The organism is Microbispora sp. NPDC049125 (assembly GCF_040802045.1).
Classification (GTDB): domain Bacteria; phylum Actinomycetota; class Actinomycetes; order Streptosporangiales; family Streptosporangiaceae; genus Microbispora.
In genome coordinates this window covers 1-57,499 of record NZ_JBEZDW010000007.1, presented here as the reverse complement: position 1 = coordinate 57,499, position 57,499 = coordinate 1, and the positions used below count along the sequence as shown (strand labels likewise).

General features: G+C 71.6%; 49 protein-coding genes, 1 tRNA gene and 1 pseudogene (1 of these 51 cut by a window edge). 20 read left to right on the top strand and 31 right to left on the bottom strand.

Features of this window, described 5'->3' with window-relative positions:
- From AB0B72_RS10960 to mfd, 12 genes are all read right to left on the bottom strand, one after another.
- Window positions 1-1,195: the beginning of an RHS repeat-associated core domain-containing protein gene (locus AB0B72_RS10960; protein ID WP_367738420.1), read on the bottom strand. 5,087 nt of this gene lie to the left of the window's left edge; the window shows 1,195 of its 6,282 coding nt (coding positions 1-1,195); it begins with the start codon at window positions 1,193-1,195; the stop codon falls past the left edge of the window.
- A gap of 66 nt (window positions 1,196-1,261) precedes the next feature.
- Entirely contained in the window at window positions 1,262-4,516 is a 3,255-nt protein-coding gene (locus AB0B72_RS10955; RefSeq protein ID WP_367738419.1) for a LamG-like jellyroll fold domain-containing protein, read from the bottom strand.
- Between the two features lie 277 nt (window positions 4,517-4,793).
- Window positions 4,794-5,600, bottom strand: a complete 807-nt coding sequence (locus AB0B72_RS10950) for a uracil-DNA glycosylase (protein ID WP_367738418.1) — start codon at window positions 5,598-5,600, stop codon at window positions 4,794-4,796.
- Window positions 5,601-5,679: 79 nt separating this feature from the next.
- On the bottom strand, window positions 5,680-6,762 hold the full coding sequence (locus AB0B72_RS10945; RefSeq protein WP_367738417.1) for a hypothetical protein: 1,083 nt from the start codon (window positions 6,760-6,762) through the stop codon (window positions 5,680-5,682).
- Between the two features lie 11 nt (window positions 6,763-6,773).
- Window positions 6,774-7,097, bottom strand: coding sequence for a PadR family transcriptional regulator (locus AB0B72_RS10940; RefSeq protein ID WP_367738416.1), 324 nt, complete (start codon window positions 7,095-7,097; stop codon window positions 6,774-6,776).
- Window positions 7,098-7,166: 69 nt separating this feature from the next.
- A complete protein-coding gene (locus AB0B72_RS10935; protein WP_367738415.1) occupies window positions 7,167-8,117 on the bottom strand; it encodes an exopolyphosphatase in 951 nt (316 codons plus the stop codon).
- A complete protein-coding gene (locus tag AB0B72_RS10930) occupies window positions 8,114-8,713 on the bottom strand; it encodes a DUF501 domain-containing protein (RefSeq protein WP_367738414.1) in 600 nt (199 codons plus the stop codon). The genes AB0B72_RS10935 and AB0B72_RS10930 overlap by 4 nt, the downstream gene beginning before the upstream one ends.
- Window positions 8,713-9,120 carry a septum formation initiator family protein gene (locus tag AB0B72_RS10925; protein WP_367738413.1) on the bottom strand — a complete coding sequence of 136 codons (408 nt, stop codon included), beginning with the start codon at window positions 9,118-9,120 and terminating at the stop codon, window positions 8,713-8,715. The genes AB0B72_RS10930 and AB0B72_RS10925 overlap by 1 nt, the downstream gene beginning before the upstream one ends.
- Before the next feature lie 110 nt (window positions 9,121-9,230).
- Window positions 9,231-10,511 carry a phosphopyruvate hydratase gene (eno, locus tag AB0B72_RS10920; RefSeq protein ID WP_367738412.1) on the bottom strand — a complete coding sequence of 427 codons (1,281 nt, stop codon included), beginning with the start codon at window positions 10,509-10,511 and terminating at the stop codon, window positions 9,231-9,233.
- Between the two features lie 82 nt (window positions 10,512-10,593).
- Window positions 10,594-11,607 (bottom strand): MazG family protein, encoded by a 1,014-nt coding sequence (locus tag AB0B72_RS10915; protein WP_367738411.1) that lies wholly within the window; start codon window positions 11,605-11,607, stop codon window positions 10,594-10,596.
- A 34-nt stretch (window positions 11,608-11,641) separates the two neighbouring features.
- Window positions 11,642-12,280, bottom strand: a complete 639-nt coding sequence (locus AB0B72_RS10910; RefSeq protein WP_367738410.1) for a hypothetical protein — start codon at window positions 12,278-12,280, stop codon at window positions 11,642-11,644.
- Window positions 12,281-12,353: 73 nt separating this feature from the next.
- Window positions 12,354-15,851, bottom strand: coding sequence for a transcription-repair coupling factor (gene mfd / locus AB0B72_RS10905; RefSeq protein ID WP_367738409.1), 3,498 nt, complete (start codon window positions 15,849-15,851; stop codon window positions 12,354-12,356).
- Window positions 15,852-16,039: 188 nt separating this feature from the next.
- Here mfd and AB0B72_RS10900 point away from each other — a divergent pair, with 188 nt between their 5' ends.
- The gene (locus AB0B72_RS10900) at window positions 16,040-16,771 is read left to right on the top strand and encodes a methyltransferase domain-containing protein (protein WP_367738408.1); all 732 of its coding nucleotides are present in this window, start codon (window positions 16,040-16,042) and stop codon (window positions 16,769-16,771) included.
- A 51-nt stretch (window positions 16,772-16,822) separates the two neighbouring features.
- Here the strand turns inward: AB0B72_RS10900 and AB0B72_RS10895 are convergent, their stop codons facing one another.
- Window positions 16,823-18,070, bottom strand: a complete 1,248-nt coding sequence (locus tag AB0B72_RS10895; protein WP_367738407.1) for a hypothetical protein — start codon at window positions 18,068-18,070, stop codon at window positions 16,823-16,825.
- Window positions 18,067-18,588, bottom strand: a complete 522-nt coding sequence (locus tag AB0B72_RS10890; protein WP_367738406.1) for a SigE family RNA polymerase sigma factor — start codon at window positions 18,586-18,588, stop codon at window positions 18,067-18,069. Before AB0B72_RS10890 ends, AB0B72_RS10895 begins: the two co-directional genes overlap by 4 nt.
- 110 nt (window positions 18,589-18,698) lie before the next feature.
- Between AB0B72_RS10890 and cysC the strand changes: the two are divergent.
- Window positions 18,699-19,919 (top strand): annotated as a pseudogene (gene cysC / locus AB0B72_RS10885) (adenylyl-sulfate kinase); the annotation flags it as partial.
- A 15-nt stretch (window positions 19,920-19,934) separates the two neighbouring features.
- On the opposite strand, the gene AB0B72_RS10880 reads toward cysC, so the two are convergent.
- Window positions 19,935-20,978, bottom strand: a complete 1,044-nt coding sequence (locus AB0B72_RS10880; RefSeq protein WP_367738405.1) for a glycoside hydrolase family 26 protein — start codon at window positions 20,976-20,978, stop codon at window positions 19,935-19,937.
- 275 nt (window positions 20,979-21,253) lie between these two features.
- On the opposite strand from AB0B72_RS10880, the gene AB0B72_RS10875 reads away from it, so the two are divergent.
- From AB0B72_RS10875 to AB0B72_RS10840, 8 genes are all read left to right on the top strand, one after another.
- Window positions 21,254-22,492, top strand: coding sequence for a hypothetical protein (locus AB0B72_RS10875; RefSeq protein WP_367738404.1), 1,239 nt, complete (start codon window positions 21,254-21,256; stop codon window positions 22,490-22,492).
- On the top strand, window positions 22,489-23,781 hold the full coding sequence (locus AB0B72_RS10870; RefSeq protein WP_367738403.1) for a hypothetical protein: 1,293 nt from the start codon (window positions 22,489-22,491) through the stop codon (window positions 23,779-23,781). The genes AB0B72_RS10875 and AB0B72_RS10870 overlap by 4 nt, the downstream gene beginning before the upstream one ends.
- Window positions 23,778-24,737: a hypothetical protein gene (locus AB0B72_RS10865; protein ID WP_367738402.1), complete on the top strand. Its 960-nt coding sequence runs from the start codon at window positions 23,778-23,780 to the stop codon at window positions 24,735-24,737. Before AB0B72_RS10870 ends, AB0B72_RS10865 begins: the two co-directional genes overlap by 4 nt.
- Window positions 24,734-25,591: a sulfotransferase domain-containing protein gene (locus tag AB0B72_RS10860; protein WP_367738401.1), complete on the top strand. Its 858-nt coding sequence runs from the start codon at window positions 24,734-24,736 to the stop codon at window positions 25,589-25,591. The genes AB0B72_RS10865 and AB0B72_RS10860 overlap by 4 nt, the downstream gene beginning before the upstream one ends.
- Window positions 25,579-27,027: a lipopolysaccharide biosynthesis protein gene (locus AB0B72_RS10855; RefSeq protein ID WP_367738400.1), complete on the top strand. Its 1,449-nt coding sequence runs from the start codon at window positions 25,579-25,581 to the stop codon at window positions 27,025-27,027. The genes AB0B72_RS10860 and AB0B72_RS10855 overlap by 13 nt, the downstream gene beginning before the upstream one ends.
- Complete coding sequence (locus AB0B72_RS10850) at window positions 27,024-27,935, top strand: sulfotransferase domain-containing protein (RefSeq protein WP_367738399.1); 912 nt, start codon at window positions 27,024-27,026, stop codon at window positions 27,933-27,935. Before AB0B72_RS10855 ends, AB0B72_RS10850 begins: the two co-directional genes overlap by 4 nt.
- 131 nt (window positions 27,936-28,066) lie before the next feature.
- Entirely contained in the window at window positions 28,067-28,687 is a 621-nt protein-coding gene (locus AB0B72_RS10845; protein WP_367738398.1) for a cyclodeaminase/cyclohydrolase family protein, read from the top strand.
- Entirely contained in the window at window positions 28,684-29,529 is an 846-nt protein-coding gene (locus AB0B72_RS10840) for a bifunctional 5,10-methylenetetrahydrofolate dehydrogenase/5,10-methenyltetrahydrofolate cyclohydrolase (RefSeq protein ID WP_367738397.1), read from the top strand. Before AB0B72_RS10845 ends, AB0B72_RS10840 begins: the two co-directional genes overlap by 4 nt.
- A gap of 87 nt (window positions 29,530-29,616) precedes the next feature.
- Here AB0B72_RS10840 and AB0B72_RS10835 read toward each other — a convergent pair whose 3' ends face one another.
- Genes AB0B72_RS10835 through AB0B72_RS10825 form a run of 3 tightly spaced genes read right to left on the bottom strand, consistent with a single transcriptional unit; the run spans window position 29,617 to window position 32,326 of the window.
- Window positions 29,617-30,453, bottom strand: coding sequence for a WecB/TagA/CpsF family glycosyltransferase (locus AB0B72_RS10835; RefSeq protein WP_367738396.1), 837 nt, complete (start codon window positions 30,451-30,453; stop codon window positions 29,617-29,619).
- Window positions 30,453-31,388 (bottom strand): glycosyltransferase, encoded by a 936-nt coding sequence (locus AB0B72_RS10830; protein ID WP_367738395.1) that lies wholly within the window; start codon window positions 31,386-31,388, stop codon window positions 30,453-30,455. The genes AB0B72_RS10835 and AB0B72_RS10830 overlap by 1 nt, the downstream gene beginning before the upstream one ends.
- Window positions 31,385-32,326 carry a sulfotransferase gene (locus tag AB0B72_RS10825; protein WP_367738394.1) on the bottom strand — a complete coding sequence of 314 codons (942 nt, stop codon included), beginning with the start codon at window positions 32,324-32,326 and terminating at the stop codon, window positions 31,385-31,387. The genes AB0B72_RS10830 and AB0B72_RS10825 overlap by 4 nt, the downstream gene beginning before the upstream one ends.
- Window positions 32,327-32,501: 175 nt before the next feature.
- Here AB0B72_RS10825 and AB0B72_RS10820 point away from each other — a divergent pair, with 175 nt between their 5' ends.
- From AB0B72_RS10820 to AB0B72_RS10810, 3 genes are read left to right on the top strand one after another with little or no spacing between them, the layout of a single operon-like run.
- On the top strand, window positions 32,502-33,071 hold the full coding sequence (locus AB0B72_RS10820; protein ID WP_367738393.1) for a DUF664 domain-containing protein: 570 nt from the start codon (window positions 32,502-32,504) through the stop codon (window positions 33,069-33,071).
- 60 nt (window positions 33,072-33,131) lie between these two features.
- A complete protein-coding gene (locus AB0B72_RS10815; RefSeq protein ID WP_367738392.1) occupies window positions 33,132-33,767 on the top strand; it encodes an ATP-binding cassette domain-containing protein in 636 nt (211 codons plus the stop codon).
- Window positions 33,764-35,167: a DUF6297 family protein gene (locus tag AB0B72_RS10810; RefSeq protein WP_367738391.1), complete on the top strand. Its 1,404-nt coding sequence runs from the start codon at window positions 33,764-33,766 to the stop codon at window positions 35,165-35,167. Before AB0B72_RS10815 ends, AB0B72_RS10810 begins: the two co-directional genes overlap by 4 nt.
- Window positions 35,168-35,233: 66 nt before the next feature.
- On the opposite strand, the gene cysN is transcribed toward AB0B72_RS10810, so the two are convergent.
- The 4 genes from cysN to AB0B72_RS10790 are packed head-to-tail and all read right to left on the bottom strand — an operon-like array spanning window position 35,234 to window position 39,536.
- Window positions 35,234-36,496, bottom strand: a complete 1,263-nt coding sequence (cysN, locus tag AB0B72_RS10805) for a sulfate adenylyltransferase subunit CysN (protein WP_367738390.1) — start codon at window positions 36,494-36,496, stop codon at window positions 35,234-35,236.
- Window positions 36,497-37,411 (bottom strand): sulfate adenylyltransferase subunit CysD, encoded by a 915-nt coding sequence (cysD, locus tag AB0B72_RS10800; RefSeq protein WP_367738389.1) that lies wholly within the window; start codon window positions 37,409-37,411, stop codon window positions 36,497-36,499.
- Between the two features lie 11 nt (window positions 37,412-37,422).
- A complete protein-coding gene (locus tag AB0B72_RS10795) occupies window positions 37,423-38,193 on the bottom strand; it encodes an inositol monophosphatase family protein (RefSeq protein ID WP_367738388.1) in 771 nt (256 codons plus the stop codon).
- A gap of 2 nt (window positions 38,194-38,195) precedes the next feature.
- Window positions 38,196-39,536, bottom strand: a complete 1,341-nt coding sequence (locus tag AB0B72_RS10790) for a sugar transferase (RefSeq protein ID WP_367738606.1) — start codon at window positions 39,534-39,536, stop codon at window positions 38,196-38,198.
- A gap of 204 nt (window positions 39,537-39,740) precedes the next feature.
- Between AB0B72_RS10790 and AB0B72_RS10785 the strand changes: the two genes are divergently transcribed.
- On the top strand, window positions 39,741-40,376 hold the full coding sequence (locus AB0B72_RS10785; protein WP_367738387.1) for an exonuclease: 636 nt from the start codon (window positions 39,741-39,743) through the stop codon (window positions 40,374-40,376).
- Here the strand turns inward: AB0B72_RS10785 and pth are convergent.
- The 6 genes from pth to AB0B72_RS10755 form a co-directional block, all read right to left on the bottom strand.
- Window positions 40,351-40,977, bottom strand: coding sequence for an aminoacyl-tRNA hydrolase (gene pth / locus AB0B72_RS10780; protein WP_367738386.1), 627 nt, complete (start codon window positions 40,975-40,977; stop codon window positions 40,351-40,353). The genes AB0B72_RS10785 and pth overlap by 26 nt on opposite strands.
- Window positions 40,978-41,043: 66 nt before the next feature.
- Entirely contained in the window at window positions 41,044-41,640 is a 597-nt protein-coding gene (locus AB0B72_RS10775; protein ID WP_367738385.1) for a 50S ribosomal protein L25/general stress protein Ctc, read from the bottom strand.
- A 116-nt stretch (window positions 41,641-41,756) separates the two neighbouring features.
- Window positions 41,757-42,734 carry a ribose-phosphate diphosphokinase gene (locus tag AB0B72_RS10770; RefSeq protein ID WP_367738384.1) on the bottom strand — a complete coding sequence of 326 codons (978 nt, stop codon included), beginning with the start codon at window positions 42,732-42,734 and terminating at the stop codon, window positions 41,757-41,759.
- A gap of 297 nt (window positions 42,735-43,031) precedes the next feature.
- Complete coding sequence (glmU, locus tag AB0B72_RS10765; protein ID WP_367738383.1) at window positions 43,032-44,507, bottom strand: bifunctional UDP-N-acetylglucosamine diphosphorylase/glucosamine-1-phosphate N-acetyltransferase GlmU; 1,476 nt, start codon at window positions 44,505-44,507, stop codon at window positions 43,032-43,034.
- A gap of 182 nt (window positions 44,508-44,689) precedes the next feature.
- Window positions 44,690-44,760: transfer RNA gene (locus tag AB0B72_RS10760), tRNA-Gln, on the bottom strand.
- A 53-nt stretch (window positions 44,761-44,813) separates the two neighbouring features.
- Window positions 44,814-45,695 carry a helix-turn-helix domain-containing protein gene (locus AB0B72_RS10755; protein WP_367738382.1) on the bottom strand — a complete coding sequence of 294 codons (882 nt, stop codon included), beginning with the start codon at window positions 45,693-45,695 and terminating at the stop codon, window positions 44,814-44,816.
- A gap of 244 nt (window positions 45,696-45,939) precedes the next feature.
- Here AB0B72_RS10755 and AB0B72_RS10750 point away from each other — a divergent pair, with 244 nt between their 5' ends.
- The 4 genes from AB0B72_RS10750 to AB0B72_RS10735 all read left to right on the top strand — a co-directional run bounded on the left by AB0B72_RS10750 (window position 45,940) and on the right by AB0B72_RS10735 (window position 51,257).
- Window positions 45,940-46,878, top strand: coding sequence for an acyl-CoA desaturase (locus AB0B72_RS10750; protein ID WP_367738381.1), 939 nt, complete (start codon window positions 45,940-45,942; stop codon window positions 46,876-46,878).
- Between the two features lie 205 nt (window positions 46,879-47,083).
- On the top strand, window positions 47,084-48,169 hold the full coding sequence (locus AB0B72_RS10745; RefSeq protein WP_367738380.1) for a TetR family transcriptional regulator: 1,086 nt from the start codon (window positions 47,084-47,086) through the stop codon (window positions 48,167-48,169).
- A 57-nt stretch (window positions 48,170-48,226) separates the two neighbouring features.
- On the top strand, window positions 48,227-50,329 hold the full coding sequence (locus AB0B72_RS10740; protein ID WP_367738379.1) for an RNA degradosome polyphosphate kinase: 2,103 nt from the start codon (window positions 48,227-48,229) through the stop codon (window positions 50,327-50,329).
- Window positions 50,330-50,360: 31 nt separating this feature from the next.
- Window positions 50,361-51,257 carry an NUDIX domain-containing protein gene (locus AB0B72_RS10735; RefSeq protein WP_367738378.1) on the top strand — a complete coding sequence of 299 codons (897 nt, stop codon included), beginning with the start codon at window positions 50,361-50,363 and terminating at the stop codon, window positions 51,255-51,257.
- On the opposite strand, the gene AB0B72_RS10730 is transcribed toward AB0B72_RS10735, so the two are convergent.
- The 3 genes from AB0B72_RS10730 to AB0B72_RS10720 form a co-directional block, all read right to left on the bottom strand.
- Window positions 51,250-52,713 carry a CHAD domain-containing protein gene (locus AB0B72_RS10730; protein WP_367738377.1) on the bottom strand — a complete coding sequence of 488 codons (1,464 nt, stop codon included), beginning with the start codon at window positions 52,711-52,713 and terminating at the stop codon, window positions 51,250-51,252. The genes AB0B72_RS10735 and AB0B72_RS10730 overlap by 8 nt on opposite strands.
- Window positions 52,714-52,860: 147 nt before the next feature.
- Window positions 52,861-53,739 (bottom strand): alpha/beta fold hydrolase, encoded by an 879-nt coding sequence (locus AB0B72_RS10725; protein WP_367738376.1) that lies wholly within the window; start codon window positions 53,737-53,739, stop codon window positions 52,861-52,863.
- A gap of 41 nt (window positions 53,740-53,780) precedes the next feature.
- Window positions 53,781-54,563 (bottom strand): trans-aconitate 2-methyltransferase, encoded by a 783-nt coding sequence (locus AB0B72_RS10720; RefSeq protein ID WP_367738375.1) that lies wholly within the window; start codon window positions 54,561-54,563, stop codon window positions 53,781-53,783.
- An 83-nt stretch (window positions 54,564-54,646) separates the two neighbouring features.
- On the opposite strand from AB0B72_RS10720, the gene AB0B72_RS10715 reads away from it, so the two are divergent.
- The gene (locus AB0B72_RS10715; RefSeq protein WP_367738374.1) at window positions 54,647-55,171 is read left to right on the top strand and encodes a MarR family winged helix-turn-helix transcriptional regulator; all 525 of its coding nucleotides are present in this window, start codon (window positions 54,647-54,649) and stop codon (window positions 55,169-55,171) included.
- 318 nt (window positions 55,172-55,489) lie between these two features.
- The gene (locus AB0B72_RS10710; protein ID WP_367738373.1) at window positions 55,490-57,043 is read left to right on the top strand and encodes a serine protease; all 1,554 of its coding nucleotides are present in this window, start codon (window positions 55,490-55,492) and stop codon (window positions 57,041-57,043) included.
- Window positions 57,044-57,499 lie beyond the last annotated feature (456 nt).

Here is a 57,499-nt window from a genome sequence, read left to right as displayed (position 1 = left end):
TGGTCGCGCCGGTCAGGTGCTCGATACGGGAACCGTCGTCGGTCCTTGGATGCCAGGCGCCGGTCGAGCCGTCCTTGATCAGCTCTACGGTGGTCCCGTTCAGCGACATCGTGGCGTTGTCGGTGGCCCAGCACTGGTCGCCGGTCTTGGCGGTGTTGTTGGCGCCGCTGCCCATGTCATCGGCGCAGGACTTGTAGCGCCGCTCGATGTAGCCCGGCCACATCTCGAAGCCCTCCCCGATCCAGGAGGGCTGGTTGTTGGAGGCGGCGTGCCGGCCGTCGACGCTCTGGGACGAGTAGCTGAGGCCGAGCGAGGGCTGGGGGCCGCCGAGCGATGGCGGTACGCGCAGCGGGTATCCCCAGGAGAAGTCTCCCGACGGTCCGCCGGCCGTCCAGGTGCCCGAGGGCGACAGGGTGGTGGCCGCGAAGCTGCCGGTGGGGCCTGAAGGCCCCGCGGCCACCGCGAGCAGCGTCCCGGCGCCCGCCGCCGCGGTCACTTCGGCGCTGACGCTCCCGTCCGCGTTTCTGGCGGCGAGCGGACGCGCCTGGCAGGAGGGTGACTCCGGGGTGTCCAGAGCGCAGTCCGGCAGGGCCTCCAGATGCAGTCGCTGCGCCCAATCGGCCCCGAAGGCCGCTCGGAACGCGCGGTAATCCACCTGGACGCGGACCGGCGCGGGTCGCGTGCCGCCGTCGGCCCTGGCGACGCGCAGCAGCAGGGCGTTGGGGTGCGCCCCTGCGGTCTGGCGATGGTCGAGCACGCGTACCGTCACCTTGTCCGGGGGCGTCGTATCAGCGGCCGGGACGCCTGACGGATTGAGAAGCCCGCTGCCGGAGGGCATCACCGCCGCGATCGTGACCGGCAGCGTGCCGGCGCGGACCGGCGTCGCGGCGGCTCGAACGCCGAGCCCGGCCACCGGCGCTTCGAGGTCGGCCACAGCCTCGGCGGCGGCCGGCCAGACGGGGGCGGCGGGCGCGCCATGCAGGGCGTGCGCCGCCGCCGGGTCGGCGCCGAACGGCTTGGCCGTCCCGGCCACGCCCCGGACGACGTGCTCGTCCTGCGCCTTCAGCCGCTCGAAGGCGGGGGCGGGCTTCGCGTAGGCGGGCGCCTGCCCTGACAGCGAGGCGAGCACGACGGCCGCCGAGACGAGAGCCACCGGCCGGACGAGCCGACGGAGGGAGAGCAGCCGCGGTTGCATGGGAAACCTCCGGGGGGACTGCTACGCGGACGGTCGAGGAAAACGACGCGGATCGAGCGCGGGAGGTCACTGGTTGAACAGGTCGACGATCTGGCCGTCTGACAGCGCGCCGAGGTGGACGCGCACGTGGTCGATGTCGCCCTTCCACGGGTCGGCGACGTTGCCGTTGTAGCGGGCCTGTCCCACGGTCAGCGGCCCGCCGGCGTTGAACGCGGTCACCCCCGCCGCCGAACCCACCTGCTGCCCGTTGACGTACAACCGGGCCTCCCGCCTGCCCGCGTCGTAAACGCCGACCAGGTGGGTCCAGGTGTTCGGCGCGGGCGCCGTGGACGACCTGGCCGCCCACGCCGTCGGTTTGTCCACGTCCTTGCTGTGCACCGCGAAACACCATCGATCGGCCGACTTGTCGTACTGCAGGAAGAACGCGCATGTGCGGGTGGCCTGCTGGCAGACCGCCGTGTGATACGCGCTCGAGTCGGACAGGCGGACCCAGGCCGAGACCGTGAAACTCTGGTCGGTCAGGACGACCGGGCCCGCGGCGGTGAGCGACCCCGTGCCGTCGAAGTGCGCCGCTCCGCCACCGTCGTGCCCGCTCGCGGGCTCGAAGGTCACCCCGCCGGACGGCGCCAAGGGGTGGTTCAGCCCTGAGGAGTCGGCGCCGTCAGAGGTGAGGTCCCAGGCTCCGGAAAGGCGTGACCGCTCCGCGATGGCCGCGATCTCGTCGGGATAGACGACCCTGTCCCATACCCGTACGTCGGTGATGTCGCCGGGGAAGTAGCTGATCACGGAGCCGTTGAACTTCTCGGCCCCGATGAGCAGTGGCCCGGTGGCGTTCCAGGAGATGCGCGTGCTTCGGGTGCCTGCCTGGCGGCCGTTCACATAGAGCGTCAACGTGCCGGCGGCGGAGTCGTAAGTGCCGGCCAGATGGGTCCAGACGCCCAGGAGCGGCGCGTCGGGCGCTTCAGCACGGGAAGCCGTCGGGTCCTTGGCGTCGGCGTCCTGCGTGCCGATCGCCCAATGGCCCTCGCCCTGGTCGAACTGAAGAATCATGCCGCTCGCGGTGGAACCGCCCTGGCTCACCACCGTGGCCCACCGTGCCGCGGTCAGGCGAACCCATGCGGACACCGAAAAGCTCTTGTCGGTGTCCACCACGGGGCCGGTCGTCGCGGCGTGCCCGCTGGTGCCGTCGAAGGCCACCGCGGCGGCGGGGGTCATGGTCCTGTCGGACGTCCACGCGGTTGTGCCGGTGAGGCCGGCCGGGTGGCCGTCGGCGGACGAGTCGTCGAGTGTCGATCCGCCGCCCTCGTTCATCGCCCAGTGGGCGACGGGTGCGCTGCCGCCGCCGACGTAGTAGATGTAGGCGCGCATCGGCGACAGGTTCCCGGCGCGGTCGACCGACCGCACGTACAGGGTGTTGATCCCCACCGCCGTAGGAGTGACGCTGATCGTGGCCCCGCCGCCGAGAGTCGTGGCGGGAACCTCCGTCGTTGGCGGATCGGCGCGGCCGTACCGGTAGGCGACGACGTCCGTGACGCCGGCGGCGTCGAGGGCGAACGTTCCCGCTGTGCCCCGGCCGCCGTGGAAGTCACCGTCGCCGGGGTAGTCGGTGGATGTGACGGCCGGCTGGACGGAGGGCGCGACCGCGTCGACCGTGAAGGCGCACTGCGCCGACGCGCCGGAGGTGTCGGTGCCGTCGCCGGCTTTGGCCTGCCAGTAGTAACTCCCGCCGTCGGCCAACCTCTCCGGCGGCACCTTCATGATGGCGCGGCCGCCGGAGGCGACGTTCGACTGGACGACCTTGTCGGTCTCGGACGTCGTGCCGCTCCTGATGGCCCAGTACATGCTGACGCTCAGCATCTGACCGGCGTCGGGATCGGAGACAGCGGCGCTCATCGTCGGCTGCCTGCTTCCCACGAAGGTCCCTGCGCCGCAGGGCTTGCCGTCGATGGTCAGCTCGCTGGGCGTGTTCGGCACCGAGTTGTAGGTGACGGCGATGGACGGGCTGGTGTCGAACCGTTTCCAGCCCGAGTAACTCGTCTCGTCCGCGGCCCGCAGCCCCACGGTCAGATCGGCCCACTTGTCGGCCGCGGCGTCGCGGACGATGTTCGTGGTGTCGAACTCCACGGAACCGTCACCGCAACCGAAGTTCTCGTTGCCCTTGGCCACGTTCGCCGTACCGATCCTCTGCTTCCAGGCGGGCTGGTTGTTCCAGGTGCTCCCCGAGCTGATCCCACCCGTCCACCAGAGCTCCACGACGCTGGCGGAGCAGGAGTAGGACCACTTCTCGGTGATCTGAAAGGTCGCCTTGAGGATGTGCTTGCCGCCGATCTTGGAGGTGTTCATCCGGAAGAAGGCCCGAGCCCGGGTGTTGTACGTAGGGTCCCGGCCGACCAGCACCTTGCCGTTGCCGTTGTCGGCGAGCGTCCCTCCGTTCCAGAAAGCGGTCCCCGGGCTCTGCTCGAGGACGTCGGCCCAGGCGAGCGAGCCCGCGCTGTAGGAGGGGTCGATGGTCACCGGGAAGCGTGTGGCGGGGTCGGCGAGCATCGCCGCATCGGGCCGCAGCAGGATGGCACCATCGCGGACGGCCACACCGACGTCGGCCTGGGCAGGCGAGCCACCGGCGCCGGGCCCCGCATCCCACATGCGGGGTGGCGGGGAGCTGAAGGCCATCCGGCCGGCGTGGTCGCGGGCCACCAGTCCGCCGTCGCGGGTGACGGAGAGTTCGGCGCCGGTCAGGCGATAACCGAAGCGAATCTCGCGAAGGGCTGGGTTGGACGCCGCCTCGCGCGAGGCGACCACCAGTCGCTCTGAGAATCCGGCGTCATCCGCGCGCAGGACCAGATCCACGCCAGGCAGGACCTGCCGGTAGGTCGCCACGTCGCCCGTCAGCACAGGGGTCGGCAGGTTTGCGGGCCAATCGATCGTCATCTTCCAGCCCTGGCCCGCCATCTCGGCCAGTGGACCGGAGCCTCCCGGGGAGAACGTCACGGGGGTCGTGGTCGCGGTCGTCGTGATCGCGTGCGCGGCGCGACGGAGTGTGGGGTCTACCGGCACCCAGCCGCCGTCCCGCCGGACGTGGATCGGCCGGCTGTGCTCCTCCGCGGTGAAGGTGCCGTCAGGGTTCGCGTAGACAGACCCAGTGGCCGACTGCTCCCCTTCGACCTCGACACGACGGCGCCAGGCGCGTGCGGACGATACGGCCCACGCCTCGTCGGCCTGCTCCGCCGGTCCGGTGGAGCCGGGGACACCGAGGAGGGCCGTGGGGGGTGGCGCCGTGCCCGCCCACACCGGATCGGTGCATGTCGCAATCGTGCAGATCATGCTGCTCAGCAGTAACAGGGTGATCGATACACGTCGACGAGGGCGCTGCAGGGGCATCTGGTCTCCAGGGCTCCGACTCACTGCGCCATCCCATCAAGGGGCGGGGACCCGACCAACGTTTGCGTAATGTCCGCGACCAAACGCAGACCACGCAGTCGCAGGACCCGCCGTCGTCCGCTCGCCAGGACGCACGCAACGAGGCCGGCGCGAGAGCCTCCCAAGAGGCGAAGTCCGCGTCACAACGGCCGAACCGAACGTCACACGCGAACGAAGGAAATCAAGCGGCAGATCGGCCGGCGAGCTCGACGGCCCGCGCGAACACCGCGTCGAGCATCTCCGCCGTGACCCGGCCGGTGAACGTGTTCTGCTGGCTCGGGTGGTAACAGCCGAGCAGCGTGACCGGCGTCGCGCCGTACGCCATGAGGGCCTCGGCGCCGTGCCCGAACGGCGGCCTGCGCGGCGGCAGCGCGAACCCGGCGTCCCGCAGCGCGGGCCAGACCGCCTGCCAGGCGAAGCCGCCGAGGGCCACGACGACCCGGGTGGAGCCCGCCGTCATCGCCAGCTCCCGCGACAGCCAGGGAAAGCAGGTGTCCCGCTCCTGCGGCGTCGGCTTGTTCGCCGGCGGCGCGCACCGCACCGCCGCGACCATCCGCGCCCCGATCAGGCGCTGGCCGTCGCCCGCGTGCGTGCTCGTCTCCTGTACGGCGAGGCCGGTGCGGTAGAGGGACGCGAACAGCCAGTCGCCGCTGCGGTCCCCTGTGAATATCCGGCCGGTGCGGTTGCCGCCGTGGGCGGCCGGGGCCAGCCCCACGATGAGCGTGTGCGGCCGTTCGTCGCCCCATCCCGCGATCGGGCGACCCCAGTAGGTCTCGCCGGCGAACGCCCGCCGCCGCACGTCGGCGACGTCCTCCCGCCATTCGACCAGGCGGGGGCAGGCCCGGCAGACCGACTGCCGGGCCGTCAGCTCCGCGAGCGTACGGCTCTCGGCCGCGAGCTTGGCGACCTCGTGGGCGTCGTGAGCGACGGGGGTGCCGGGCCCGGCCGGGTCGCCCGGCCAGCCGGATCCTGGAGGAACGAAGCTCATGACATCGATCGTGCCAGCTCCGCCGTCATGCCCCCGCCACAACCCGGACGGCCTCTGAAGGTCGCCGGCCGAGACCCGGTCATCCCCCGCTATGGCTGGGGCTCCCGCTCGGGCGTGAGCTCCGGCCCGGACTCGCGCTCGGGCTCGCGCTCGGGCTCGGGCTCGGGCTCTCACTGGAAGACGGTACGGGCGACGGGCTGAGGCTCTCAGTGGCGCTCGGGGCCGAGGACGGCACGGGCGCAGGGGCCGCGGGAACGCAGGGCAGCCCGGTCGCCTCGTCGATTCGCCGCATCGGCTCCCCGTCCACGGGCACCCAGCCGATGGGACGCAGCGGAAGGGGATAGGCGTTGCGGAGGGGTGGCTCGCCCTCGCACGGGACGGCGATCGCCTGCCCGTTCGCCTCCGGGTCGACCAGGAGAGGCCGGCCCTCCTGGTCGTAGAGGCGCACGTTTCGCAGCGGCGTGCCGTCCTCGGCGTACGGGAAGATGTTGGAGACGTCACCGCTGGTCAAGGTCGCCGCGTTCTCCACCCGGAAGGCGCGCGGCGGGGCGGAGTCGTAGTCCAGCGCGATCCGCCCCCCTGCCGCGGAGTGACCGCCCTCCAGCATCGACCCGAGCACCAGGATCGCGGCGACCGCGTTGGCGGCGACCAGCAGCGTCCGTTCCCAGCGCGACGCCCCCGGCGCCGACCTCCGTCCCAGCCACACCGAGGCCCAGATGACGACGAGCGTGAAGACCCACGCCACCGGATCGCCGGGGGCCAGGCCGCCGCCGGACCCCGCCGCCGCGGCGACGGCCACACCGATCGCGTAACCGCGCAGCACCCACCAGCCCGGCCGCAACTCGGGAGCGAACGCCGCCGCCTGCCGGTAGACCGGCACATCGAGCAGCCGGGCGTGCGCCCGCCCGAACGCGGTGGACAGGCCCGCCATCGCCCGGCCGGGCACCCGGAGGCGGGGCTTCGCGGGGCGGCCCCCGTAGGCGGCCCGCAGTTCGGCCGCGTACGCCTCCGGGGAGCCGAGGCGCTCCTCGAGCGGCATCCCCGGCTCGGCGGCGACTTCGGCGAGATGATCGTCCAGATCCTCCAGCAACTCTTCCCTGTCGGAGGCGGGCAGGTCGGCGAGCGCCTCGCGGACGGCGTCGGCGTACTCGCTCGGGCTCATCGGGGGGATCGTCACGAGGCACCCTCCAGGAGGTCGTTCATGGTGGCGGCGAACGCCGCCCACGTCTTCGCCGACGAGGCGAGCAGCGAGCGGCCGACGTCGTTGAGGCCGTAGTACTTGCGGTGCGGGCCCTCGTCGGAGGCCACCACGTAGGAGGTGAGCGCGCCGGCCTTGAACAGCCGGCGCAGCGTGCCGTAGACGGAGGCGTCGCCGACGTCCTCCAGGCCGCCTTCGCGCAGGCGCCGTACGACGTCGTAGCCGTAACCGTCGCGCTCGGCGAGCACCGCGAGGACGGCGAGGTCGAGGACCCCTTTGAGTAGCTGGCTGCTGTCCACGCACCGCACAGTACTACGCAATGCGGAATAGTGGCAAGATCTCTTTCCCGGCCGTGGGAAGGGGGTGCGTCAGACGAGTGACCAGGCGATTCCGTCGAGGATGTCGTGCTCGCTCACGACGACCTCGGCGAAGCCGTACCGGCGGACGATGCGGTCGAGGATCAGCGCTCCCGCGCCGATCACGTCCACCCGGCCGGGGTGCATCACCGGGATGACGGCGCGCTCGTCATGGGTCATCGCCAGCAGGCGCGCGGACACGTCGTGCACCTGCCCGGCGGGGATACGCGAGTGGTGGATCCGGGCCGGATCGTAGGCGGGCAGGCCCAGCGCGATGCCCGCCACCGTGGTCACGGACCCGGCCAGGCCGACCAGCGTCCGCGCCCGCCTGACCGGCACGGCGGCCTCGACGCGGTCCATGGCCGCCTCGATGTCGTCGATCGCCGCCTGTACGGCGGGCCCGGCCGGCGGATCGTCGCGCAGGTGCCGCTCGGTCAGCCGCACGCAGCCGATGTCCACGGACAGCGCGCCCTCGACGGACGCGGAGCCGACGACGAACTCCGTCGACCCGCCGCCGATGTCCACGACCAGGTACGGCGTGGCCCCCCCGGCAGCCGCCGTGAGGCCCCGGGTGGCGCCGGTGAAGGACAGCCGCGCCTCCTCGTCGCCGGTGACCACCTCGGGATCGACGCCGAAGATCTCCCGGACCCCGGACACGAAGTCGCCCCGGTTGGCGGCGTCCCTCGTGGCGGAGGTGGCAACGACGCGGACCGGCGTCGGCCCATCCCCGGGCGCCGCGTGCTCCTTGATCAACTTGGCGTATCCGCGCATCGCGGTGAACGTCCGCTCCAGCGCCTCGGGCGCGAGCCGGCCCGTTCTGTCGACGCCCTGCCCCAGCCGCACGATCTCCATCCGCCGCTCGACATCCACCAGCGCGCCGTCCACCAGCGCGCCGTCCGTGACGTCGGCGATCAGGAGGCGGACCGAGTTGGTCCCGCAGTCGATGGCCGCGACCCTCGTCACCGGCCCTCCCCGGCCTCTCGCACCTCTCGCACCTCTCGCGCCTCTGTCGCCTCGGTGGCCGGGGTCGCCTCGTCCTGCGCGGCTGCGGGCGCCACGCACGGCCCGTCGGCCCACCAGTCGGGCAGCGCGTCGAGAGCCTCCCTGCCGAGCGGGTTCGCGCCGGGAACGGCGAGCTCGTGGGCGACCAGGGCGTGCAGGCACTTCACGCGGCCGGGCATGCCGCCCGCGGTCTGCATGTCGCGGGGAAGCGGCTCCAGGCCGTCGGCCTCCGCGGCGCTGTCACGCCGCGCGGCGTAGTCCTCGTGCGCCGCCAGGTAGGCCTCGGCGAGCGCGGGCTCCTCGGCCAGCCTGGCCTGCATGGTTCTCATCAGGCCGGACGACTCCAGCGTGCCGATGGCCGAGGCCGCCCGAGGGCAGGTCAGGTAGAACAGCGTCGGGAACGGCTCGCCGCCGGGCAGGCGCGGCGCGGTCTCCAGCACGTCGGGCAGCCCGCAGGGGCACCGGTGGGCGACGGCCCGCACCCCGCGCGGCGGCCGCCCGAGCTGTGCCCGCGCCGCCGCCAGGTCCGCCTCATCCACCACGGTCGAACTCCTCATCAGCTTCCGTTCGCCTCCACGGCGGCGCCCTGCCCGTGGTCGGCCGCCTCGACGGACTGCCACAGCGTGACGTACCACGCGGGTTTTCCGGGCTCCTTCGCCCCCGCCTTGGCCGTGTCCGTCCCCGCCGACCGGTCGAGGACCACGTAGCACTTCGCGCCGGGCTCGCACATGTGCAGCCGCTCCTTGGCCAGGCGCTTGATGTACTCCGGGTCCTCCAGCCGGCGGCGCCGGTCCTCCAGGTTGCGGAGCTTGCGCAGGGCCTGCGCCTGCTGCTCCTCAAGCTGGGCGATCTGCCGCCGCTGCGCGACGTACTCGCGCACGGGGTACGCGAGGCTCATCGCGATCGCGCACACCACGACCGCGAGGATCGCCGCGCGGCCGGTCAGCTGAGGTCGTCTCGCCAACGACAGCCACCCCTCCCGGTCACGTACGGCGCGGATGCCCCAGGCCTCGCGCCACCCCGTCGTGCCGGGCCGTCACGGCCCGGCACTGTCGCCAGCCCCCGCCTTGCCCGCTAGCGCTGGAAGCGGGGGAACGCGCCCCGGCCGGCGTAGCGGGCCGCGTCGTCGAGCAGCTCCTCGATGCGCAGCAGCTGGTTGTACTTGGCCACCCGGTCGGAACGGGCCGGGGCGCCGGTCTTGATCTGCCCGCAGTTGGTCGCCACGGCGAGGTCGGCGATCGTGGTGTCCTCGGTCTCGCCGGAGCGGTGGCTCATCATGCAGCGGTAGCCGCTGCGGTGGGCCAGGTCGACCGCGTCGAGGGTCTCCGACAGGGTGCCGATCTGGTTGACCTTGACGAGCAGGGCGTTGGCGGCGCCCTCGGCGATGCCGCGCCCGAGCCGCTCGGGGTTGGTGACGAAGAGGTCGTCGCCGACGATCTGGACCTTGGAGCCGAGGGACGCGGTGATGGCCTTCCAGCCCTCCCAGTCCTCCTCGTCCAGCGGGTCCTCGATCGACACCAGCGGGTAGGAGCGGACCAGGTCCTCGTAGTACGCGATCAGCTCGGCGGCCGACAGGCCCTTGCCGTCGATCGTGTAGACGCCGTCTGAGTGGAACTCGGTGGCGGCGACGTCGAGCGCGAGCGCGATGTCCTGGCCGGGCGTGTAGCCGGCCTTCTCGATGGCCACCAGGATCAGGTCCAGCGCGTCGCGGTTCGACGGCAGGCTCGGCGCGAAGCCGCCCTCGTCGCCGAGCCCGGTGGCGTAGCCCTTCTCCTTCAGCACGCCCTTGAGCGTGTGGTAGGTCTCGGCGCCCATCCGCAGCGCCTCGGAGAACGTCTCGGCGCCGATCGGCGCGATCATGAACTCCTGGATGTCCACGTTGCTGTCCGCGTGCGCGCCGCCGTTGAGGATGTTCATCATCGGCACGGGCAGGACGTGCGCGTTCGGGCCGCCCACGTAGCGGAACAGCGGCAGGCCGGCGCTCTCGGCGGCGGCCTTGGCCACGGCCAGCGAGATGCCGAGGATGGCGTTGGCCCCGAGGTGCGCCTTGTTGGGCGTGCCGTCCAGGTCGATCATCGTCTGGTCGATGATCCGCTGCTCTTCGGCGTCGAAGCCGACGATCTCGTCGGCGATCTCGTCGGTGACGCCGAGGACGGCCTTCTCGACGCCCTTGCCGAGGTAACGGCCCTTGTCACCGTCACGCAACTCCACGGCCTCGAACTGACCGGTGGAGGCGCCGCTCGGAACGGCGGCACGGCCGGTGCTGTGGTCGTCCAGCAGGACCTCGACCTCGACCGTGGGGTTGCCCCGGGAGTCGAGAATCTCGCGGGCGGTAACGGCCTCGATGGCAGCCACGAACGCTCCTAGCAAAATCGCGGGCGGTTTGCTGCACGAGCCTATCGGTCCTCACCGCCCGGCATCGCGAGGCCCCCGCGATTCAGGGCGTGGCGTGGCTCTCCCCGTGGCTCTTACCGTGCGCCTCCCACTCCTCGACCCGCCGGCGGTACTCCCTGGCGGCGGCCCGCAGCTCGGCCTCGGGGTCGAGCCCTTCCTCCTGGGCCTGCCGTACAAGCGCGAAAAGGCGCGCGCCGGTCGCGGAGGGAAGGTCCTCGCCGAGCGAGGCGGGGGCCCCGGCGCGGCCGGCCCGGCGCAGGAGCTGCGCGGCGAGCGAGAGCGCCGGCTGCCCCATGGGCACACCGCTGAGCACCGAGCCGCTCTGCCCCTTGGCGGCACGCTCGGCCGCCTTGATCGTCTCCCAGTTGTCGCTGACCTCGCCCGCGCCCGACACGCGTACGTCCGCGAAGACGTGGGGGTGGCGGCGCACGAGCTTCTCGACGATGCCCGCGGCCACGTCGTCGATGTCGAAGCCCTCGGGCTCCTCGCCCGCCTCCTCGCCTGGCGGGACGATCCGCTCCTGGGCGAGCCGTGAGTGGAACACGACCTGGAGCAGCAGGTCGCCCAACTCCTCGCGCAGCGCGGCGTAGTCGCCCTGGTCGATCGTCTCAAGCACCTCGTAGGCCTCTTCGACGAGGTACGGCACCAGCGAGTCGTGGGTCTGCCTGCGGTCCCAGGGACACTCCCGGCGCAGCCGGTCCATCACCCCGACCAGGTCGAGCAGGCGGGCCCCCGGCAGGTCGTAGGAGCCGGGGACCACCTCGATGACCGGCGGGTCGTCCAGGGAGATCGCCGCGTGGCCGACCGCCCGCATGAGGGCCTCGTCGCCGTCCTGCGCGGCCAGCCAGACGATCGTCTCCGTACGGCTGTCGCGGGCGAGCGCCACCGGGTCGGGGGTGACCACGCCGACCCGGACGCCGGCCTCCTCCAGGTACGGCAGGACGGGATGCGCCGGGGAGCCGGTGAGCACCCGCCCCCCGGCCAGAGCCGCCCACGCCGCCGGGGCGAGCAGCCCGGGGGCGACCCGGGGCGACGTGGTGACCACGATCAACGGCATGGTCCCACCCTAATCAGGGGCGTCGCGGCCGGTGTCAGGACTGCGGAGGAGCGGCCTGGGCCGCGGGCTGGGCGGCGCCGACGGCGCCGAAGCGGTCGTCGGCGACGAATCCCTGCTGCGGGTCGAACTTGCCGTACCGGGGGCTGAACCGCACCGGGACCGCCGAGTCGGCCTCCTGGGTCACCTTCTGCGCGGCCGCCTGCTGGCTCTGCTCGTCGGCGCCGCCGCCGGCCTGCTCCGCCAGCTTCTGCCGGATGACGATCGCGCGGATCGCGTTCTCACGCTCGGACAGCGGGATGGCGTTGCTCAGCAGGATCTGCTCGATCGACAACGGCGAGCTCTGGGACTTCAGGATGGCCTGCTGGGTGTCGTCGATCTCCCGCTGGGTGACCGTGACGCCCTTCATCCGGCCGAGCTCGATGAGCTGCCGGCTGTTGGCCATGTTGAACAGCATCATCTGCGGCAGCGGGAGGGCCAGCTGGAGCTTGTCCTCAGGGATCTTGTAGGCGGCCAGGTCCTTGCGGAACGCCCGGATCTGGCTGTCCAGGTCGCTGGAGGTGATGCGCTCCTTGCCCACGATGGCCGCGGACCCGGCCTGCACGGGGCCACACGCGGTCAACGCGACAGCGGCCGCCGCCAGCGCCGCGGCGACGCGCACTCGATACGACTTCACGAACGATCCTCCCGACGACACCGGCCAGGCAATTGTGCCGATTTTCCACGTTCCCGCAATCCGGATCCGCGGGTCACTGTACCCGCATCGGTTCGAGGAACATCGCCTCGACCAGGTCCCCGCACCATTTCAGCAGGTCGAGGTCGCGTAGCGGCTGCCCGCCGATGGGCCGCGTCTTGGGCACCGGCACGAGCAGGATCTCGGTGGCCTGCTTGTGGATCGACCGGGGATACAGCCGCTGCAGGCGCACCTGCTGGGAGTCCTTGAGCGCGACCGGGGCGAGCCGGATCTGCTGGCCCTGCAGCGTGACGTCCGTCAGCCCCGCCTTGCGCGCCCTGATCCGGAAGCGCGCCACCTCCAGCAGGTTGTCCACCTCCTGCGGCGGCCTGCCGTACCGGTCGTTCAGCTCCTCGCGGACGGCGGCGATGTCGTCCTCCGAACCGATCGCCGCGATCCGCTTGTACGCCTCCAGCCGCAGCCGCTCCGACGTCACGTAGTCGTGCGGCACGTGGGCGTTGATGGGCAGCTCGACCTTGACGTCCGGCCGCTCCTCCACCCGCTCCTCGCCGGTGAGCTTGGACTTCTGCTCCTGCACCGCCTCCGCCATCATGCGGACGTACAGGTCGAACCCGACCCCCGCGATGTGGCCGGACTGCTCGGCCCCGAGGATGTTGCCCGCGCCGCGGATCTCCAGGTCCTTCATCGCGACGTACATGCCGGCGCCCATCTCGGTGTGCTGCGCGATCGTGGCCAGCCGCTCGTGGGCGGTCTCGGTGAGCGGCGCCTCCGGCGGATAGAGGAAGTACGCGTAGCCGCGCTCCCTGCCCCGGCCGACCCGGCCGCGGAGCTGGTGGAGCTGGGACAGGCCGTAGTTGTCCGCCCGGTCCACGATCAGCGTGTTGGCGTTCGGCACGTCGAGCCCGGACTCGACGATCGTGGTGCAGACGAGAACGTCGAAGTTGCGCTCCCAGAAGTCCACCATGATCTTTTCGAGCTGGGTCTCGTTCATCTGGCCGTGCGCGACGGCGATCCGCGCCTCGGGGACCAGCTCGTGCAGCCGCGACGCGACCTTGTCGATGGTGCGCACCCGGTTGTGGACGAAGAACGTCTGCCCGTCGCGCATCAGCTCGCGCCGGATCGCCGCGGCGATCTGCTTCTCGTCGTACGGCCCGACGAACGTGAGGATGGGGTGGCGCTCCTCCGGCGGGGTGAGGATCGTCGACATCTCCCTGATGCCGGTGAGCCCCATCTCCAGCGTCCGGGGGATCGGGGTGGCCGACATGGCGAGCACGTCGACCTGGGTGCGCATGTGCTTCATGGCCTCCTTGTGCTCGACGCCGAACCGCTGCTCCTCGTCCACGATGATCAGCCCGAGGTCCTTGAACTTGACCTCCGGCGACAGCAGGCGGTGGGTGCCGATCACCAGGTCGACCGCGCCCGCCCTGAGCCCCTCCAGGGTCTCCTTGACCTCCGCGTCCGTCTGGAACCGGGAGATCGGCTTCACCGTCACCGGGAAGCTCGCGAACCGCTCGCCGAACGTGGACAGGTGCTGCTGCACGAGCAGCGTCGTGGGCACCAGGACCGCCACCTGCTTGCCGTCCTGGACGGCCTTGAACGCGGCGCGCACCGCGATCTCGGTCTTGCCGTACCCGACGTCGCCGCAGATCAGCCGGTCCATCGGGATGGGCCGCTCCATGTCGCGCTTGACCTCGTCGATCGCCTCCAGCTGGTCGCCGGTCTCGGCGTACGGGAAGGCGTCCTCCATCTCGCGCTGCCAGGGGCTGTCGGAGGCGAAGGCGTGGCCGGGGGAGGCCATCCGGGCGGAGTAGAGCCGGATGAGCTCGCCGGCGATCTCCCTGACCGCCTTCCTGGCCTTGGTCTTGGCCTTGGCCCAGTCGGCGCCGCCCATCCGGTTGAGCGTCGGGGCCTCGCCGCCGACATACCGGGTGACCTCGTCGAGCTGGTCGGTCGGGACGTAGAGCCGGTCGCCCCTGGCGTACTCGATGACCAGGTACTCGCGGGTCGCCCCCTGGACGGTCCGCTGGACCATCTCGACGTAGCGGCCCACGCCGTGCTGCTCGTGCACCACGTGGTCGCCGACCTTGAGCTGGAGCGGGTCGACCATGTTGCGCCGCCGGGACGGCAGGCGCCGCATGTCCTTGGTCGACGCCTTCTGCCCCACCAGGTCGAGATGGGTGAGCACCGCGACGTCGGGGGTGACGAAACCGTGGTCGACCAGGCCGGTGGCCACCTGCACGACGTCCCGCGGAGGCGCCTGTTCGAGCGACGGGACCAGCCGCGCCGCCACGTCCACGCCCTTCAGCAGCTCGACCATGCGCTCGGCCGGGCCGTGGCCCTCGCTGAGCAGCACGACGGCGCGGCCGGAGCCGAGCCAGCCCTTGATGTCGGCGAGCGCGCGCTGGGTGTCGCCCCGGTAGGCCTCGACGTCCTGCGCGTCGACCTCGACGCCCTCGCCGAAGGGAGCGATGCTCCACCAGGGCTGGCCCAGCTCCCTGGCGTGGTCGCGGACGTCCTCCAGGGTGTGGAACGCGGCCGCCTGCAGGTCGATCGGCGCCTCGCCGCCGACGGCCGCGGCGATCCAGGACGCCTCCATGAACTCCTGGCTGGTGCGGACGAGCTCGACCGCCCGGCCGCGGATGCGCTCGGGGTCGCAGACGAAGACCGACGACCGTACGGGCAGGTGGTCGAGCAGCAGGTCCATGGCGCCGGCGAGCACCGGGGCGAACGCCTCCATGCCCTCCACCGGCACGCCCTCGGCCAGCTGGTCGAGCACGTCACGCAGCGCCGGGTGCTCCTCCCCCAGCTCGCGGGCGCGCCGCCGTACGTCGTCGGTGAGCAGCAGCTCGCGGCAGGGGGCGGCGAACAGGCCGTCCTGGGCGACCTCCAGCGAACGCTGGTCGGCCACCTTGAACCAGCGGATCTCCTCGATCGTGTCGCCCCAGAACTCCAGCCGCAGCGGGTGCTCCTCGGTGGGCGGGAAGACGTCGAGCAGGCCGCCGCGCAGCGCGACCTCGCCGCGCTTCTCCACCATGTCCACCCGGTGGTAGCCGTTCTGGACAAGCCGGGCGACCACGTCGTCGAGGTCGGCGTCGTCCCCGGCGCGCAGCCGTACGGGCTCCAGGTCGCCGAGACCGGCCACGATCGGCTGCAGCAGCGAGCGGACGGGAGCCACCACGACCCTCAGCGGCCCGGCGTTGGCGTCGCCGGCGACCGGATGCGCGAGCCTGCGCAGGACGGCGAGCCGCTGGCCCACCGTGTCGCTGCGCGGCGACAGGCGCTCGTGCGGGAGCGTCTCCCACGCCGGGAAGACGGCCACGGAGCTCTCGTCGATGAGGCTGGTCAGCGCGGCGGCGAGGTCCTCGGCCTCCCGACCGGTCGCGGTGATCGCGAGCACAGGCCGGACGCGCGAGAGCGCCGCCACCGCGAAGGGCCGCAACGCGGGCGGCGCGAGGAGGTCGGTGCCGGGATCGGCGGGTTGCCTGGCGGCTTCGAGCGCGGCGGCGAGCGCCGGTTCTGCGGAGACCAGGTCGAGCAGTCCGGAAAGAGACATTGATGCCTTCAGAGCCCCACGACGGCAATCGAAACAGGCCCGGGCCGAGCCGGGCCGGGACACCTAGGCTACGCCCGTCCACCGGTGCGCCGCCCAGCGGTCGCCGGACGCGCCACACGGGACGTGCGGCGACTCTCAGGGACGCCAAATCCCCTACTAATCGCTGTCGTATGACTACTCTCAGTGGCATGTCTGAGGTTCGGTGGTCACCCGTAGATCAAGACGACGTGTTCAGCCAGCGGATCCGCGAGCAGTGGACCGACCAGCTCGGCCGGCGGCTCGACATCCTCATCGCGGGGTGCGGCCGCGGCGGCACCCTGGACACCGGCCGCTACGAACCGCGGATGATCGGTGTGGACGAGGACCTCCCCGCGCTGCGGGCGCACACCGGAGCCCGGGAGGACCTGGAGTCGTCGTACCTCGGCGACCTGCGTCTCGTGCCGATCCCGCCCCGCTCGTTCGACGTGGTCTACGTGGCGTTCCTCCTCGAACGCATCCAGCACGCCGAGCTGGTCCTGGACCGGCTCGTGGCCGGCCTGCGGCCCGGCGGGCTGCTGCTGCTCAAGATGCGGGACGCCAGGTCCGCGTACGGCTTCTGCGACCGGGTGACGCCGGGATGGCTGCGCCGCGCGCTGTGGAAGACGCTGACCCCGGCCGGGTCGGTGGGCCCGCTCCCGGCGGTCTACGAGCCGCTCACCTCCCGGGAGGGCATCCAGGCGTACTGCCTGATGCGCGGCCTGATGATCGCCGAGGACTACTCCGCGGTGAGCGGCCCGGCCCGGCGGGGACCACACGGCGCACTTGTCGCCATGGTCTGCCGGACCGTGGCCGCCCTGTCGCGCGGCCGGCTCAACGGCACCGAGGACGAGATCACGATGGTGATCCGCCGCCCTCAGAACCATTTCGCCCGCCTCATCTGACCGTCCCGGCGCGTCCTCGGCGTCGGCACGTGCCCGGCCGGGGCGGCACGCCTAGCGTGGAGTGAGGACCGGCGTCCACGTTCCCGGGCGCTGGGTGTTCTCACGGTAGGCCGAGAGCCGGACGACCTCTTCGCCGTCGACGCCGACCAGCGCCAGCCCGTTGCTGAACTCGTTCCGGCAGGTGCCCGCGCACTGGACGGCGATCAAGTGGTCGCCGTCCGCCCAGGCCAGCAACTGCTCCATCTTCTGCCGGCCGACGACCTGTCCCGTGGCGACGTCCTTGACGACCGTCTCCGGGCCGGGCGGGCTGCCGCCGTCGGCGTAGAGCCTGCCGTCGGGGGAGATCCCCGCCTCCTGGTAGGTCCTCACCGGCTCCTCGGGAGCAGGTCGGGGCCGTCCTTCGAGGTCGTAGTACCGCCACAGGGGCTGGCCCGGCTCGCCCGCCGACGGATTCCCCTCCCTGACCATGCCGTCGGGGCTCCAGACGAAGTCCCCGGGCTCGCGCGGCATGCGCTCCTGGGCATCGCTGGAGATCGCGTGGAACTTCGCCTGACCGGTGGCGACGTCGACGATGTGGAAACCGGTGCGGCTGCCGGGCGGGTCCTGCCAGCTGCTCCCGTCAGCGGACACGTTCAGCCGGATGCTGGGATCGGTGTCGTAGGCGGTGAGGAGCAGCCTCGTGCCGTCGGGCGACCAGGACACCGAGGCGACCGGATGGTCGAGATCGACCCATTCCACGATCTGGCGCGTGCTCATGTCGAGCACGCCCACCCGGCGGGCCGGCAGGTCGCGCTCCAGCACCGCGGCGTACCGGAGTCCGGGCGAGACGTCCAGGGCCGCCCAGTCCGTCTTCTCGTACTCCCCTGTCCCGGGGTTCAGCAGGTACCAGACGTCGTGACGCCGCATGGTCTTGGCGGAGATCTTCTCCTCCTTCCAGACGTAGTACGCGGAGACGGCGAGGCGTCCGGCCGCGATCATCGTCTTGGGCGGGGAGTTCTCCGTGTCGGTCCGCACGTCGGAGCTCTTCACGGTGACGGCCCCCTGGTGGTACGGCTCCACCGGGACCACGGCGGGCTTGGCGGCGCCGTCCTGGAGGCCGGGCTTCGCGAGCCGGGGCGCCACGACGGTCGAGACCAGCAGGACCACCGCGGCCACCAGCGCGGCGCACGAGATCGCCCCCGCGAACCTCGACACGCGCAGGCGGGACCGGCGGCGGAGCGCGCGATCGGCCAAATTCCGGGGGACGCGGGCCTCCTCGGCCCACTCCTCCATGGTCTGCCGGAGAATCCGGGGCGTCATGACGTCACCTCGCTGGCGGACAGGCGGAGATCGGCGAGCTCCGGCGCGGTCTGGCGCAGCCGCGCCAGGGACCTGTGCGCGGTGCTGCGCACGGTCCCGACAGAGCATCCGAGGAGGCGGGCCACCTCGGCCTCGGGAAGGTCCTCCAGATAGCGGAGCACGAGGACCGCCCGCTGGCGGGGCGTCAGGCGGGCCAGGGCGTGCCGCAGGATCATCCTCAGCTCGGCGTCGCCGGTCCCGTCGCCTCCCACACGATCGGGCACGTCGGCGACCGCGGTCTCGCGCCGCCGCCACGCCAGCCGCCACCAGCTGATCTGCTGCCGGTACATGATCTGCCGGATGTACGCCTCGGGGTCGTCCATGCGGCCCCACCGGGGCACGGCCTTCGCCAGAGCGGCCTGCAGCAGATCCTCGGCGGAGTGCTGGTCGCCTCCGGTGAGAAGGTAGGCCAGCCGCATCAACGCCGGGGCACGGGCCGACACGAACTCGCGAAAACCCCGCTCGTCTGCGGCGTCCACGATCACCTCCACGGGTTACTGTCGGCTACTAGACGCCCCGCACTGCCACGCACTATGCGTCCGCACCGGGATAAAGTGCTTAACCGACCACCCCACAAGCGGAAACGGAAGCCATGACCGAGTGGACTCCCGACGCGCGGGAGCTTGCCGACCTGGAGCTGCTCCTGTCCGGCGCGTACGCGCCGCTGACCGGCTTCCTCACATCGGCCGAGGTGAACGGCGTGATCGAGCAGGGGCGGCTGCCGGACGGCTCCGCCTGGCCCGACCCCGTCACGATCGCCCTGCCCGACGAGATCCGCCCCGGCGACCGCGTGACGCTCAAGGACCCCGAGGGCGCCGCGCTCGCCGTGATGACCGTCGAGGAACGCGACGGCCACCACGCCGCCGGGCCGGTCGAGGCGCTCGACGCCCCCGCCTACGGCCCGTTCGCACGGCTGCGCCGTACACCGGAGGAGGTCCGCAAGGACCTGGCCGACGGGGAGGTCCTCGCGGTCACCATGCGGGGGCCCCTCGACCAGGCGGCGCTGGACGACGTGGCGGCGACCGCGGAGGAGCTCGGCGCGACCGTGCTGCTCATGCCCCTGATCTTCGGGGAGGCCGGCCCGGCGGTGGTGCGCGCGGCGCTCAAGGCCGCCGAGCGGCTGCCCGGCGCGTCCGTCGTGGCCGTGCCGCTCGCGCCGCGCGAGGACACGGAGATCGATCTGGAGCTGCGCGAGCACGTCGCGCGCAACTACGGCGCGACCGAGCACTACGCGGGCCCCGCGCCGATCTCCATCCCGGGGCCACCGCACCGCCGGGGGGTGGTGGTGTTCTTCACCGGGCTGTCCGGCTCCGGCAAGTCGACGATCGCCCGGGGGCTGCGCGACGCTCTGCTGGAGCGGGGCGGCCGGGCCGTCACCTATCTCGACGGCGACGTGGTCCGGCGGCTGCTGTCGGCCGGGCTGACGTTCTCCCGGGAGGACCGCGACCTGAACATCCGGCGGATCGGCTTCGTCGCGTCCGAGGTGGCACGGCACGGCGGTCTCGCCGTCTGCGCCCCCATCGCGCCGTACGCCGCCACCCGGGACGAGGTCCGGGCCATGGTCGAGGAGGTGGGGGCCGACTTCCTGCTGGTCCACGTCGCGACCCCGCTGGAGGAGTGCGAGCGCCGGGACAGGAAGGGCCTGTACGCCAAGGCGCGCGCGGGCCTGATCCCCGAGTTCACCGGGATCTCCGACCCGTACGAGGAGCCCGACGACGCCGAGCTGGTGATCGACACGACCGGCATGACCGTCGAGCGCTCCGTGGCCGCCGTGCTGAACCTGCTCACCTCCGGCGGCTGGGTCCGCTGACCCCTCCGCCGGCCGTCAGGCGGGGGGAACCGGGGTGGAGCTGAAGCGGGGCCGGGTGGCCAGCCAGGTGAAGGCGCGGGTCGCGCCCGGCGTGGTGTCGAACCGTGTGTCCCCCCGGGGCGCCAGCGGCGAGTCGAAGTAGACCAGCGCCTTGATCTGCGGGAAGTCGCCGAGCTGCCGGCCCACCGACTCGAAGAAGTCCCGCTTGAAGCGCGGCATGCCCGGCCGTTCGAAGGCGCCCCACTCGGCCACCATGATCGGCTTGGCGGGGAAGCGCGCCTGCATCCACCGGTAGAACCCGGGCCAGGACGGGTGCTCGGGGCGGGTCTTGTCGACCAGGCCGGCGAAGTCGCTCACGCGGTCGTCGGCGTAGGGGTCGAGGGCCACCCAGTCGACCACGTCGTCACCCGGGTAGAGCTTGCCGAACCATGGCTTGTCCGCCCAGTTGGGGGCGCCCATGTAGGTCATCACGGTCACCGCGTTCCGCACGCCCCGCTGCCGCAGGCGGGTGACCACGTGGCGGTACATGGCGGCGTAGTCGGCGGCCGAGTAGCCGCCGCCCTGGCGGACGTCGTTCTCCGGCTCGTGGTGGATCGTGAGGAAGAACCGCCCGGGAAAGGTGGCCAGGATGTGGTCGGCCAGCCGGTCGACGCGCCCGTCGGCGGCGCCCCCGGCGATCTCGGCCCACGTGCGCTCCGGGGCCGGCTTCCAGTTGACGAGCAGCAGCCGCGGCCCCTTCGCGACCTCCCGCTCCTCCGCCGTCGGGAACAGCTCGCCTCCCCGGTGGTAGACGTGCACGATGTCGGCCCGGCGGCCCATCCGCCGCTCGGCCAGCTCCACCGAGCGCACCGGCCCCCTGCCGGAGAAGACGTCGGGCGCGATCCCCCACCACGCACCGCACGTCGGGATGAGCTTGGCGGTCACCACGCATGTCCCCTGCGCGCCGCCCGTGCCGGCGGTGACCGTCCCCACGCCCCCCGCCGTGCCGCCCGCGGTGTTGCAGGCCGCCACGCATCCCCCGGCCACCAGTACGGCCAAGCCGGCGATGATGATCCTCATCGCGCCCCCTTTTCCGGCAGACCATGAATCCCTTTGTGAATGGACGGCACTCACCCTCCCACCAACCGCCGGACGGCGGGGGTGAGTTTTCTCATCTCACCTATGCGGAAATATCCGTGGAAATCGGGTGATTGCCGAGCCATAGACCGCCGGGAAATCACCAATAGCGGGAGGAGAAAAGCGCGACTGCGCCTATAGTTCGAGACCGGGCTCCGGGGTCGGCCGGAGCCCGGCCACCCCCGTCCCGACCCTTACCCCCACGGCCGGAGAGCGCCATGAGTCTGCCGTCGCACAGCCGGGAACTCACGGACTACGGCTCCGTGCTGCGGCGACGGTGGCCGCTGTTCGTGACGCTGTTGATCGCCGGCGTCGCGGGCGGCGCCGCCCTGCTGGTGAGAACGCCGCCGCAATACTCGGCCGTCGCGCAGGTGCAGGTGCTCGCGACCGGCGTCCAGGATCAGCTGAATCCGGTGACATCGCGGCAGCGGGAGCCACTCAACCTCGACACCGAATCGCAAATCGCCCGTTCAGTCGTCGTCGCCCAGATAGCCGCCCGGGGACTGAAATATCGGGATCCGGAGGAATTGCGGGAGAGAGTCCATGTCGACGTACCTCCCAATTCCGCCATTCTCTCCATTTCGTTCACCGCCTCGACCCCCGAATCCGCGGCGGCCGGGGCTCAGGCGTTCGCCGACGCGTACCTGCGCAACCGGACCCGGGCGGCCGGCGCCGCGCTCGACGCCGAGATCAAGCTGGTCGCGGCGAAGCTCCGCCAGGTGGACGCCGAGCTCGACCCGCCCGCCGCCACGGCGGGCGGCACCCCGGGCACACCAGCAGGCGGCACCACGGCGGGCGGCGCCGCGGCCCGTACGGTGACCAGCCGGCACCAGGCCGTGCTCACCCGGCAGGAGTCGGCGCTCACGTTGCGGTACGACGCGCTCAAGACCGTCGTGGTGACACCGGGGACCGTGATCAGCCCGGCCCGCCCGCCCTCCGCTCCGAGCAGCCCCAGCGCGCCGATCTACCTGGGGAGCGGCCTGTTCCTCGGGCTCCTCGCCGGCGCGGGGGCCGCCTTCTGCCGGGACCGGCTCGACACCCGCATCCGCAGGCCCGGCGACGTCGAGAGGCTCACCGGCCTGCCCGTGCTGGCCGAGCCGCCGTCCCGCCCCGAGCCCGCGATCTTCCATGAGCTGGCCGCGGCCGTCGCCACCGCGCTCGGCGAGGGTCGCCACACGTTGCTGGTCGAGGCCGTCGGCGCGGCCGGCGCGGCCAGGCCGCTCGCCAAGGGGCTCTGCGCCGCCTTCGGGCACTTCGCGCCCGTCTCCGTGGTGACCGGCCGGGCCGACCGTCCCGACTCGGCGCTGCTGCTGGCCGCCCTGCGCCGGACCCGGTCGCCTCAGGTGGCCCGTGCCGTACGGCAGCTCAGGCGGCAGGGTGTGCGGGTCCTCGGTGTGGTGGCCGTGCCGCCGGGGATCACCGTCCCGGCGCCGGAACCGGTGGAGCGGACGGCGTGAGACCCGCCGCCTGGCCCATCGCGGCGCTGCTCCTCGGCTATCCGGTGTGGTGGGCGCTCGGGTTCGGGGGGCTCGCGGTCGTGGTGCTGGCCGTGCCCATGACGGCCGTGCTGTGGCGCAGGCGGCCGATCCGGGTGCCATCGGGCTTCGGGCTGTGGCTGCTGCTGCTCGCCGGCTACCTGATCAGCGCCGTCGCGCTTGCCGAGACGCCCGGCGGCACCTACGGCGAGCTCGCGCCCGGCCGGGTCATCGGCTACCTCATGCGGCTCGCCCTCTACGCCGCCCTGCTGATCATGGTGCTCTACCTGGGTAACCTCACGGAGGAGGAGCTGCCGCAGCGCACACTCGTCCGATGGCTGGGCGCGCTGTTCGTCACGGCCGTCGCCGGCGGCCTGCTGGGCGTGCTCGCGCCGAGGTTCGAGTTCACCTCGCCACTGGAGACGGTCCTGCCGGAGTGGATCGGCGGCAACCCGTTCGTACGGAACCTGATCCACCCCACGGCGGCGCAGATCCAGCACGTGCTGGGGCACGCCTCACCACGGCCCGAGGCGCCCTTCGAGTGGGCCAACGCCTGGGGCGCCGACATCTCGGTGCTGGCCGTCTGGTTCGTCGTGGGCTGGTGGGCGTACGGCGGGCCGTACCGGCGGGTGGCCGCCGTGATCCTGCTGGCCGTCGCCGCCGTCCCGGTCGTCTACTCGCTGAACCGGGGGCTGTGGATCGGGCTGGCCGTCTCCGGGGCGTACCTGGCGCTCAGAGGCCGCCGCCCGCTCGCTGTGGCCACGGCAGCCGCGCTGGCCGGGGCGGTGTTCCTGCTGTCGCCACTGAGCGCGATGGTGGGGCAGCGGCTGGACAACCCGCAGAGCAACGGCATCCGCGCGTTCACGGTCGCGACCACCGTGCGGGTCGCCGCCTCCTCCCCCGTCATCGGATACGGCAACACGCGCAACGCGTACGGCAGCCACCGCACGGTCACCACGGGCAAGACGCGGTGGTGCCCCGACTGCGGCCACCCTCCGCTCGGCAGCGACGGCCAGCTCTGGCTGCTGCTGATCAGCCAGGGCTTCGCCGGCGCCCTGCTGTACGCCGGCTTCTTCGCCGGCGCGGCGCGCCGCCACTGGGCGGACCGTTCGCCGATCGGCAAGGCGGGGACCCTCGTGATGATCCTCGTGCTTCTTTACATGGTCGTCTACGACGGCCTGGTGAGCCCTCTGAGCCTTTACCTGATCTCGTTCGCCCTGCTCTGGCGCAACGCCCAGGCGGGCGCCGTGAGGCCACGGGAGACCACATGAACGACGCCCGAGCCCGGCTGGGCTACCTCGACGAGACACTGCGCCTGCTCTACCCGGGCCTGCTCTACCCGGCGGCGGGCGGGCGGAGCGCGCGCACCGTGCTGCCGCATCGGCTCGTGCCCCGGCGGCTGGTCCCCCGCGCCCGCTGGCACGCCGCGCTCGGGCGTCGAGTGCTGGTGGGAGCCGGGCCGGACACGATCGAGACGTACCTGAGCGAGGTGCTTGGCCGCCGGGTCCTGACCGTCGTCCACGTGCGCCCGGCCCTCCGGGCCAACCGCAAACCGGTGCTGGAGGCGCACGACGCGTCGGGCCTGCTGGGGTTCGTCAAGATCGGCGATTCGGAGCGCGCGCGGGAGCTGGTCCGGCACGAGGCCGGAGTCCTCCGGATGCTGGGCGATCACGCTTTGAAGGCGGTCGTGTCGCCCGCCGTCCTGCACCACGGGGTGTGGCGCGGGCTGGAGGTGCTCCTGCTGTCCCCGCTTCCCATCACGTCCAGGCGGATCCCCGCGAGCCTGCTCAGCGCCGCCGTACGGGAGATCGCGGGCCTCCCACCTGACGGCGGGAGAGGTTCCGGGCCTGGCGGGGAGCGGAGCGAGGGGTGGCGGTGGCACGGTGACCTGGCGCCGTGGAACATCGCGGCGGGGGCCGACGGGCGGCTCCTCGTCTGGGACTGGGAGCGGTTCGCAGGCGGGGTGCCGCTCGGCTTCGACGCCCTGCATCACTTCTTCCACCGCTCTCTGCGGCGCATGCCGCCTCCCGTGGCCGCACGGGCGTGCCTCGCCAACGCCGGGAGAGTCCTGGAGCCCTTCGCGATCTCCACCGGGCAGGCCCGCCGTACCGCCGCCCACTACCTGATCACGATCGCCGACCGGCATCACCGGGACGGTCACGAGCCGCTCGGCCCGCCGTCCGGGTGGCTGAGCCCGGTGGTCGACAGTCTGGAGTGCCTGCTGTGAGATCGTCGTTGAAGCGGCCCGCCCACGCCGTCTCCTTCCTGACCGGGAGGCTCACGGTGGGCGCGCGGATGCTGCCGTCGTTCCTCATCGTCGGGGCGCAGCGGTGCGGCACGACCTCGCTCTACCGCACGCTCTCCCAGCACCCGCTCATCGCCAAGCCGGTGCTGCGCAAGGGCGTTCACTACTTCGACGTGGCGTACGACCGTGGGCCCGCCTGGTATCAGGCCCACTTCCCGCTGGGGTCCACCGCACGGCGGCTTGAGCGCCGGTACGGCACGCCTCCCCTGGCGTTCGAATCCTCGCCCTACTACATGTTCCACCCGCTCGCGCCCGGGCGCATCGCCGTGGACCTGCCGGGCGTCAAGCTGATCGTCCTGGTGAGAGACCCGGTCGAGCGGGCCTACTCGGCACATGCCCACGAGTGGGCGCGGGGCCTGGAGACCGAGCGGCGCTTCGAGCGGGCCGTGGAGCTGGAGCCCGAGCGGCTCGCCGGGCAGGAGGAGCGGCTGCGCGCCTCGCCGCACGCGGTCAGCCACGCCCACCGCCACCACGCCTACCTCGCCCGCGGACGGTACGCCGAGCAGCTCGCCCGCCTGGAGGCGCTGGTGAGCCGCCAGCGGATCCTCGTCCTCGACAGCGGGAGCTTCTTCACCGACCCTGAGCCGGTCTACGACCGCGTGCTGGAGTTCCTCGGGCTGCCCCGGCTCGGGGACCCGGTGTTCGAGGTGCGCAACGCCCGGCCGCGCGACCTGGCCATGCCGGCGGGCCTGCGGGCCCGGCTCGACGAACACTTCGCCGCCAGTGACGCCCAGCTGGAGCCGTGGCTGGGAGCGGTGCCCTCGTGGCGGCGCTGAACCGACCGGCCGGAGGTTCCCATGGCCGGACGAAGGCGTGCCCCATCCGGGAGCCGCGCGGGCCGGCCCGTCACAGCGCCGCGAGCCGGCCGGAGGCGGGGCCCGGCGGAGGGCTGGCCCGGCATGGCATCGCCGGCCTCGCCGTGGCGGGGATCAGCGCCACCGCACAGTTCCTGGCCGTGCTGGTCGTGACGAGGTCGCTGGATCCGCCGTCGGCGGGTGCGTTCTTCACCGCGACGGCCGTATGCCTCATGCTCGCCGGGATCCTGCGGCTCGACACCGGCAACGGCCTGGTCCTAGCCCTGGCCGGCGGCCAGGGCACAGGCGGCCAGGGCACAGGCGGCCAGGGCACAGGCGGACGTGGGACACCGGCGAGCCGGGCGGCGGCGACGCGCCGGATGCTGTGGGGCGTCCTCGTTCCCGTGGCCGCGCTCTCCGTGCTCGCCTCCGTGGCGGTCGCGGTCTCGGCGGGGGCGCTCGGCGAGGCGACCGGTGTGCCGGAGGGCGTGTGGCCGGTGCTCGGGGCCGCCCTCCCTGCCGCCGTCCTGGCGGACGTGCTGGTCTGCGGCACGCGCGGCACGGGCACCATGCGGCCGACGGTGCTGCTGTCGGGGATCGCCCAGCCGCTCGCCCAGCTCGCCCTCGTCGCCGCCGCCGTCCTCGGCGGTGCCCCGCTCCCCGTCCTCGTGGCGGCGTGGGCCCTGCCCTCGCTCCCGGTGGCCGCGCTGGCCGCGATCGGTCTCGGCAGGCGGAAGCCGTACGGGATGGGTGACGTCCGCTCCTTCTGGCGCCGCACGGCGCCCCGGTCGGTCGCGGCGGCGATCCAGGCGGTGTTCCAGCGGCTCGACGTCGTGATCGTCGCCGTTCTCGCCGGGCCCGCCGCCGCGGCCGTCTACACCGCCGCGACCCGCTTCAAGGTCATTGGGCAGCTCGCGAACCAGGGGCTCGCCCAGGCCGCCCAGGCTCGGCTCGTCCGGGCGCTGGCGGACGGCGACCTGGCCAGGGCCGCGCGGCTCTACCAGACCACGACGATCTGGCTGGTGGCGCTGACCTGGCCGATCTGGCTGGCCTACGCGGCGCTCGCGCCGTGGCTGCTGCCGCTGTTCGGGCCGGGATACTCCGGCGGGACGGCGGTGGCGTTCGTGCTGTCGGCCACCATGATGCTCGCGACGGCCTGCGGCATGGTCGACGTGGTGCTCGTCGCCTCCGGGCGTACGGCGGCTTCGCTGGCCAACACCGCGGCGGCCGTCAGCACGACGGTGGCGCTCGACGTCCTGCTCGTGCCGGGCCACGGCGCGCTCGGCGCGGCGGTGGGCTGGTCGGGCGGCGTCGTCGTGAAGAACCTGCTGCCGCTGACCCAGGTCGTCCGCTGGTACGGCCTGCGCCCCTTCGGCCGGCACTCCGTGGCCGCCCTCCGCGTGACGAGGGCGGCGTGACGGCGTCCGGCCCTCCGGTGCTGGTCACCGGCCTCCCCCGCAGCGGGACGAGCTGGGCCGGCCGGATGCTCGCGGCCGGCGGCCGGCTCGTCTACGTCAACGAGCCGCTGAACCCGCAGCGCCCGCCAGGTCGCTCGCCCGGCGTGCTCGACGCGTCCGTCACCCACCGCTTCCAGTACATCTGCCCGGACGACGAGACGCCTTGGCTGGAGGCGTTCTCGGCCACGGTCGCCCTGCGCTACGGCTGGCTCGCCGAGCTCCGCGGCAACCGCCGCCCGGGTGACCTGGCCCGGATGGCGAAGTACGGCACGGCGTTCGGCGTGGGCCGCGTGACCGGCAGGCGGGCCCTGCTCGACGACCCGTTCGCGCTGCTGTCCGCCGCGTGGTTCGCCGGCCGCCTGGGCTGCCGGGTGATCGTCCTCGTCCGCGATCCCGTGTCTTTCGTGGCGAGCTGGCGGCGGCTCGGCTGGACGGTCGACTTCGGCGAGCTGCTCAGCCAGCCACTGCTGTTACGCGACCATCCGTGCGTCGAGGGGCTAAGCCCGGTGGCCGGCTCCGAGGACCGCGTCCTGAAGGCCGCCGCCCTCTGGAAGGTGGCGCGGCAGGTGACCGGCGATGTGGCCGCCCGCACACCGGGCGTCAGGGTCGTGCGCTACGAGGACCTCTGCGCGGCCCCGCTCGACGGCTTCCGCGACCTCTACGCCTGGTGCGACCTGCCCTGGACCGAGCGCGCCGCCCGTCGTGTCGCCGCCGCCTGCACCGCCTCCCGCTCATGCACGGGCGCGTTCGCCTGGACCGGCCTGTCCCGTACGGCGTTCCGCCCCATGGACTCCCGCCTCGCACCCGCCGCCTGGGGTCTTTCCCCCGCCGACACCGCACGCGTCGAGGCTTTGACCACCTCTGAGTGAGGAGCGGTCCGGGTGGCGGTCCTGTGGGACATCGCACCGCCGATGGCGGCCTGTCACGCGTCCCTGGCCGGCGGGGCATGGGAAGATCTCTCCCGCCGTGCTCCGACGTACCGACCGAAGGGCGAGCACCGATGCGCGACGAGACGATCGGCGACTTCCTGTCCCGGCTGGCCGACCGGATCCCTGCCCCGGGTGGAGGCGCTGTGGCCGCCCTGCACGCAGCCCAGGCCGCGGCGCTGCTGGGAATGGTCGCGCGCTACAGCACCGGGGAGAAGTACGCCGAGCACGCGCAGGCGGTCGAGCGGATCATCGCCGAGACCGGCGAGCTGACGTCCGCGGCCCTGCGGCTGGCCGAGGAAGACGCGGCGGCCTTCACCGCGGTCGCCGACGCCTACAAGCTGCCTAAGGACACCGACGAGGCCAAGGCGTCCCGCTCGGCCGCCATCGGCCAGGCCCTGGTCGGCGCCGCCAGGCCACCGGCCGAGGTCGTCGCCGTCGCCCAGCGGGCCGTCGAGCTGGCCGAGGAGCTGCTGCCCGTCGGCAACCGCAACGTGATCACCGACATCGCCGCCGCCACGGAGGCCGCCCGGGCCGCGGCTACCACCGCACGGGTGAACATCGAGATCAACGCCGGCGGCATCAAGGACGAGCAGGCCCGTGCCGGCCTTGTGGCGCAGGCGGCGCGAGTCGACGACATCGCCGCCCGCGCCGAACGGGTCACCGCCGCCATCCGCGAGGAGATCGGCAAGTGAGCGCCACCGTGCTCTCCGGCAAGGAGCTCGCGGCGTCCATCCGGGCCGAGGCCGCCGCCGGAGCGGCCGAGCTCGCGGCGGCCGGGAGACCGCCGAAGCTCGCGGTCGTCGTCGCGACGGCGGACGAGTCCAGCGCCTGGTACGTCCGCTCCATCGCCAGAGCCGCCGAGAAGGCCGGAATCACCTGCAACGTCTTGGATCTCGGCGCGGACGCCACACCTGGCGCCATCCGCGACGCGCTCACCTCGCTGTCCGCCGACGAGACCGTGCACGGCGTCATCCTCCAGACCCCCCTGCCGCAGGGGGCGAAGCCTGAGGATCTGGCCGGCGCCATCGCGTCCGGCAAGGACGTCGACGGCGCCAATCCGCTGTCCCTCGGCCGCCTGGCCGCCGGGCTCCCGGCGTTCGCACCGGCCACCGCCGAGGCCGTGGTGGCGATCCTGGACCACTACGGGATCGAGCTGAGCGGCCGTCGCGTCGCAGTGGTGGGCCGGTCCACCGTCGTCGGCAAACCCGCCGCCCACCTGCTGCTCGACCGCGACGCCACCGTCACGATATGCCACTCCCGTACCAGGGATCTGGCCGCCGTCACCTCCACCGCCGATGTGGTGGTGGCCGCGGTGGGCCGGGCGGGGCTGATCACCGCCGAACACGTCAGCCCTGGGGCGGTGGTGGTCGACGTCGGCACCAAGCCCACCGAGGACGGCGGCCTGGCGGGCGACGTCGACGCCGCCACGGTCGCCGGGAAGGCCGGAGCGCTGACACCCGTGCCCGGCGGGGTGGGCCCGGTCACCACCGCCCTGCTCCTGCGCCACACCGTCCAGGCCGCCACCGCACGCTGACGGAGATCTCTTCCCGCCACCGGCGATGGGCCATGTCGGAGCGTAAACCTGGGGGCGTGTCCCGGCGAGCGGCTACCCGGGCCGGGCTTACCGCGCGGCCCGCATCGCATCCCGACGTCTCGGATCCTCGGCTCGGTGACGGAGGAGGGACGTCGCGAGCAGGCGGAGGGCGAAGGGGAGGTCGTCGACCAGGTAGCGGCGGGCGAGCCGCTTCGGCTCGCTGACCAGGCGGAACAGCCATTCAAGGCCGTGGTCGCCCATCCACGCCGGGGCCCGCCGTACGGAACCGGCCGCGAAGGCGATCGCCGAGCCGCAGCCGACGAACCAGGCACCCGGCAGATCGTCCCGCAGAGTGGTGATCAACCGGTCCTGCCGGGGGAATCCGAGCCCCACGAAGACCAGGGACGGCCGCGCGGCGACGAGGCGCGCACGCACCCGCGCCACCGCTTCCGGACAGGTGTCGAACCCGTACGGCGGAGCGTCCACCCCGGCGACGACGAGCGCGGGGTGGCGGGCGACGAGCGCGTCTCGGGCGGCGTCGGCCACACCGGGCCGCCCACCGACCAGGTAGATCGGAAGGCCGCGCGCGGCGGCGGCGCCCGACAGTGACCAGATCAGGTCGGCTCCGGTCACCCGGGCCGGCAGGGGGGAGCCAAGCAGCCTGGCCGTCCACACCAGCGGCATCCCGTCCGCCACCGCGAGGTCGGCGCCGTCGACCAGCGCGCGAAGCGACGGATTTCGGGAGACGGCGCGGCAGATGTCGACATTGGGCGTGACGACGTGGCCGCCCCGGCCGCGTTCGATCGCGGTCATGACCTCGTCCACGACCTGCGCCTCGGTCAGCGCGTCGAGCCGGATGCCGGCGACCTTCACGCGGTCGTCCAGGTCCGTCAGGCGCGACTCGCCGAGTGGCGGCTCGGGCATCAGATGCCGCGCCCGCGGGTGTGGAGGGCGTTCATGACGACGCCGGCGGAGACGAGCCTGGTGGCGACCGCGAGCGCGACGGCCGCCCTCGGCTCCGCGTGCCGGGCGACGAAGGCACGCAGCGACCAGCGGGCGGCCTCACGGCGGTGGCCGAGAGCCGCGTGCGAGAAGGCGAGCTGGCCGAAGATCCGGGCGGCGCCACGAGGATCGGCGGCCAGCTCCGGATGCCGGGCCATCATCCATTCCAGCCCCGCTATCCGGTCGGCCCACCGGCTGACGTAGTGGGAGCCGCCCCAGTGGACGCGCGTGAGCGGCCGGTCGACGTGGACGATCGGGTGCGGTCGAGCGGCGCGCAACGCGAGATCCCAGTCCTCGTTCTGGCCGCCGGGTGCGCTTTCGTCCACCCAGAGCGAGCCGCGCCGGAACAGGAACGTCGACGAGTGCACCATCATCATCCGGGACGTCGTCAGGCGTTCCCGCGTGATCCGTGTCGTGCCCGCGAGGCGGGGGACGCGGCGGGAGCCGTACTGGACCTCGATGGCGCAGCTCGCGAAGGAGGCGGAGGGCTCCTCGGCCAGCGCGGCGACCTGTGCGGCCAGCTTCCCCGGCAGCCAGACGTCGTCGTCGTCGCAGAACGCCACGAGGTCGGTGCCGAGCGCCGCGATGCCGGTGTTCCTGGCGCCGGGCAGGCCGGGTGTGCGGTGGTTGGGGATCACGAGCACATCGCCCGCCGAGCCGGTCGAGCCCATCGAGCCGGGCGTCCCGGCCGGGGTGATCGATCGGGTCACGCCTGCGACGTCCGCTTCGCCGTCGACCACCACGACCACCTCGACCCGGCCGCCGTACTCCTGGCCGAGCACGCCGGACAGGGCGGCCGCGAGCGGGCCCGGCCGGTCCCCGCGGGTCGGGATGACGACGCCGACGGACGGCGTCATCGCGCGGCCTCCGCCCGGTACCGGAGGCGATAGCCGTACGAACGAAGGAGGGGCAGTGTGATCGCGGTGACCAGCCACCGCTGGGCGAACGGCAGCGGGGCGCGCCGCCGGCGCAGATCGACACCGCCCACGGCGAACCGCATGGGGTTCCCTGAGACGGTGTGCGCGACACCGAGCCGAGCCCGCCCGCCGTCGAGGAAGCTCAGCGCCGCCCCGGGCGGCGCGAGCGGATCCGACAGCCCCAAGCGGGCGGCGAGGCCGCCGATCACCACGGCGGGGTCGTCGACCAGGTCCTCGTAGCGGACGCGGACGACCTCGACGCCCTTGCGGCGCAGCGCCTGGAACGCGAGGTTCTGCGCGACCCAGTGAACGGCCGTGCGGACGGGTGTCCACCTGGTCATGGGCCTGCCGTCCTCGGGACGGCGCACCCTCCTGCGCCAGGACGACGCGACCGCGCGGGGATCCCGCACCACGTGGACCACGCGCAGATCCATGATCGCGGCAAGGCAGTACGCCAGGGAGGCGTGCTTGCTGGAGTCCACCACCACACGGCAGTCGGCGATCTCGGCCGCCGCGGCATAGATCCGGGAGTAGGACCGTACGTATTCGGCCAGCTCCGCGTCCCGTCCGGCGAGACCGAGCGCCAGGGCGGGGATGCGGCGGGTGCGGTCCACCCGGGTGCGCAGGCGCGGCAGCCACCCCGCCTGGCTCTCCCGCCACCTGCCGAATGCGCGGATGCCGACCTTGCTCCAGAACGGGCACTGCGAGAACGGCTGACCGCACCCGCAGGGCTCGTCGGCCTGGACGCCTCGCGCCCACAGGTGGACGACCTCGCCGAGCGGCACCACCCCTGGAAGCTCGCCGAGCAGGCGTTCGAGCAGGGTTGTGCCGCTACGCCCGAGCCCTCCCACGAAGACCACCGGCTGAGCCTCGGCCACGAGTCCTCCACGTCCTGGTGACGGAACGTGACGACCTTAGCCGCGAGAGTGATCGACTCGCCGGTGATCGGTAAAGGATCTACCAGCGCACAACCAGATCAGCGGGTCCACGGGGCGCCCGAGGTCCAGGGTGTGCCTGAGACAGGATGTCGGTGACAAGGTCTACGGTGACGTCATGACCGACAGCGCCACTCCATGGGAACCGCCCCTCGCCGGCGATGAGACCGAACACCTCATCGGTGCCCTCGACCGCCTTCGCGCCACCTTCCGCTGGAAGGCCGACGACCTCGACGCGGCCGGGCTGCGGACCCGCATCGGCCCCTCCTCGCTGACCCTCGGCGGGCTGCTCAAGCATCTGGCCGCCGTGGAGGACTACACGTTCACCACCAAGCTGAGCGGGAAGCCGGTCGGCGCCCCATGGGACACCGCCGGCTCGGATGGCAGTGACGACTGGGAGTTCGCCTCGGCCGCCGACGACACCCCCGAGCAGCTCTACGCGCTCTGGGACGGCGCGGTCGAACGGTCCCGCGCGCGGCTCGGCGCGGCCTTGGCGGACGGCGGGCTCGACCAGCTCGTCCACGTCGCCTGGCCCGACGGCCGCCATGCGAACCTGCGCCGGCTCGTGTGCGACCTGATCGAGGAGTACGGCCGGCACACCGGGCATGCGGACCTGCTCCGCGAGGCGGTGGACGGACGGGTCGGTGAGGACCCTCCGGCCGGATGGCGTGCGGGGTCTGGCCGATAACGACCGGAGGGCCGTTCACCGATGCCCGACGTAGTGCGGTCCGAAGTCGATGACGACCGGGTGCCAGTGGTCACGGCCAAAGGCGTGCGCGTCGTCCTGGGCGCCTTGACGGTCCTCGACCATTTCGACCTCAGCGTGAATCGGGGAGAAGTCGTCGCGCTGACGGGTGTGAACGGCGTCGGGAAATCGACCCTGCTGCGCTGCCTGGCCGGCATCCAGCGGGTGACGGAGGGAGAGATCGAGGTCTTCGGCGCTCCGCTCCGGGATGACGCCGCGTTCTGGCGCGACGTCGGTCTGGTCACGGAGGATCAGGCGTGGTATCCGTGGCTCACGGTCCGTGAGCATCTGGAGCTGGTCAGGAGGATCCACTCGCCGATCGACGGCTCACTCCTGGAGCCGGAGGTGCTGCTCGACATGTTCGGCCTGTCCGACCGGGTCGACGTCGCACCGATGATGCTCTCCACCGGCCAGCGGCAAAGACTGGCGCTGGCCGCGATGTTCGCGAGGCCCAGCCGTCTTCTGCTGCTCGACGAGCCGGAGCAGGGGCTGGACCAGGCTTTCCGTCAGAGCCTCGGCGCCCTGCTCGCCAAGTACGCCGGTGACGGCGGCACCCTCGTGATGGCCACGCACGACGTGGGTCTCGCCGAGTCCGCGGGGGCGCGTATGGTCACGCTCCACGGAGGGGACGGCGCGTGACGGCGGTCTCTCAACTGACCCGGCGTCGCCGGCCTGGCCGCGAGCCGGCTTGGCAGCGGACGTACTACTGGCTGATCGCCGTGGGGCTCGCCGCCGCGATCGGCGTCCCGCAGTTCATCCGGTTCACCTCCTGGCTCTTCAGCGGGGCCGGGCTGGGCGACCCCGCGTGGGCACTGGCCCTTCTTCTGACCCTTCTGGCCGGCATTCTCACGCTCCTGGCGTGGGCGGGGCCGGTGGTGGCGTCGCCCGCCGACGTGCGGTGGCTGATCCTGTCGCCGCTGAATCGCCGCTGGGTGCTCGCCCGCAACTCGCTGGTGCTCCTCGCGTCCCTGACGGTGGCGGGCCTGGTTCTGGGCTCCCTGGGCGCGGCCGTGTTCGGCACACCGCAGAACGTGATCGCCTGTGTGTCCCTGGGCGTCTCCGTCGCGATCGCCGCGGGTTCGGCGGCTGTTCTACTCCAGGCGGCCGAGGCGAGGCATGACTGGCTTCGGCTCGCCGTGATCCTCCTCGCCGTGGTGGCGGGGCTTCTCATCCTGCTGCGTCCCGCCCTTCCCGGTCCGCCCCTCGCCTGGGTTGCGTCTTCGGCTCCGGTGATCGCGGCGTTCCTGGCATGGCGCGCCTGGGAGGCGTTGCCGGGCTTCCCTTCGCGCGTGCTTCTGGACACGTCGATCCGGATGGGCACGCTGGTCGCCGCTTCCGTCAACCTCGAACCCGCCGTGCTGGCGTCGATCGCCGAGCAACGGTACTGGCGGTCCAGGCGGCTGCGGTCACGGCCCTGGCCGGTCGCCGGCCGCCGGCTGGTGATGGTGCGGTCGGACGCCCGCATGCTGAGCCGCCGTCCGGGCCGGCTCGTCGTGCTGACGGCCCTGACCTCACTGCCGGTCCTCGTCCGCTTCGCCGGGGGAACGAACGGCCTTGCCATGATCGTGCTCTTGTGCGGAGGGCTGGCCGCGGCGACGACAGCGGCCGCCGGTGCGCGCTGGGACGTTCAGCACCCCGAGCTGGCCCGTCTGTTCGCCATGAAGTGGTCCGCCGCGAGGGCGGTGATGCCTGCCGCCTTCGCGTTCCTGTGGGGCAGCCTGGCTCTCGTCCTGCTGTCCGCCGCCGGGTTCATGCCCTGGTGGTCCTGCTTGTACGGTCCGGCGATCGCTCCGGCCCTTGCGGCAGGAGCTCTGCGCCTGGCGCGGCGTGGTGCGATCAACCATGCGATGCCCATCATCGACCTGGGCGCCGGGGGGATCCCCATCGGGCCCGTGCTGTGGGCGATCACCGGAACAGACCTGGCCGCTCTCGGCAGTTCGCCGCTGCTGCTGGCTGTGACACCGGCCTCGCTCGCCGTTCAGGCTCCGCTGAGCATCGTGCTGCTCGGCGTCTATCTGCACTACCAACGTAAGAGATAGCCGCATGCGCAAGGGAGGCGCCGTAGTCGCGGATCCCGGCCGCGACGCCGGGATCCGCGGCGTGGGTCAGTGGGCGTCGACGATCATGCCGGCGGCGACGGTGCCGTTGGTGGCCTCGTCGATCAGGATGAAGCCGCCCGTCATGCGGTTGCGCGCGTAGTCGTCGACGAACAGGGGCTGCGTCGTGCGCAGCGTCACCCGGCCGATCTCGTTCAGGCCGAGCGAGCTCGCCGACTCGTCCCGGTGCAGGGTGTTGACGTCGAGCCGGTAGTGCACGTCCCTCACGAGCGCCCTGGCCGTACGCGTGGTGTGCTTGATGAGCAGCTTGGAGCGGGGCTGCAGCTTGACGCTGTCGGCCATCCAGCAGACCATCGCGTCGATCTCCTGGGCGACGTTCGGCTGGTTGTGCGGCCGGCAGATCATGTCGCCACGGGAGATGTCGATGTCGTCGCCCAGCAGCAACGTCACCGACATGGGCGGGAACGCCTCCTCGATCGGGCCGTCGAAGGAGTCGATGCCCTTGATCGTGGTCGTGAGACCCGAGGGCAGGTGCATGACCTCGTCGCCGGGCTTGAGCACGCCGCCGACGACCTGCCCCGCGTATCCCCGGTAGTCGTGCAGCTCCTGGCTGGTCGCGCTGTGCGGGCGGATGACGTACTGCACCGGGAACCGTACGTCGACGAGGTTGCGGTCGGAGGCGATGTGCACGTGCTCCAGGTGGTGGAGCAGCGACGAGCCCTCGTACCACGGCATGTTCTCCGAGCGGGAGACCACGTTGTCGCCGTGCAGCGCCGACATGGGGATGAACGTGAGGTCCGTGGCGTTCAGCTTGGACGCGAACGCGGTGAACTCCTCACGGATCTCCTCGAACCGCTCCTCGGAGTAGTCGACGAGGTCCATCTTGTTGACCGCGAGCACCAGGTGCGGCACCCGCAGCAGCGTCGTGAGGAACGCGTGCCGCCGCGACTGCTCAAGCACGCCCTTACGCGCGTCGATGAGGATGATCGCCAGGTCGGCCGTGGACGCGCCGGTCACCATGTTGCGGGTGTACTGGATGTGCCCGGGGGTGTCGGCGATGATGAACTTGCGCTTCGGCGTCGCGAAGTAGCGGTACGCCACGTCGATCGTGATGCCCTGCTCACGCTCGGCCCGCAGGCCGTCGGTGAGCAGCGACAGATCGGTGTACTCGGTGCCGCGGTCGCGTGAGGTCCGCTCGACCGCCTCCAGCTGGTCCTCGAAGATCGCCTTGGAGTCGAAGAGCAGCCGCCCGATCAGCGTCGACTTGCCGTCGTCGACGCTTCCCGCCGTGGCGAAGCGAAGGATGTCCATTTAGAAGTAGCCCTCCTTCTTGCGGTCCTCCATGGCGGCCTCGGAGGCCCGGTCGTCGGCCCGGGTCGCCCCGCGCTCGGTGATCCGGGTGACGGCGATCTCCTCGATGATCTCCTGGAGCGTGCTCGCGGTGGACGCGACGGCGCCGGTGCAGGTCATGTCGCCCACCGTGCGGTAGCGGACCATGGCGTCGAAGACCGGCTCGTCGTCACCCCGCTGGACGACCTCGGAGTCGGACAGCAGCATGCCGTCGCGCTCGAAGACCTTGCGGCTGTGCGCGAAGTAGATCGACGGGATCTCGATCCCCTCGCGCTGGATGTAGTGCCAGACGTCCAGCTCGGTCCAGTTCGACAGCGGGAACACCCGGATGTGCTCGCCCCTGCGGATCTTCGTGTTGTAGAGATTCCACAGCTCGGGCCGCTGGTTCTTCGGGTCCCACTGGCCGAAGTCGTCGCGGAAGGAGAACACGCGCTCCTTGGCCCGCGCCTTCTCCTCGTCGCGCCGGGCGCCGCCGAACACCGCGTCGAACTCGTTCTCCTCGATCGCGTCGAGCAGGGTCGTCGTCTGCAGCCGGTTGCGGGAGGCCCGCCGCCCGGTCTCCTCGGTCACCCGCCCCGCGTCGATGGACGCCTGCACGGAGGCCACCACCAGACGCGCGCCGAGCTCGGCGACCCGCCGGTCCCGGTAGTCGATGACCTCGGAGAAGTTGTGCCCGGTGTCCACGTGCATGAGGGGGAACGGGATCGGCGCGGGCCAGAACGCCTTCTCGGCGACCCGCAGCATGACGATCGAGTCCTTGCCGCCGGAGAAGAGCAGACAGGGGCGTTCGAACTCGGCCGCGACCTCACGCATGATGTGGATCGCCTCGGCTTCGAGCACGTCGAGCTGTGACGTCGTGTAGTCACGCTGAAGCATTGGGGCTTCCTTTAGGGAGACTGGCGGTGCAGGTCACGGATGCCGGCGAGCAACGTTGGCGCCAGATCCGGTAGGGAGACCAGGATATCTGGCAGCGAGGGGTCCGCCTGGTTGTAGACCAGCGGCGAGCCGTCGATCCTGCTCGCGTGGGCGCCGGCGGCGAGCGCGACGGCCACGGGTGCGGCGGAGTCCCATTCGTACTGGCCGCCCGCGTGGACGTAGGCCTCCACCTCGCCGGTCAGCACGGCGGCGATCTTGGCGCCCGCCGAGCCGATCGGAACGAGCTCGGCGCCCGCCCGGGCGGCCAGCTCCTTGACGAACTCCGGGGGACGGGTGCGGCTGACGGCGATCCTGAAACGCTCATCGGGCTTCGGGAGGGCGGGAGGCTCCGCCGTCGTGAGCGTACGGCCCTGGGCCGGGAGTGCCACCGCGCCCGCCGCGAGCGCGCCGTCCACCCACAGGGCGACGTGGACGGCCCAGTCGGCGCGGCCGGCCTCGGAGAACTCACGGGTGCCGTCGAGGGGGTCGACGATCCACACCCTGGACGCCGACAGGCGCCGGGGGTCCATCCGCTCCTCGCGGGTCGCCTCCTCCGACAGCACGGCGTCACCGGGCCGCAGGCGCTCCAGCGCGTCCATCAGGAAGCGGTGTGACGACTGGTCGCCGGCGTCCTTGAGTGCCCGCTGGTCGTCGAACCCCATACGCGTCCGGAGCTCAAGGAGCCGCTCCCCCGCCTCCGCCGCCAGGTCACCGGCGAGGGAGTGATCGTCCCGTGTCGTCATATTCAGTAAGCTCCCGCCCCGCGTGCCACGGCAGACCATGTCTTCCACAGGATCTGCAGATCCAGCATGAGAGACCAGTTTTCGACATAACGCAGGTCTAACCGTACCGATTCCTCCCATGACAGGTCCGATCTGCCGTTGACCTGCCACAGCCCGGTCAGCCCCGGCCGGACCACCAGGCGCCTGCGGACGTCGTCGCCGTACCGGGCGACCTCCTCCGGCAGCGGGGGGCGCGGCCCGACCAGCGACATGTCACCCTTCAGCACGTTGATGAGCTGGGGGAGCTCGTCGAGCGAGTGGCGTCTCAGCCTCGCCCCGAGGGGCGTGACGCGCGGGTCCCTGCGGACCTTGAACAGCACCCCCTCGGCGTCGCTCACCAGCTCGACCTTCCGCGACTCGGCGTCGCGCCGCATCGTCCGGAACTTCATGATCGTGAACTCCACGCCGTCCCTGCCCACCCGCGTCTGCCGGAACAGCGCCGGCCCCGGGCTCGTCGCGCGTACGGCCAGGGCGACGGCGGCCAGCAGCGGCGCCAGCAGCACCAGCACCGCCCCCGCGACGAGCCGGTCGAAGACGTTCTTGACGAGCTGCCGCGCGCCGGCCAGCTCCGGGTGCTCGACGTGGAGCAGCGGGAGCCCCGCCACCGGCCGGATGGCCGTACGGGGCCCGGCCACCTCCATCAGCGCCGGGGCGACCACCAGATCGGTGCGGCCGCGCTCCAGCCGCCACGCCAGCCTGCGCAGCGCCGTGCCGTCCAGCTCCGGACAGGCCAGCACCGCCACGGTGTCGGCACCCATCTGCTCGACCACGAGCGGCACGTCGGTGAAGTCGCCCAGCACGGGCACCCCCTCGACCGGCCCCGCGTCGCCCGCCGGGAGGCAGGCCGCCACGACGTCCATGCCGTGGTACCGCTCCCGCCGGAACCTGGCGGCCAGCTCTTCTACCGCCGCGCGGTGGCCCACCGCCACCACGCGGCGCACGCAGTCCTCACCCCTCGCCCGCCGCCGGTGCAGGCGCCGCCGCAGCCCGTACCGGGCCGCCAGCGTGAGCACCGTGGTCAGCGGGAGCGCGATGACGACGTAGCCGCGCGCCGGCTCTGTCCTGGTTACGTACGCGGTGATGGCGACGGCCGCGACCATCGTGAACCCGCTCCGCGCGATCCGGCGGAACTCCTCCGACCCCACCCCGATCAGCCGCGGCTCGTACGCCCGCGCGAGCCCGAGCGCGCACGCCCAGAGCACCGGCAGCGCTCCGCTCAACATCACATAGGGAGCCACATAGGGAGTAACCTCGCCGAACCGCATCACAACAGCGGTCAATCCCCCGAGAAGGGCGCAGAGCATGTCACAGACGGCCGCATGGAGCCGGTACCGGACCGCCCACTCAGGCGGCCGCGGGACCGGATGGGCGGGCGCCTGCCGCGACCTGCCGGCGGCGACCACGGACATCTCGCCGTCCAGCACCCGCGCCTCCTCACCCAAAGCCACAAAGCCGTCACCGACAGTGAGGGATGCTAGCGGCCGGACCCCGGGCATCAGGGAGATTTCGTGAAAGCCGAGACGTACATATCGGTCGACATCGAGGCCGACGGGCCCATTCCCGGCCCGTACTCCATGATCAGCATCGGCATGGCCGTGGCCGGCCGGATGAGCGGCAGGGCGTTCCAGCGGGTCGATCCCGAGGAGGCCACCTTCTACGCCGAGCTACGGCCCATCAGCGACGACTTCGTCCCCGAGTCGCTCGCGGTGACCGGCCTCGACCGCGACCGGCTGCTCCGCGAGGGCCGCGACCCCGCAGACACGATGACGGCCGCCGCCGCCTGGCTGGGCGCCGTCTGCGGCGACACCCTGCCCGTGCTGGCCGCCTTCCCCTTGTCGTACGACTGGATGTGGATCTACTGGTATTTCCTGCGGTTCACCGGCGAATCACCCTTCGGGCACTCCCGGTGCATCGACATCAAGACCCTCTACGCCGCGAAGGCGGGAGTGCCGGTGGCGTGGGCCACCAAGCGGCAGATGCCCCGCCACGTACGGTCCTCCCGCCGGCACACCCACCACGCGCTCGACGACGCCCTGGAGCAGGCGGAGCTGTTCCAGAACCTCATGCTGTGGCCCGGCGGGCGCGGCGTCACCGAGCAGGCCGGCCCTGCGGAGGAGGTCAGCGGGGCGGCTTCGCCGGGTTGAGGTCGCCGGCGTGGAAGCCGTTCTGCGTGGCCTCCAGCCCCGCGGTGATCAGCGACTCCACCATGTCCGCCGCCCGGTCCACCAGGAACGGCAGGTCCTTGCGCTCGGCCGTCGCGAAGTCGCGCAGCACGTAGTCCGCCGGATCCATCCGCCCCGGGGGCCGGCCGATCCCGAACCGGATCCGCAGGTACTCCCGCGTGCCGAGGGACTTGGTGATCGACTTCAGCCCGTTGTGGCCGTTGTCGCCGCCGCCCGCCTTCGCGCGGAGCGCGCCGTACGGCACGTCCAGCTCGTCGTGGACGGCGATGACCCGGTCGGGCGTGACCTTGTAGAAGTCGGCCAGCGCCTTCACCGGGCCGCCGGACAGGTTCATGAACGAAAGCGGCTTGGCCAGGACGGCGGGCACCCCCGCCAGACGGCCCTCGACCACCTCGGCCCGCGACCTGTGCGCCTTGAAGCGCCCGCCCGCCCGCGCCGCCAGCTCGTCCAGCACCATGAAGCCGGCGTTGTGCCGGTTGCCCGCGTACTCCGGGCCGGGGTTGCCCAGGCCGACGACCAGCCACCGCCCCGCGCCGCCCGGCGCGCCCTCGCGGGAAAGCATCCCAGCCTCCTCACATGGAGAAGTCCTCCACAGGCCGTCCTGTGGAGGACTCTCTCACGAACGGTCCTACTCGGCGGCGGTCTCGCCCTCGCCCCCGCCGTCGACGGCGGAGTCGCCCAGGTCGGCGGTCGGAGCGGCGATCACCTGGAGCACCATGGCCTCGGGGTCGCCCGCCAGCGTCGTGCCCTCGGGCAGCTTCAGGTCGCCCGCGGTGACGACAAAACCGGCGTCCTTGCCGTTGACGTCCACCTCCACGCCCGTGGGAATGTGCGTCGCCTCGGTCTCGACCGACACCGTGACGAGCTGCTGGTCGAGGATGGAGCTGCCGATCGTCTCGCCCACCACGTTCACCGGGATCTCGACGGTGACCTTCTCGCCGCGCTGGACCAGCAGCAGGTCGATGTGCTCCAGGAAGCCCTTGATCGGGTCACGCTGGACGCCCTTCGGCAGGGCGATCTCGTCGATGCCCTCGCCGGTGAGGCGGATCAGCACATTCGGCGTGCGCAGCGCGAGCAGCAGCTCGTGACCCGGGAGGGTCAGGTGCTTGGGGTCGGTGCCGTGGCCGTACAGGACGGCGGGAACCTTGTCGGACCGGCGGATCTTCCGCGCGGCGCCCTTGCCGAACTGGTCGCGGAGCTCGGCGGCGATTCGTACTTCGGACACGGCACATCTCCTAGGGATGAACTCGATGACGGGTGGCTGCCTCTCCCTCACCCGCCCTAGCGGAAGGCGTTACGAGCGCAGCCTGCAAAGCCTACCGTGCTTATCTCGCGAGCGTGTCAGCTGTCGCCTTCGAAGAGGCTGGTGACGGAGCCGTCGGTGAAGACCTCGGTGATCGCGCGGGCGATCAGCGGGGCGATCGACATCACCGTGAGGCTGTCGAACCTCTTCTCCTCCGGGATGGGAAGCGTGTTGGTGACGACCACCTCGGAGATGCGGGAGTTCTTCAGGCGGTCGACTGCCGGGTCGGAGAACACCGCGTGCGTCGCCGCCACGATGACGTCGGTCGCGCCGTGCTCGTAGAGCGCGTCGGCCGCCTTGCAGATCGAACCACCCGTGTCGATCATGTCGTCGATCAGCACGCAGGTGCGGCCCCGCACCTTGCCGACCACCTCGTGCACCTTCACCTGGTTCGCCACGTCGAGGTCGCGCCGCTTGTGGATGAACGCCACCGGCGTCCTGAGCGAGTCGGACCACCGCTCGGCCAGCCGTACGCGGCCGGTGTCGGGGGAGACGATCGTCGTGGTGGCCGGGTCGAGCTTCCCGCGCAGATAGTTGATCAGCACGGGCATCGCGAACAGGTGGTCGACCGGGCCGTCGAAGAACCCCTGGATCTGGGAGGTGTGCAGGTCGATCGACATCAGCCGGTCGGCGCCCGCCTTCTTGAACATGTCCGCCATCAGCCGGGCCGTGATCGGCTCCCGGCCGCGGCCCTTCTTGTCCTGCCGGGCGTACCCGAAGAACGGCATGATCACGGTGATCCGCTTGGCGGAGGCCCGCTTGAGGGCGTCCACCATGATCAGCTGTTCCATGATCCACTGGTTGATCGGCGCCGTGTGGCTCTGCATCACGAAGGCGTCGCAGCCGCGCACCGACTCCAGGTAACGCACGTAGATCTCGCCGTTCGCGAAGTCACGCAGCGCCGTGGGGGTGATCTCGACGGCGAGGTTCGCCGCGACCTCGTCGGCCAGCTCCGGGTGGGCGCGCCCGGAGAAGAACATCAGGTTCCGCTCGCCCGTCGTCTTCTTGCCGCTCATGCCGCGCTCCTCGCCTGTCGGTCCCGCCGGCCGCGCATGACCGGCAGGGCGTGTGCAGCCCACGGGGCCTCGGGAGCCCCGTCACGCGTCGGGAAGGACGGCATGCCGCCCCGTCCCCTCGCTCGACTCGCTCGACTCGTTCGGCTCGCTCGGCTCGCTCGGTCGGTCTGGTCGGTCACGGTGTCCTCCTGGACTGCCCTCGGGCGCTACGCGGTCAGACCGCGCCTCGTTCTCGTTCCCTGTGCCGCACGCCCCACGCCGATGCGATGGCCGTACGGCGTGCCGGTGCGGTGCGTGCTATCGGGGCGCGCCGCCGTCCGCTCGGACGCCGTCTCCGGGATCGTCCCGGTCCGCCGCCGCGCGCTCAGCCGCCTCGGCCGAGGAGGAGCCCGCGCGGCGTCGCACGACCCACCCCTCGATGTTGCGCTGCCGGCCCCGCGCCACCGCCATCGCCCCCGGGGGGACGTCATTGGTGATCACGGAGCCCGCCGCGGTGTAGGCGCCGTCGCCGATCGTCACCGGCGCGACGAGCATGGTGTCGCTGCCCACCCGGACGTGGTCGCCCACGACCGTGCGGTGCTTGGAGACTCCGTCGTAGTTGACGAAGACGGAGGCGGCCCCGATGTTGGAGCCCTCCCCGATGGTCGCGTCGCCGACGTACGTCAGGTGGGGCACCTTGGAGCCCTCGCCGATCGTGGCGTTCTTGGTCTCGACGTAGGCGCCGATCTTGCCCTTGCGGCCGAGGACCGTGCCGGGGCGCAGGTACGCGAACGGGCCGACGGTCGCGCCCGGCCCGATCTCGGCGCCCTCGCCGACCGTGTTGCGGACGACGGCCTCCTCGCCGACCACGGTGTCGGTGAGCGTGCTGTGCGGGCCCACCTCGGCGCCGGCTCCGACCCTCGTCACGCCCTTGAGCTGCGTGCCCGGGTGGACCACCGCGTCCGGCTCCATCGTCACGTCCACGTCGATCCAGGTGGTGGCGGGGTCGACGACGGTGACGCCCGCCCTCATGTGGTCACGCAGGATGCGGTCGTTGAGCACCCGCCGGGCGAACGACAGCTGGACGCGGTCGTTGACGCCCTCGACCTCGACGTGGTCGGCGGCCACGTGGGCGCCGACCCGGTGGCCATCCTCGCGGAGGATGGCCAGCACGTCGGTCAGGTACTCCTCGCCCTGGGCGTTGGCGGCGCCCACCCGCCGCAGGGCCCGCGCGAGCAGTGCCCCGTCGAACGCGTAGACGCCCGAGTTCATCTCGGCGATCGCCCGCTGCTCGGGGGTGGCGTCCTTCTCCTCGACGATCTCCAGCACGGCGCCCGCGTCGTCGCGCACGATCCGGCCGTATCCGGCCGGGTCGGGGACCACGGCGGTCAGGACCGTCACGGCGTTCCCATCCTCGGCGTGCCGTTCGAGCAGGCCGCGCAGGGTCTCGGCGCGCAGCAGCGGCGTGTCGCCGTACGTGACGAGGACGGTGCCGTCGATGGGCCCCACGGCCTCCAGGACGGTGCGTACGGCGTGGCCGGTGCCGTTCCGCTTCTCCTGGACGACCAGGCGGGCGTCCGGCGAGACCGCCGACAGGTGGCCCTCGACCTGCTCCCGCGCGTGACCGATCACCACGATCAGCCGCTCGGGGCCGAGCGCGCGGGCGGCGGTGAGCATGTGGTCCACGAGCGCGCGGCCGCTGATCTCGTGGAGGACTTTGGGGGTTTTCGACTTCATCCGGGTGCCCTCGCCGGCGGCGAGGACGATGACGGCGGCCGGGCGCGGCACACTCACGGACTGAGGCTCCCTCGGCGTCGCGGCTGACACGGGTCGGATCGCGGCTTCCGTACGGCAACTACCCATCCACCGCACGGCCACCCGCTCGACAAGGTGAGCTTACCTGCCCCACTCCGGCACGAATCCACCCCCACCCGCACGGGTTTCGCACGCCGACCAGGGCCGATCCCCTGACACAGCTCCCGGGGGAGGATTCGAACCTCCGTTGACAGAACCAAAATCTGTAGTCTTGCCCCTAGACGACCCGGGATGGGCTTGAAGCCGTGAATGTCGGAATCTGACTGCTCAGCCGGAATCCGACAATCAGAATACAGAGCCCCTCCCCTGTTCCGCGCGCCCATTCGTGACGCCGAGCATCCAGCCTTCGATCTTCCGGTAAAGCCATCCACTCCGGCGGACGTCGATCCGAAGGCAACCGTGGTAACCGTCGCCAACGTTGTGGCGCACCGTGCTCGGACTGTGCCGCTTGAGCGTCGGCCTCCCGAAAGAGGCGGCCTCCGCCCCGGTCGCCTCCCGCCAGAACGCGTGGGCGGCACCGACGTCCGCGCTCTCGTGGATCGACACCCTCAGGATGAGATCCCGCCGTTCCACTCCGGCCACGTCGAGGAACCGGAGGAAGAACCGGATCAGGCCAGGGTCGCTGTTGGTGAACGTCACACGCTCGTGCCGGTAGTGGGGCTTGTTCTTCGTGCCCTCGCACCAGTAGGCGACGGCGCCGAGCATGAGGATCTCGCGGTCGGACAGGCGCCCGATCTCGGCGGCGGCGGTGTCGCTCACCGCTCGCCTGGCCGCCTCACGCTCCGCCCGTTCCCGCTCCCAGTAACGCCGGCGGCCTTCGTCGTTCCTCCTGCGGATCTCCTCGGGACTCAGGCGTCCTTCGCGCGGCAAATCGCGGACCCACAGCGAGATGGAGGACTTGGAGACGCCGAGCTCGGCCGCGATCTCGGCATAGGTCCGCCCCTGCGCGCGAAGCTCGCGGGCACGGCGGCGCAGGTCGTCCTTGGCCCTCGGCCGTAGCAGCGACTCGGGCGGCACGGTGCCTCTCAACAGCTTGGTGAGCGTCTCGTTGCTGCGCACCCCGAGGGCCTGCTTGATCTGAAGCCGGGACTTGCCGCTCCGGCGGAGAGCGATCGCCCGCGCGCGCAGCGCCTCGAAACCGGCGGCGTTGTGAGAGGTCCTGCTCATAACCGAACTCTAGTTCGACACACTGACAGTTTCCCGCACGTTCCCGTGCGCGAACTACGCCGGCCAGGCGGAGGGCGGCAGGTCAATAGCAGATGGTCAGGGGATGGGGCAAGTCGTGGACTCGCCACCAGAAATGCGCGGGAGCGTCACCTTCCACACATTCGCTCTTCGCGATTCCTAACTTACGATGGCGTAGGTTACGGTTGCGTAGCCGGACCTTTTCGCCATCACCGTGAGGTAGCCCATGACCGTCGTGACCGACCGCACGTCGCCACAGCCGAAGCCGGACTTCGAGCCGGACGACAAGACCAGGGCCGAGATAATCACCTTCGGCGTCGTCGTAGCAGCCCCGATCATCGCCCTCATCGCGGCCGTGCCGCTGGTCTGGGGCTGGGGCCTGGGCTGGACGGACGTGGCCATCGCGCTGACGTTCTACGTCATCTCCGGGCTTGGCGTCACGGTCGGGTTCCACCGCTACTTCACACACGGGTCCTTCAAGGCCAATCGGCCGCTGAAGATCGCCCTGGCCGTCGCCGGCAGCCTCTCGCTGGAGATGTCCGTGCTCGACTGGGTCGCGACCCACCGCAAGCACCACAAGTTCTCCGACAAGGAGGGCGACCCGCACTCGCCGTGGCGCTTCGGCCCCGGCTTCAAGTCCATGACCAAGGGCCTGCTGTACGCCCACATGGGCTGGCTGTTCGAGAGCGAGCGGACCAACCGCGCCAAGTACGCCCCGGACCTGATCAAGGACCCGGACGTCATGCGGATGCACCGGCTGTTCCCGACGCTGGCGATCACCTCGCTCATCCTTCCGGGCCTTCTGGGCGGTCTGATCAGCATGTCCTGGCAGGGCGCGCTGACCGGGTTCTTCTGGGGCACCGTGATGCGGATCGGTCTGCTGCACCACGTCACCTGGTCGATCAACTCGATCTGCCACGTCTTCGGCGACGAGGCCTTCGAGGTCCGCGACAAGTCGCGCAACGTGTGGTGGCTGGCGATCCCGTCCTTCGGCGAGTCGTGGCACAACCTGCACCACGCCGAGCCCACCTGCGCACGCCACGGCGCGCTGCGCGGTCAGATCGACCTCAGCGCCGGCCTCATCCGCTGGTTCGAGAAGGCGGGATGGGCGTACGACGTGCGCTGGCCGACTCCCGAGCGTCTGGCGGCGAAGCGACTTGGCTGACCCCGCCGGCGCGGACGTCAGGGCCGCCGTACGTCGTCCGGCGGCCCTGACGCCGTCCTCTCCCCTCGATCACCGTTCCCGTACGGCTCGCGCGGAGCCCGTCCCCGGTACGGCGGTCGTCTTACAGAAGCGCACGCCGCCGCCGGACGCCCCGGGCGTCCCCGCCGACGTTCTCCCGGCCCGGGGCCCCGCCCGGGGAGGCGTCATGATGGAACCTGTGAGCGACTCCTCCCGATCCCGAAGACGGATGACCGGTGCGGAACGGCGCGAGCAGTTGATCCAGGTCGGCCGGGGCCTGTTCGCCGCCAAGGGCTACGACGGCACCTCCGTCGAGGAGATCGCCGCGAGCGCGAAGGTCTCCAAGCCGGTGGTGTACGAGCACTTCGGCGGCAAGGAGGGCATCTACGCGGTCGTCATCGACCGTGAGATGCAGCGGCTCCTGAGCCTCGTCACCGAGGCGCTGTCGGCGTCGCACGCCCGGGTGAAGCTGGAGCGGGCCGCCCTGGCGCTGCTGCAGTACATCGAGGAGAGCAACGAGGGGTTCCGCATCCTCGTGCGCGACTCCCACGGGGCGTCGGGCACCGGGACGTTCGCCAGCCTGATCAGCGACATAGCGAGCCAGGTCGAGGACGTGCTGGCCGACGAGTTCAGGGAGCGCGGGTTCGACCCCAAGCTGGCGCCGATGTACGCGCAGATGCTGGTGGGGATGACCGCGCTGACCGGGCAGTGGTGGCTCGACGTGCGCCGGCCGCGCCGGGAGGAGGTCGCCGCCCACCTGGTCAATCTGTCGTGGAACGGTCTGACGGGGCTCGACCCCAATCCGGCCCTCACCGCCGCGACGCGGGGTCTCATCCTGTCGCCCGCCCTTGACGTCCGTACGGCGAGGCCGACGGAGCGTGAGCTCAAGGAGCAGGAGAAGGCCCGCGAACGCGAGCAGCGCGAGCTGGAGAAGGCCAGGGAACGCGAGGCCAAGGAGCAGGAGAAGCTGCGCCGCGAGCAGGAGAAGGCACGCGAACGCGAGCAGCACGAACTGGAGAAGGCGCGCGAACGCGAGCAGCGCGAGCTGGAGAAGGCCAGGGAGCGTGAGCTCAAGGAGCAGGAGAAGCTGCGCCGCGAGCAGGAGAAGGCACGTGAACGCGAGTTGCGCGAGCGCGCCAAGCAACAAGATCGGGAGCGGGCTCTACGCCGGGAGCGCGAGGAGCGGGAGCGGGAGGAGACGAAATCGGCCGCCCGGATCGCCGACGCCATGCCCCTTGACCAGGCCGGACCCGGCCCCGCCGGGCCGGTCTGACGCTTTCCTTGCGACGTCGTTAACGCTTTGTTCAGCAAATTGGGGCATATTTCGTATATGTCCGCCCAAAGCTCCCCCGATCCCGAGCCGGAAGAGGTCCACCTCGCCGAGCACGCCCCCCTTCCTCACGATCGTTTCCTCAACCGGGAGGAAAGCTGGCTCCAGTTCAACGAGCGCGTGCTGGAGCTTGCCGAGGACTCCTCCCTCCCCCTCCTCGAACGTGTCCGGTTCCTCGCCATCTTCGCGAGCAACCTCGACGAGTTCTTCCGCGTCCGGGTCGCCGGTCTCAAGCGGCGGATGGCGACGGGCCTGTTACTGCGGACGACCGGCGGCCTCAAGCCCAGCGAGGCGCTGACCCGGATCGCGATGATCGCCGGCGACCTCGCGCGCAGGCACTCCTCCGTGTTCCAGGACAACGTCCGGCCGCGGCTCGCCGAGTCGGGGATCGAGCTGGTCCGGTGGGACGGCCTGGCGCGGGAGGAGCGGACCGCCCTGCGCAAGCTGTTCCGGCAGCGGATACGGCCGGTCCTGACTCCGCTGGCGGTCGACCCGGCCCACCCCTTCCCGTACATCTCGGGCCTGTCCCTGAACCTCGCGGTGATCGTGCGGAACCCGGCGGACGGCCACACGGTGTTCGCCCGGGTGAAGGTGCCTTCGCAGCTCCCCCGGTTCGTGACGGCCTCCAAGGACCGGTTCGTGCCGCTGGAGGACGTGATCGCCGCCCACCTCGGCGAGCTGTTCAAGGGCATGCAGGTCATGCAGCACCACGTCTTCCGGGTCACCAGGAACGAGGACCTGGACATCGACGAGGACGTCACGGAGAACCTGATGAAGGCGCTGGAGCGGGAGCTGCTGCGCCGCAGGTTCGGCCCGCCGGTCCGCCTGGAGGTCGAGGACACCATCACGCCCGAGGTGCTCGACCTGCTCGTCGAGGAGCTCGGCGTGTCCGACAACGAGATCTACCGGGTGCCCGGCCCGCTCGACCTGACCGGGCTGCACGCGTTCGCCGACCTCGACCGGCCGGAGCTCAGCTATCGCCCGCTCGTCCCGGCGGAGGCGGTGAGCGCGGAGGACGACCTGTTCGCCGTCCTGCGGGAGCACGACATCCTCATCCACCATCCGTACGACTCGTTCGCGACGAGCGTGCAGCGGTTCGTGGAGGACGCGGCGGCCGACCCGGACGTGCTCGCGATCAAGCAGACGCTCTACCGGACCAGCGGCGACTCCCCCATCGTCGACGCCCTGATCGACGCGGCGGAGGCGGGCAAGCAGGTCGTCGTCGTGGTGGAGATCAAGGCCAGGTTCGACGAGCACGCGAACATCTCGTGGGCGCGCAAGCTGGAGACGGCCGGGTGCCACGTCGTCTACGGCGTCCTCGGGCTGAAGACGCACTGCAAGCTGGCCATGGTGGTCCGCCAGGAGGCGGGGGGCGAGCTGCGGCGCTACTGCCACATCGGCACCGGCAACTACAACCCCAAGACCGCCCGGACGTACGAGGACTTCGGGCTGCTGACGGCCGACCCGCAGGTGGGCGAGGACGTCACCGACCTGTTCATGCACCTCACCGGTTACTCGCACCAGTCGGAGTACCGCAGGCTGCTGGTGGCGCCGCACTCGCTGCGGCAGGGCCTGCTCACCCGGATCGACCAGGAGATCGCCCACCGCAGGGCGGGCCGCCCGGCGCGCATCCGGATCAAGACGAACTCGATGGTCGACGAGACGATCATCGACGCGCTGTACCGGGCGTCGCAGGCGGGCGTGCCGGTCGACCTGTGGGTGCGGGGGATGTGCACGCTCAGGCCCGGCGTACCCGGGCTGTCGGAGACCATCAGGGTGCGCAGCATCCTGGGCCGGTTCCTGGAGCACTCCCGGGTGTTCGAGTTCGGCGCGGGGCGGCGGCCGGAGATCTGGATCGGCAGCGCCGATCTCATGCGCCGTAATCTGGACCGGCGCGTGGAGGCGCTGGTGAAGGTCGCGAGCCCGCAGCAGCGCGCCACCCTGTCCGAGCTGCTCGACCTGGCGATGAGTGACACGACGACCGCATGGACGCTGAACTCCGACGGCAAGTGGCTGCGCCATCGCGGTGAGGTGGACCTCCAGCAGCACCTCGTCGCCAGCCGCCGGTGGCGCACCGTGGACGACGGGACGGACCTGAGCTGAAGACCGCACGGAGAGGACCGCGGGCACAGGGATGGCATCGAACGACGGCGGACGCCGGGCCGGCATGATCCGCGCGGCCGGCGCGGTCGTGTGGCGGGGGGACGAGACCGCCCCGGAGGTGGCGCTCGTGCACCGGCCGAAGTACCGAGACTGGACCTTCCCCAAGGGCAAGCTCAAGGCCGGCGAGCACGTGATCGCCGGGGCGCTGCGGGAGGTGGCGGAGGAGACCGGCCTGCGGATCGTGCTCGGGCGGGCGCTCCCGCCTGTGCACTACCTCAAGGGCCTGCGGCTGAAGCGGGTGGACTACTGGCTCGCCCGCGCGACCGGCGGTTCCGCCGGAGGCGAGGGCCGGGGCGACGGGGACGAGGTGGACGAGGTCGTCTGGCTCCCCCTCGCCGAGGCCGGGCGGCGGCTGACCTACGGGTGGGACGGGAAGATGCTGCGCGCGCTCGCCGGCGCGCCCCTGACGACCACCCCGCTGCTCTTCGTACGGCACGGCCTGGCCGGATCCCGGCAGGAGTGGGAGGGCGACGACGACCTCCGCCCGCTCGACGAACGGGGCAAGGCCCAGGCGCGGGCCCTCGCCACGGTCCTCGGCGGCTACCGGCCCGAGGTGCTGATCAGCTCGCACAGCGCCCGATGCACGCAGACGCTCCAGCCGTACGCCGACCGTCACGGGATGGAGATCGTCACGGACAAGGCGCTGTCGGAGAGCGGCTACGACCCGCGCGAGGCGGGCCGCCTGCTCGGCGAGCTGCTCGCCGCCGGCCGGCCGGCGGCGCTGTGCAGCCACGGCAAGGTCCTGCCGGAGCTGCTCCCCATGGCGTACGGCCACCGCCTGGCCGACCCGCACATCGCGAAGGGCGGGCTGGCCGTGCTGCACCGGGCGGGCGGCCGTACGGTGAGCTTCGAACGCTACGTCAGCTGACCCTCGCCCACACCTCGGGGAACTCCTCGTGGGCGCGGACGGCGGCCGCGTGCTCCAGGCCCGCGAGGACGCCGTAGGTGAAGGTGTCCTCCCCGGCCTGCCGCGCCACCTCGGCCTCCTCCAGCAGCAGGCCCTGGGCGACCACGCCGTCCTGGTGCCGGCCGAGCACCTCCTGGACGGTCTCGGCGCGCATGGCCTGCTCGCGCATGCCGACGGCCTCGGCCGTGTAGCGGGCCCGCTTGGCCGCCTTGCGCACGTCGTGCATCGCGGTCTCGCGGCGGTCGAGCTCCTCGATCGCCCGCGCCGCGTCGTAGCGCTCCACGACCCGCTGCCATCCCTTGCCCACGATCCTGGCGAGCGCCTTGTCCGCGTCCTTGGCGGCGTACTCCGTCAGGGGCGGGCAGGCCACGAGCGCGTCGAGGGCGTCGAGCAGCGCGAAGTAGCGCTCGCCGCTGAGTGTCTCCCGGATCCGGTCGTACGCGTCGTGCTCCTTCGCGAGAAGGTCGTCGCCGAGCCTGCGGCGGACGGAGCCGACGACGAGCGAGGGGTCCAGCGCGTCGAGGCGCTCGGTGAACCGCTCGCGGATGACCTCCAGGTCGCGCGCCTCCCCGAGAACCTCGCCCAGCCACCTGAGCTCCTCCTGGAGCTCCTCGGTGCCGGTGACGATCCGCTTGAACGCCTTGAGCGCGCTGCGGAGACGGCGGCAGGCCACCCTCGCCTGGTGGACGGCGTCCTCCTCGGCCTGCCGTACGCGCGGGTCCTGGGCGTTCAGGGCCGCGACCTGGGCGCGCAGATAGCTCACCACGACCTCTCCGGCGGATCCGGGCTTGGGCGTGGTCCGCGGCTCCGATCGGTGTGGGGCGGGGATCTCGCCGAGCAGGCGGCCGAGCTTGCTGGACGCCTCCGCAGGAGTGGCTCCGGACTTGCGCAGGCGCTTGGCGACGCGCTTGAGCAGGTCGCGGTCTCCCTCCTTGAGCTCGGCCTCGACCTCCCGCCACCGCCGGACCAGGGGGTCGTCGCCGAAGACGGTGCCCTTGACACGGTCGTCGGCGATCTCCGCGAGCACCGCGCCCTCGTCGTCGAGTAGCCGGGTGAGGCCGCGCCTGGTCTCCAGCTGGGCGACCGGGGCGAGCGCGGCTCCCCTCGTGTACGCGAGGACGAGCTGTGCCAGCTCGGGCGGCACGACCTTCGCGCTGCGGGTCAGCGGGAGCTGGATCTCCTGGCGGGCGCCCTTCGCCTTGGGCAGCTTGAGATGCCAGCCCGCGTCGTCGCCGCCGCGCCGCCGGCGCAGGGTCACGCCGCGGGCGGCGAGCCTCAGGTCGGGGGTGTCGAAGTAGATCGCGACGAGCTGGTGGCTCAGCGTCCGGGAGACCTCGGCGCAGCCGGGGATGCCCTTCAGGTCGGGCAGGGCGTAGTCGGCTGGAACGTCGAACTTGTCCTCTATCTCTAAAGGCACTGTTCCCCCTAAGTGGCCGCTATGTCTCATTTATGTGGACATAGTGCCACGAGAAGGTGAACAGAAGCCTCGGCTCGCCGCCTCGCCCGGCCACTTCAGTCGGGCACTCCAGTCGGGCACTCCAGTCGGGCACTCCAGTCGGCCGCCTCAGCCGGCCGCCGCTCTCGGCGCGTCGAGGAACGCGTGCAGCTCGGCGGCCAGCGCCTCCGGCACCTCCTCCGCGAAGTGGTGGCCGCAGTCGAGCGCGTGCCCGGTCACGTCGCCCGCCCAGTCGCGCCAGATGCCTGGGATGTCGTCGTACAGGTCGCCGACGTCGTCGCGGGCGCCCCACAGCACGAGCACGGGGCACTGGATCTTCCGTCCTGCGGCCTGGTCGGCGTCGTCGGCGGCGCGGTCCACGCCGAGCCCGGCCCGGTAGTCCTCCAACATGGCGTGCACCGTTTCCGGGTCGTGGATGGCCCGCCGGTAGTCCTCGTACGCCTCGGCGCCCATCTGCTCGGCGGTCGCGGTGTACCAGGCGTCGGGGTCCGCGTTGATCACCCGCTCGGCCGGCTTCTCCATCTGGCCGAAGAAGAACCAGTGGTACCAGGCGGCGGCGAACCGGGCGTCGCAGCGCCTCAGCGCCTCCCCGATCGGCACGCCGCCGAGGATGACGAGCCGCTCCACCGCCTCCGGGTGGTCGAGCGCCAGCCGCTGGGCGACGTAGAGCCCGCGGTCGTGCCCGACCACGGCGAACCGCTCGTGGCCGAGCCGCCGCATCAGCTCCAGGCAGTCACGGGCCATCGCGCGCTTGGAGTACGGCGAGTGGTCGGCGGTCGTCGGCGGCTTGGACGACTGGCCGTATCCGCGCAGATCGGGGCAGACGACGTAGTGGTCCCTTGTGAGCAGCGGCGCCACCCGGTGCCAGGTGGCGTGAGTGCGCGGATGCCCGTGCAGCAGCAGGACGGGCGCCCCGCGGCCGCCGTGCCGTACGCGCAGCTCCACCTCGCCGACGTCGATCCGCTCCAGTGTGAATCCCTCGAACATCAATCACCTCCGGAGCGGCCGAGTATCCGGCGAGGCGCGGTTCAAACCGCCTGCGAGGCGGAGCCGCGGCGGGAAGCCACGACGAAGATCCGGCGGAACGGGAAGGGCGTGCCGTACGACCTGCGCGGGTAGGCTTCGCGCAGCACCCTGCCGCAGTCGGCGAGAAAATCCTCGCGGCGGCCGGGCGGCAGGCGGTCCAGCATCGGCCGTAGCGCCGTCCCTGTCACCCAGGAGAGCACGGCGTCCTCCCCGGCCAGCACGTGAATGTAGGTGGTCTCCCAGGCGTCGACCCCGCAGCCCAGGCCGGCGAGCAGGTCCAGATACTCGCCGGGCTCCCCGACCGGCGCGCGCCCCGGGATGTCGCCCAGCTCCTCCCGCCACGTCGTACGGCACAGCTCACGGATCGCCGCGTGGCTGGGGGCGTCGAAGTTGCCCGGCACCTGGAAGGCCAGCCGGCCGTTCTCCGACAGGTGACCGGCCCACCGGGCGAGCAGCTCCCGATGCTCGGGGACCCATTGGAGCAGCGCGTTCGAGACGAGCACGTCCACCGGCCGCGCGGGCTGCCAGTCGCGCACGTCGGCGACCTCGAACACCGGCCCGTCCGGCGCCTTGGAGATCATCGCGGGCGAGGAGTCGATCCCGTGGACCGTCGCGCCGGGCCAGCGCCGGGCGAGCGCCGCGGTCAGCTCTCCGGTGCCGCAGCCGAGGTCCACCACGTACTCGGGCTCGTCCACGTCCACACGGGCCATCAGCTCGAAGAACGGACGGGCCCGCTCTCCCGCGTGACGCTCGTACACATCGGGGTCCCAGATGTCGCGGCTCACGCCTTCCTCCTATTTATCTTGATATCAAGAGAACTCTTTATCGCGGGAGGTCTCTCGATGTCAAGACAGCTACACTCGGGCCCATGACCTTCTCGAGGTCCGTCGAGGACGAGGTGGACCGGCTGGTCGCGGCCTGGCGCAAGGAGCGCCCCGATCTGGACGTGACGCCGCTGGAGGTGCTCAGCCGGGTGTCCCGGCTCAGCCGGCACCTGGAGCGCGAGCGCCGCGGAGCCTTCGCCGACCACGGCATGGAGTCGTGGGAGTTCGACGTGCTGACGGCGCTGCGCCGGGCGGGCGAGCCGTACGAGATGAGCCCGGGAGCACTGCTGCGGGCCACGCTCGTCACGTCCGGGACGATGACGAACCGGATCGACCGGCTCGCGGCCGCCGGGCTGGTGACCAGGAACCCCGACCCCGAGGACCGGCGCGGAGTGCTTGTGAGGCTGACGGCCGCGGGGCTCGAACGGGTGGACGCGGCCTTCGCCGACCTGCTGCGGCGCGAGCGGGAGCTGCTGGCGGGCCTTGGACAGCATGAACAGCAGGCCCTCGCCGGCCTGCTGCGCACGCTTCTCGTTCCCTTTGACGCCTCCGACAGTGGAGCGCAGTAAGCCAGTGCCCACGGTCAGCGGGCTCTAACACGGCATCCTCGGACGGGTCCGGAGCCGTCCCCGGTTTCGCCATCGAGTGTGATATGCGTCACGCAGTGCCGTGGATCGATCCACCGGCGTCCTGCCGCGAAGCGGTGATCAGCGCAAACACGGCGGACGGCCGGTTGCGGCTGTCGGCGACGGCACGGCGTCTTCCGCCCGGTGAAACATACACACCGATTTGCCTCCATTCCCAGCTTTTTCTCAGATAACTTGCTACCCGTCCTTTACTGACGTATGGGGTGCAAGCGCGCCCCACGACAGACCAGGGAGACCCCCTTGAAGCGCTCGCTCGCCCTCGGTGGCATCGCGGCCGGCCTGCTGGCCTCCGCGGCCGTCGCCGTCCCGGCCCACGCCGATTCCGTACCATCCGTCGTGCTCGCCAACACCCCGTTCGCGGCCAAGCAGGTCGCCGCCTTCTGGTACGGGGAGAACAAGGCGAACCTGATCGGCGCCACCCCCTACAACGTCGAGACGAAGGTCGTCGCCAAGCACGTCTCCGGTGGCGGCCCCTCGGCCAGCACCAAGCCCGGCACCGTCCCGGCGATCGGTGACGAGAAGAAGTCGACCTCGAAGTCGAAGAACGTCAACCTGCCCAAGACCACGGGCAAGGTCTTCTTCATCGGCGCCGACCACAGGCCGCACTGGTGCACCGCGACCTCCGTGCAGTCCTCGTACCACAACCTGGTCGCCACGGCCGGACACTGCGTGTACGACACCGAGAGCAACCGCGAGACGCTCGACAAGTGGGTCTTCATCCCGGGTTACTACCAGGGCAAGACCCCGTGGGGCATCTACGTCGGCAAGCAGGCCTTCACGCACTACGACTACGACGTCTACGAGGACGGCGACCGCGACTACGCGTTCGTCACCGTCTACAACGGCGTCCTGCCCACCAGCGCCGGAGTGACCAACTACTCCAAGGTCTGGGAGCACAAGTGGCAGGCGTACAAGGACGCCGGCCGTCTCAAGAACGACAAGAGCACGGTGTGGTCGAAGGTCGACGTCGACTCGGTCGGCGACCCGGACCACCTGGTCCCCGTCGGCACCCACGAGTCGGACAAGTTCTGGATCACCACGGAGACCTTCGCCAAGGCGAACCCGGGCAAGGACCTCAAGGGTGACGGCCCCTGGGACGCGCGCACGGGCGTCGTGACGGACCAGATCACCGGCGCGCAGTACAACAGCAGCAAGGACTGGTACGTCAGCCAGGACGGCAAGACCCTCTACTGGCGCAAGCCGGTCGCCGTCGAGGCCGTCGCGACGCCGACACCGACACCGACGCCGACCCCCACGGCCACCGCGATCGCCGCGCCGGCCGTGACGTACACGTACTACAAGCGCACCTTCTGGGGCAACTACGACCTGGACTACAAGGTCAGCGCCAGGGTCTTCGGCATCGGCCTCAAGGACGTCGGCCGCCTCGGCGACAACGTCGGCGGGCAGGGTCTGGCCTACAACCAGAAGCTCGGCAAGAACGTCTTCGTCTTCGGCTACCCGAGCGGGTCGCACCCGGACGGCAACTACGCCTACACCGGCAAGACCCTGAAGTGGTCGTACGGCAAGACCTTCGCCGCGAGCGCTTCGGCGATCAAGGCCGAGGAGCTCGTCGGCGTGAAGTCCTCCTTCACCGGTGAGGGCTCCATCGGCTCCTCCTGGCTGCTGAGCTACAGCAGCAACCGTCGTCTGGGCTACCTGAACGGCGTGACCATCGGCGTCTCCGACACCGACAAGAACAACCGCATCGACACCAGCGTCTCCCCGTACTTCGACGGTGAGCTCTACGGCGTCTACAGCGCGGCCAAGGGCCTCTGGTCCGGCAAGATCGTCTGATCTGAGCGGTCGTGAAACGTCCCTGACGTCTCGCTCCTGAGCGGAGTCTCCGGCGTCTCGTGAGCGGCGTTTTCCCGAAGGGCCCGGCATCCAGCCGGGCCCTTTCCGTTGTCCCTGATGCGTTCCCTGTCTGCCCTCGGCCGGCCTTTCCCCCTTCTGGACGGCCTGCGCCGGGGGATCCACCGCTCCGGCCCAGGGAATGGCCGCCATCGCCGGACGACCACGAGCGGTAGGACGTGGTTGGCGGTTGACGCGGTCCCGTTCTTCGCTTCCGGGGATGAGGGCCCGGCCCGGACCGTAGCCATGGCTGAGTGGTCGCCGGACTGGTTGATGGTGCCGGGAGCGGTTCATCGTTTGTGGAGGTGGCGTTTGGGGTGGTGGAGGAGGGTCCAGGTGCCGTCGTGGTTGCGGTGGGTGGTGTAGCGGTGGGGGTGGTGGAATTTGTCGCGGTTGTGG

Excerpts from the sequence above, each read along its gene's own strand:
- AB0B72_RS10955 (WP_367738419.1), bottom strand. The coding sequence starts at position 4,516 with ATGATCTGCACGATTGCGACATGCACCGATCCGGTGTGGGCGGGCACG.
- AB0B72_RS10950 (WP_367738418.1), bottom strand. The coding sequence starts at position 5,600 with ATGAGCTTCGTTCCTCCAGGATCCGGCTGGCCGGGCGACCCGGCCGGG.
- AB0B72_RS10945 (WP_367738417.1), bottom strand. The coding sequence starts at position 6,762 with ATGAGCCCGAGCGAGTACGCCGACGCCGTCCGCGAGGCGCTCGCCGAC.
- AB0B72_RS10930 (WP_367738414.1), bottom strand. The coding sequence starts at position 8,713 with ATGAGGAGTTCGACCGTGGTGGATGAGGCGGACCTGGCGGCGGCGCGG.
- AB0B72_RS10915 (WP_367738411.1), bottom strand. The coding sequence starts at position 11,607 with ATGCCGTTGATCGTGGTCACCACGTCGCCCCGGGTCGCCCCCGGGCTG.
- mfd (WP_367738409.1), bottom strand. The coding sequence starts at position 15,851 with ATGTCTCTTTCCGGACTGCTCGACCTGGTCTCCGCAGAACCGGCGCTC.
- AB0B72_RS10900 (WP_367738408.1), top strand. The coding sequence starts at position 16,040 with ATGTCTGAGGTTCGGTGGTCACCCGTAGATCAAGACGACGTGTTCAGC.
- AB0B72_RS10895 (WP_367738407.1), bottom strand. The coding sequence starts at position 18,070 with ATGACGCCCCGGATTCTCCGGCAGACCATGGAGGAGTGGGCCGAGGAG.
- AB0B72_RS10880 (WP_367738405.1), bottom strand. The coding sequence starts at position 20,978 with ATGAGGATCATCATCGCCGGCTTGGCCGTACTGGTGGCCGGGGGATGC.
- AB0B72_RS10875 (WP_367738404.1), top strand. The coding sequence starts at position 21,254 with ATGAGTCTGCCGTCGCACAGCCGGGAACTCACGGACTACGGCTCCGTG.
- AB0B72_RS10865 (WP_367738402.1), top strand. The coding sequence starts at position 23,778 with ATGAACGACGCCCGAGCCCGGCTGGGCTACCTCGACGAGACACTGCGC.
- AB0B72_RS10845 (WP_367738398.1), top strand. The coding sequence starts at position 28,067 with ATGCGCGACGAGACGATCGGCGACTTCCTGTCCCGGCTGGCCGACCGG.
- AB0B72_RS10835 (WP_367738396.1), bottom strand. The coding sequence starts at position 30,453 with ATGCCCGAGCCGCCACTCGGCGAGTCGCGCCTGACGGACCTGGACGAC.
- AB0B72_RS10830 (WP_367738395.1), bottom strand. The coding sequence starts at position 31,388 with ATGACGCCGTCCGTCGGCGTCGTCATCCCGACCCGCGGGGACCGGCCG.
- AB0B72_RS10820 (WP_367738393.1), top strand. The coding sequence starts at position 32,502 with ATGACCGACAGCGCCACTCCATGGGAACCGCCCCTCGCCGGCGATGAG.
- cysN (WP_367738390.1), bottom strand. The coding sequence starts at position 36,496 with ATGGACATCCTTCGCTTCGCCACGGCGGGAAGCGTCGACGACGGCAAG.
- cysD (WP_367738389.1), bottom strand. The coding sequence starts at position 37,411 with ATGCTTCAGCGTGACTACACGACGTCACAGCTCGACGTGCTCGAAGCC.
- AB0B72_RS10795 (WP_367738388.1), bottom strand. The coding sequence starts at position 38,193 with ATGACGACACGGGACGATCACTCCCTCGCCGGTGACCTGGCGGCGGAG.
- AB0B72_RS10790 (WP_367738606.1), bottom strand. The coding sequence starts at position 39,536 with ATGCTCTGCGCCCTTCTCGGGGGATTGACCGCTGTTGTGATGCGGTTC.
- pth (WP_367738386.1), bottom strand. The coding sequence starts at position 40,977 with ATGCTTTCCCGCGAGGGCGCGCCGGGCGGCGCGGGGCGGTGGCTGGTC.
- AB0B72_RS10770 (WP_367738384.1), bottom strand. The coding sequence starts at position 42,734 with ATGAGCGGCAAGAAGACGACGGGCGAGCGGAACCTGATGTTCTTCTCC.
- AB0B72_RS10755 (WP_367738382.1), bottom strand. The coding sequence starts at position 45,695 with ATGAGCAGGACCTCTCACAACGCCGCCGGTTTCGAGGCGCTGCGCGCG.
- AB0B72_RS10750 (WP_367738381.1), top strand. The coding sequence starts at position 45,940 with ATGACCGTCGTGACCGACCGCACGTCGCCACAGCCGAAGCCGGACTTC.
- AB0B72_RS10745 (WP_367738380.1), top strand. The coding sequence starts at position 47,084 with ATGATGGAACCTGTGAGCGACTCCTCCCGATCCCGAAGACGGATGACC.
- AB0B72_RS10740 (WP_367738379.1), top strand. The coding sequence starts at position 48,227 with ATGTCCGCCCAAAGCTCCCCCGATCCCGAGCCGGAAGAGGTCCACCTC.
- AB0B72_RS10735 (WP_367738378.1), top strand. The coding sequence starts at position 50,361 with ATGGCATCGAACGACGGCGGACGCCGGGCCGGCATGATCCGCGCGGCC.
- AB0B72_RS10725 (WP_367738376.1), bottom strand. The coding sequence starts at position 53,739 with ATGTTCGAGGGATTCACACTGGAGCGGATCGACGTCGGCGAGGTGGAG.
- AB0B72_RS10715 (WP_367738374.1), top strand. The coding sequence starts at position 54,647 with ATGACCTTCTCGAGGTCCGTCGAGGACGAGGTGGACCGGCTGGTCGCG.